Annotated in this window: 42 protein-coding genes (1 of these 42 cut by a window edge); 29 read left to right on the top strand and 13 right to left on the bottom strand. The window is 71.3% G+C overall.

The window, feature by feature from the left end:
* From ACGFZS_RS25475 to ACGFZS_RS25465, 3 genes are all read right to left on the bottom strand, one after another.
* Positions 1 to 343 carry the 5' portion of an alpha-mannosidase gene (locus tag ACGFZS_RS25475; RefSeq protein WP_393797092.1) on the bottom strand. It extends 2702 nt beyond the left edge of the window, so only the first 343 of its 3045 coding nucleotides appear in the window; the start codon lies at positions 341 to 343; the stop codon falls past the left edge of the window.
* Positions 344 to 388: 45 nt separating this feature from the next.
* A complete protein-coding gene (locus ACGFZS_RS25470) occupies positions 389 to 1726 on the bottom strand; it encodes a 6-phospho-beta-glucosidase (protein ID WP_393797091.1) in 1338 nt (445 codons plus the stop codon).
* Positions 1727 to 2012: 286 nt separating this feature from the next.
* The gene (locus ACGFZS_RS25465) at positions 2013 to 2777 is read right to left on the bottom strand and encodes a DeoR/GlpR family DNA-binding transcription regulator (RefSeq protein WP_393797090.1); all 765 of its coding nucleotides are present in this window, start codon (positions 2775 to 2777) and stop codon (positions 2013 to 2015) included.
* Between the two features lie 128 nt (positions 2778 to 2905).
* Between ACGFZS_RS25465 and ACGFZS_RS25460 the strand changes: the two genes are divergently transcribed.
* The 8 genes from ACGFZS_RS25460 (at position 2906) to ACGFZS_RS25425 (ending at position 14821) form a co-directional block, all read left to right on the top strand.
* Positions 2906 to 3925, top strand: coding sequence for a carbohydrate kinase family protein (locus tag ACGFZS_RS25460; RefSeq protein WP_365688036.1), 1020 nt, complete (start codon positions 2906 to 2908; stop codon positions 3923 to 3925).
* Positions 3926 to 4068: 143 nt separating this feature from the next.
* Entirely contained in the window at positions 4069 to 5346 is a 1278-nt protein-coding gene (locus tag ACGFZS_RS25455; protein ID WP_393797089.1) for an ABC transporter substrate-binding protein, read from the top strand.
* Between the two features lie 2 nt (positions 5347 to 5348).
* Complete coding sequence (locus tag ACGFZS_RS25450) at positions 5349 to 6356, top strand: sugar ABC transporter permease (RefSeq protein ID WP_359213885.1); 1008 nt, start codon at positions 5349 to 5351, stop codon at positions 6354 to 6356.
* Positions 6357 to 6460: 104 nt separating this feature from the next.
* Positions 6461 to 7246, top strand: coding sequence for a carbohydrate ABC transporter permease (locus ACGFZS_RS25445; RefSeq protein WP_365688200.1), 786 nt, complete (start codon positions 6461 to 6463; stop codon positions 7244 to 7246).
* A gap of 130 nt (positions 7247 to 7376) precedes the next feature.
* The gene (locus ACGFZS_RS25440; protein ID WP_393797368.1) at positions 7377 to 8297 is read left to right on the top strand and encodes an alkaline phosphatase family protein; all 921 of its coding nucleotides are present in this window, start codon (positions 7377 to 7379) and stop codon (positions 8295 to 8297) included.
* Positions 8294 to 11236: a glycoside hydrolase family 2 TIM barrel-domain containing protein gene (locus tag ACGFZS_RS25435; protein ID WP_393797088.1), complete on the top strand. Its 2943-nt coding sequence runs from the start codon at positions 8294 to 8296 to the stop codon at positions 11234 to 11236. Before ACGFZS_RS25440 ends, ACGFZS_RS25435 begins: the two co-directional genes overlap by 4 nt.
* 49 nt (positions 11237 to 11285) lie before the next feature.
* Entirely contained in the window at positions 11286 to 13121 is a 1836-nt protein-coding gene (locus ACGFZS_RS25430) for a LamG-like jellyroll fold domain-containing protein (protein WP_393797087.1), read from the top strand.
* Between the two features lie 26 nt (positions 13122 to 13147).
* The gene (locus ACGFZS_RS25425; protein ID WP_393797086.1) at positions 13148 to 14821 is read left to right on the top strand and encodes a PHP domain-containing protein; all 1674 of its coding nucleotides are present in this window, start codon (positions 13148 to 13150) and stop codon (positions 14819 to 14821) included.
* Positions 14822 to 14903: 82 nt separating this feature from the next.
* Here ACGFZS_RS25425 and ACGFZS_RS25420 read toward each other — a convergent pair whose 3' ends face one another.
* Genes ACGFZS_RS25420 through ACGFZS_RS25405 form a run of 4 tightly spaced genes read right to left on the bottom strand, consistent with a single transcriptional unit; the run spans position 14904 to position 18682 of the window.
* A complete protein-coding gene (locus ACGFZS_RS25420) occupies positions 14904 to 15359 on the bottom strand; it encodes a MaoC family dehydratase (RefSeq protein WP_393546376.1) in 456 nt (151 codons plus the stop codon).
* 14 nt (positions 15360 to 15373) lie between these two features.
* Complete coding sequence (locus ACGFZS_RS25415) at positions 15374 to 16879, bottom strand: long-chain fatty acid--CoA ligase (protein ID WP_393797085.1); 1506 nt, start codon at positions 16877 to 16879, stop codon at positions 15374 to 15376.
* Between the two features lie 10 nt (positions 16880 to 16889).
* Positions 16890 to 17765 carry an amidohydrolase family protein gene (locus tag ACGFZS_RS25410; RefSeq protein ID WP_393797084.1) on the bottom strand — a complete coding sequence of 292 codons (876 nt, stop codon included), beginning with the start codon at positions 17763 to 17765 and terminating at the stop codon, positions 16890 to 16892.
* A complete protein-coding gene (locus tag ACGFZS_RS25405) occupies positions 17765 to 18682 on the bottom strand; it encodes an SDR family NAD(P)-dependent oxidoreductase (protein WP_393797083.1) in 918 nt (305 codons plus the stop codon). Before ACGFZS_RS25405 ends, ACGFZS_RS25410 begins: the two co-directional genes overlap by 1 nt.
* Positions 18683 to 18780: 98 nt before the next feature.
* Between ACGFZS_RS25405 and ACGFZS_RS25400 the strand changes: the two genes are divergently transcribed.
* From ACGFZS_RS25400 to ACGFZS_RS25390, 3 genes are read left to right on the top strand one after another with little or no spacing between them, the layout of a single operon-like run.
* Complete coding sequence (locus tag ACGFZS_RS25400) at positions 18781 to 19329, top strand: MarR family transcriptional regulator (protein WP_365688028.1); 549 nt, start codon at positions 18781 to 18783, stop codon at positions 19327 to 19329.
* Positions 19326 to 20096 (top strand): IclR family transcriptional regulator, encoded by a 771-nt coding sequence (locus tag ACGFZS_RS25395; protein ID WP_393659437.1) that lies wholly within the window; start codon positions 19326 to 19328, stop codon positions 20094 to 20096. The genes ACGFZS_RS25400 and ACGFZS_RS25395 overlap by 4 nt, the downstream gene beginning before the upstream one ends.
* A gap of 9 nt (positions 20097 to 20105) precedes the next feature.
* Entirely contained in the window at positions 20106 to 21437 is a 1332-nt protein-coding gene (locus tag ACGFZS_RS25390; RefSeq protein ID WP_393797082.1) for a lanthionine synthetase LanC family protein, read from the top strand.
* 7 nt (positions 21438 to 21444) lie between these two features.
* Here ACGFZS_RS25390 and ACGFZS_RS25385 read toward each other — a convergent pair whose 3' ends face one another.
* Both ACGFZS_RS25385 and ACGFZS_RS25380 read right to left on the bottom strand, forming a co-directional pair.
* Positions 21445 to 23244 carry a sulfatase-like hydrolase/transferase gene (locus tag ACGFZS_RS25385; protein WP_393797081.1) on the bottom strand — a complete coding sequence of 600 codons (1800 nt, stop codon included), beginning with the start codon at positions 23242 to 23244 and terminating at the stop codon, positions 21445 to 21447.
* A gap of 200 nt (positions 23245 to 23444) precedes the next feature.
* On the bottom strand, positions 23445 to 26111 hold the full coding sequence (locus tag ACGFZS_RS25380) for an FAD/NAD(P)-binding protein (protein WP_393797080.1): 2667 nt from the start codon (positions 26109 to 26111) through the stop codon (positions 23445 to 23447).
* A gap of 301 nt (positions 26112 to 26412) precedes the next feature.
* Here ACGFZS_RS25380 and ACGFZS_RS25375 point away from each other — a divergent pair, with 301 nt between their 5' ends.
* The 3 genes from ACGFZS_RS25375 to ACGFZS_RS25365 all read left to right on the top strand — a co-directional run bounded on the left by ACGFZS_RS25375 (position 26413) and on the right by ACGFZS_RS25365 (position 30163).
* The gene (locus ACGFZS_RS25375; protein ID WP_393797079.1) at positions 26413 to 27660 is read left to right on the top strand and encodes an Ig-like domain-containing protein; all 1248 of its coding nucleotides are present in this window, start codon (positions 26413 to 26415) and stop codon (positions 27658 to 27660) included.
* A 176-nt stretch (positions 27661 to 27836) separates the two neighbouring features.
* Positions 27837 to 29246: a glycoside hydrolase family 16 protein gene (locus tag ACGFZS_RS25370; protein WP_393797078.1), complete on the top strand. Its 1410-nt coding sequence runs from the start codon at positions 27837 to 27839 to the stop codon at positions 29244 to 29246.
* Positions 29247 to 29641: 395 nt separating this feature from the next.
* A complete protein-coding gene (locus ACGFZS_RS25365; protein WP_393797077.1) occupies positions 29642 to 30163 on the top strand; it encodes a transglycosylase SLT domain-containing protein in 522 nt (173 codons plus the stop codon).
* Positions 30164 to 30833: 670 nt separating this feature from the next.
* Here the strand turns inward: ACGFZS_RS25365 and ACGFZS_RS25360 are convergent.
* Positions 30834 to 31730 (bottom strand): helix-turn-helix domain-containing protein, encoded by an 897-nt coding sequence (locus tag ACGFZS_RS25360; protein WP_393797076.1) that lies wholly within the window; start codon positions 31728 to 31730, stop codon positions 30834 to 30836.
* A gap of 145 nt (positions 31731 to 31875) precedes the next feature.
* Here ACGFZS_RS25360 and tkt point away from each other — a divergent pair, with 145 nt between their 5' ends.
* The 13 genes from tkt to ACGFZS_RS25295 all read left to right on the top strand — a co-directional run bounded on the left by tkt (position 31876) and on the right by ACGFZS_RS25295 (position 50342).
* Positions 31876 to 33954 carry a transketolase gene (tkt, locus tag ACGFZS_RS25355; RefSeq protein ID WP_393797075.1) on the top strand — a complete coding sequence of 693 codons (2079 nt, stop codon included), beginning with the start codon at positions 31876 to 31878 and terminating at the stop codon, positions 33952 to 33954.
* A gap of 32 nt (positions 33955 to 33986) precedes the next feature.
* On the top strand, positions 33987 to 35129 hold the full coding sequence (gene tal, locus ACGFZS_RS25350; protein ID WP_393797074.1) for a transaldolase: 1143 nt from the start codon (positions 33987 to 33989) through the stop codon (positions 35127 to 35129).
* Positions 35129 to 36697 carry a glucose-6-phosphate dehydrogenase gene (zwf, locus tag ACGFZS_RS25345; protein ID WP_393546405.1) on the top strand — a complete coding sequence of 523 codons (1569 nt, stop codon included), beginning with the start codon at positions 35129 to 35131 and terminating at the stop codon, positions 36695 to 36697. Before tal ends, zwf begins: the two co-directional genes overlap by 1 nt.
* Entirely contained in the window at positions 36694 to 37629 is a 936-nt protein-coding gene (gene opcA / locus ACGFZS_RS25340; RefSeq protein WP_393797073.1) for a glucose-6-phosphate dehydrogenase assembly protein OpcA, read from the top strand. The genes zwf and opcA overlap by 4 nt, the downstream gene beginning before the upstream one ends.
* Positions 37622 to 39268, top strand: coding sequence for a glucose-6-phosphate isomerase (pgi, locus tag ACGFZS_RS25335; protein ID WP_393797072.1), 1647 nt, complete (start codon positions 37622 to 37624; stop codon positions 39266 to 39268). Before opcA ends, pgi begins: the two co-directional genes overlap by 8 nt.
* Position 39269: 1 nt before the next feature.
* Positions 39270 to 40148: a phosphogluconate dehydrogenase (NAD(+)-dependent, decarboxylating) gene (gene gnd / locus ACGFZS_RS25330; protein ID WP_393659971.1), complete on the top strand. Its 879-nt coding sequence runs from the start codon at positions 39270 to 39272 to the stop codon at positions 40146 to 40148.
* 6 nt (positions 40149 to 40154) lie between these two features.
* Positions 40155 to 40748 (top strand): histidine phosphatase family protein, encoded by a 594-nt coding sequence (locus ACGFZS_RS25325; protein WP_393797071.1) that lies wholly within the window; start codon positions 40155 to 40157, stop codon positions 40746 to 40748.
* Between the two features lie 205 nt (positions 40749 to 40953).
* Complete coding sequence (locus tag ACGFZS_RS25320) at positions 40954 to 42198, top strand: ROK family protein (RefSeq protein WP_393797070.1); 1245 nt, start codon at positions 40954 to 40956, stop codon at positions 42196 to 42198.
* Between the two features lie 19 nt (positions 42199 to 42217).
* Complete coding sequence (locus ACGFZS_RS25315) at positions 42218 to 44074, top strand: glycoside hydrolase (RefSeq protein ID WP_393797069.1); 1857 nt, start codon at positions 42218 to 42220, stop codon at positions 44072 to 44074.
* 262 nt (positions 44075 to 44336) lie between these two features.
* Positions 44337 to 45602 (top strand): ABC transporter substrate-binding protein, encoded by a 1266-nt coding sequence (locus ACGFZS_RS25310; protein ID WP_393797068.1) that lies wholly within the window; start codon positions 44337 to 44339, stop codon positions 45600 to 45602.
* A 20-nt stretch (positions 45603 to 45622) separates the two neighbouring features.
* Positions 45623 to 46591 carry a carbohydrate ABC transporter permease gene (locus ACGFZS_RS25305; RefSeq protein ID WP_393797067.1) on the top strand — a complete coding sequence of 323 codons (969 nt, stop codon included), beginning with the start codon at positions 45623 to 45625 and terminating at the stop codon, positions 46589 to 46591.
* Complete coding sequence (locus ACGFZS_RS25300; RefSeq protein WP_359213963.1) at positions 46588 to 47457, top strand: carbohydrate ABC transporter permease; 870 nt, start codon at positions 46588 to 46590, stop codon at positions 47455 to 47457. The genes ACGFZS_RS25305 and ACGFZS_RS25300 overlap by 4 nt, the downstream gene beginning before the upstream one ends.
* A gap of 26 nt (positions 47458 to 47483) precedes the next feature.
* Positions 47484 to 50342 carry a glycoside hydrolase family 2 TIM barrel-domain containing protein gene (locus tag ACGFZS_RS25295; protein ID WP_393797066.1) on the top strand — a complete coding sequence of 953 codons (2859 nt, stop codon included), beginning with the start codon at positions 47484 to 47486 and terminating at the stop codon, positions 50340 to 50342.
* Between the two features lie 58 nt (positions 50343 to 50400).
* On the opposite strand, the gene ACGFZS_RS25290 is transcribed toward ACGFZS_RS25295, so the two are convergent.
* The 3 genes from ACGFZS_RS25290 to ACGFZS_RS25280 all read right to left on the bottom strand — a co-directional run bounded on the left by ACGFZS_RS25290 (position 50401) and on the right by ACGFZS_RS25280 (position 55203).
* On the bottom strand, positions 50401 to 52272 hold the full coding sequence (locus ACGFZS_RS25290; RefSeq protein ID WP_393797065.1) for an ArnT family glycosyltransferase: 1872 nt from the start codon (positions 52270 to 52272) through the stop codon (positions 50401 to 50403).
* Positions 52273 to 52454: 182 nt separating this feature from the next.
* Positions 52455 to 54236, bottom strand: a complete 1782-nt coding sequence (locus ACGFZS_RS25285; protein ID WP_393797064.1) for a bifunctional sugar phosphate isomerase/epimerase/4-hydroxyphenylpyruvate dioxygenase family protein — start codon at positions 54234 to 54236, stop codon at positions 52455 to 52457.
* Between the two features lie 85 nt (positions 54237 to 54321).
* Positions 54322 to 55203, bottom strand: a complete 882-nt coding sequence (locus ACGFZS_RS25280) for a shikimate dehydrogenase (protein ID WP_393797063.1) — start codon at positions 55201 to 55203, stop codon at positions 54322 to 54324.
* Between the two features lie 157 nt (positions 55204 to 55360).
* Between ACGFZS_RS25280 and ACGFZS_RS25275 the strand changes: the two genes are divergently transcribed.
* The gene (locus ACGFZS_RS25275; RefSeq protein ID WP_355713956.1) at positions 55361 to 56026 is read left to right on the top strand and encodes a TetR/AcrR family transcriptional regulator; all 666 of its coding nucleotides are present in this window, start codon (positions 55361 to 55363) and stop codon (positions 56024 to 56026) included.
* A gap of 198 nt (positions 56027 to 56224) precedes the next feature.
* Entirely contained in the window at positions 56225 to 57586 is a 1362-nt protein-coding gene (locus tag ACGFZS_RS25270) for an MFS transporter (RefSeq protein ID WP_393797062.1), read from the top strand.
* Positions 57587 to 57671: the final 85 nt, after the last annotated feature.

Genomic DNA, 57671 nt, shown 5'->3' with positions numbered 1-57671 from the left:
GCGGGGTCCCGTCGGTGAGGTGGACCAGGGCCTCGGCCTGGTTGCCGGGCCAGTCGCCGACGAAGCCGAGGTCGATGACGGCCTCGACGCGGCGGCCCGCGAACTCGGCGGGCACCTGGCCGCGCATCCGGAACCAGGTGGTGCCCCAGGGCGGGCCCCACGGGGTGTCCATGGCGAAGGGCTCGTACGGGGCCGCCGCGGCCTCCTCGAAGGAGACCGGCTCTCCGGGGGCCTGCCAGGCGGCCACCTCGAAGGGGACGGCGGCCGCGTAGATCGCGGGCTTGATGCGCTGGTTCTGGAGGCGCTCTACGCGCTCCTCGATCCGGCGGCGTTCGTCGTGCATGGAAGTCTCCAGAAGAGGGATGGAAAGCGCTTTCCGGGCGGCTGGCTACTTAAGATACGCGAGGCCAGGGTGGACCTCGGTGTACCCCTCGACCAGCCTGCGGGCCACGTTCACCGAGTCGACCAGCGGGTGCAGGGCGAACGCCTTCACGGCCGTCGTACGGGAGCCGGACTCGGCCGCGGCGAGCACCTCGCGCTCGACCGCCTTGACCGCGCAGACAAGACCGGTGGCGTGGTCGGGCAGCGGGGCGACGGTGACCGGGTGAGCGCCGTTGGCGTCGACCAGGCAGGGCACCTCGATGACGGCGTCGCCGTCGAGGACCGCGAGGGTGTCGCGGTTGCGGACGTTGAGGATCAGGGTGGTGCGCTCGTCGCGGGCGATGGCCCGCATCAGGGCGAGGGCGACCTTCTCGTAGCCGCCGGAGAGGTCGTCGGCGTCGCGCTCGCCGGCGCCGGCCGTCTCCCGGTTCTCCGCCATGTAGGTGGCCTCGCGCTCGGCGCGGGTACGGTCCCAGGTCTCCAGGGCCTTCGCCCCCGGGTCGCGGACCTGCTCGTAGAAGTGCGCCTGCTGGTCGCGCAGGAAGGCGCCGCGGGTCTTCTCGGCCTGCTGGTAGGCGCGGACGGCCTCGCGGTTGAAGTAGTAGTAGTGCAGGTACTCGTTCGGGATGGCGCCCAGGGACTGGAGCCAGTCGACGCCGAAGAGCTTGCCCTCCTCGAAGGAGCCGAGCAGGTCCGGGTCGGCGAGCAGCCGCGGGAGTTCGTCGCGGCCGGCGATGTGCAGGCCGCGGACCCAGCCGAGGTGGTTGAGGCCGACGTAGTCGATCCAGGCCTCCTTCGGGTTCCCGCCGAGCACCCGGGCGATCCGGCGGCCGAGGCCGACCGGGGAGTCGCAGATGCCGATGACACGGTCGCCGAGGTGCCGGGACATGGCCTCGGTGACCAGTCCGGCGGGGTTGGTGAAGTTGATGACCCAGGCGTCGGGGGCCAGGCGCGCCACCCGCCGGGCGATGTCCACGGCGACCGGGACGGTCCGCAGGCCGTAGGCGATGCCGCCCGCGCCGACCGTCTCCTGGCCGAGGACGCCCTCGGCGAGGGCCACCCGTTCGTCGTTCGCCCTGCCTTCGAGGCCGCCGACCCGGATCGCCGAGAAGACGAAGTCGGCGCCGGTGAGGGCCTCGTCCAGGTCGGTCGTGGCGGTCACGGCGGGGGCGTCCGGGACGCCCGCCGCCTGTTCGGCCAGCACCCGGGCGACCGCGGACAGCCGGCCGGCGTCGAGATCGTGCAGCACGACCTCGGTGACCCGCCCCTCGGCCCGGTCCGTCATCAGTGCGCCGTACACGAGCGGCACGCGGAACCCGCCGCCGCCCAGAATCGTCAGTTTCACCGGCTTCCTCCAAGGATGCCCACGCGTTCAGGCCACGAAGCGATCGAGCCTTCACGGAACAGATCTCGGGTCGGAGATTCGCCAGTTCGGCGGATCTCTGCCCACATGAACGGATAAGGTCTGCTTAGTGCGTTGCGAGAACCAAGCACGCACTGTCTCTGTGTACTTGCTCCAAGAACCCGGGCTGGTTTCAACCCGGCTGGTGTTGATCGCGGAAGACTCGATCGCTCGCTGAGCGCTTGAGCAGCGTGAGCCAGGAATCTCCTTCGGCTCCGGGGGAGAGGATTCAAGCTTGAGCCTTTCCTGCCACTACCACCTCGACGCGGGCTTCCATGAAGGAGGCCCGCGTCACTGCGTCCACCGGCGCGTTGGTCACCACCATGTCCAGGTCCTCGGGACCGCAGACCTTCGCCATGCCCGTCCCCGGGAACTTGGCGGTGTCGGCGAGCAGCACGACCTTGTCGCTCGCCTTGATCATGGCGCGCTTGACGGGCACCTCCACGACCGTCGTGTCCATCACCTGTCCGCCCGGGCGGACCCCGCTGGTGCCGAGGAAGAGCCAGTCGGCGTGCAGCTGGCGCAGGTTGTCCTCGGTGAGGAAACCGACCAGGGACCGGTACTCACGGCGGAGCATGCCGCCGAGCAGCACCAGTTCGATGCCCTCGTCGTCGGCGAGCTCCTCGTACACCACCAGGTTGCTGGTGATGACGGTGAGGCGGCGGCCGTGCAGCTGCCGGGCGAGCCGGAAGGCGGTGGTGCCGATGTCGAGCAGCACCGACTGGCCGTCCCTGACCAGCGCCGCGGCGCGCTCGGCTATGGCGTCCTTCTCGGTCACCCGCACCTCGGCGACCTCGGCGAAGGGCTGGTCGCCCTCCTCGACGACGGCACCGCCGTGGACACGCGTGAGCAGCCCGTCCTCCTCCAGCTTGACCAGGTCGCGCCTGATCGTGGCCGGGCTCACACCCAGCTGCTCGGAGAGGTCGGTCACAGCCGCGGGGCCGCCGGCACGCAGGGCCCGCAGGATGAGTTGATGTCGTCGTTCTGCCAGCACGCGGCGAACACTACTCGTCATCTTCAATCAAATCCATGCTCAGTTCTGCTCGGGTATTGACCAATCTCGCAGAGCGGCGCACGATTCCGGTCATCGAAATTGACGAGTTTTGACGAGAGGGTGTGCGCGTGGACGACGACAGGCCCGATGTGCTGCTGACCGGGCTGCTCTTCTACGACCTCGTCCTCACGGGGCTGGGAAAGCCGCCGACGGCGGGCGAGGAGATCTGGACGGCGGGCATGGGCTGCGGCCCCGGCGGCATCGCCAACCTCGCGGTGGCCGCCTCCCGCTTCGGCCTCGGCACCTCGCTGGCCACGGTCTTCGGGGACGACTTCTACGGCGAGTACTGCCGGGACGTCCTGTGCGACCAGGAGGGCATCGACCTCTCGCTCTCCCGCACCGCGGACGGCTGGCCCACCCCCGTCACCGTCTCCCTCGCCACCGGTCAGGACCGGGCCCTCGTCACCCACGGCCAGGAGCCCCCGTACTCCCAGGACGTGCTGATGGGCGACCCGCCCGAGGCGCGCACGGCGCTCGTGCACATCGAGGCCGAGCCCCGCGAGTGGATCGCCAAGGCCGCCGCGAACGGCACCCACGTCTACGCCGACGTCGGCTGGGACCCCACCCAGAAGTGGTCCCAGGACCTCCTCGACCAGCTGGCCCTGTGCCACGCCTTCCTCCCCAACGAGACCGAGGCGATGGCCTACACCCGCACCGACACCGCGGTCGCCGCCCTCGGCACGCTCGCCGAGCTGGTGCCGGTGGCGGTGGTCACCCGGGGCGGCGACGGCGCGGTGGCCGTCGACCAGACCACCGGCGAGTACGCGGAGGTCCCGGCGCTGGCCGTCGACGTCCTGGACGCCACCGGTGCCGGGGACGTGTTCGGCGCGAGCTTCGTCACGGCCTCGCTCGGCGGCTGGCCGCTGGCCGAGCGGCTCCGGTTCGCGGTGCTCGCGGCCGGCCTCTCCGTCCAGCGGCACGGCGGGGCGCTCGCCGCCCCCGGCTGGTACGGCGTCGACCGCTGGTGGCGCTCACAGACCGATCCCGAACTGCGCCGCGCGTACGGCTTCCTCGCCGACCGCATCCCGGCCGACGTGGGCCCGCCCGTGCGCGACGCCCCCGTCACCCCGCCCGCCCGGCAGCACTGACCCGGACCCGATCCACAGCCCCCCGCCCGACAGCCCCACGCCCGATCCGCAGCCCCCACGCCCGACAGCCCGACGCCCCACAGCACCACGCCCCTCAGTACCACGCCCCTCAGTACCACGAACAGGAACAACAGGAGTGACCCGTGGACCTTTCACGTAGAGGCTTCCTCCAGGCCGCCGCGCTGACCGCGGCCGCGTCCGGCCTGACCGTCGCATGCGGCGGCTCAGGATCGGGCGGCACCAAGAACGGCAAGAACCTCACCCTGTGGTACTGGGGCGGTGCGCTCAGCGACAAGGTGGTCGCGGAGGCGAAGACCCACTTCAGCAGCGCGGTGACGCTGACCGCCTCGTCCATCGGCGGCGACTTCAAGCAGAAGCTCACCACCACGCTCGCCGCGGGCGGCTCCTCCGTGCCGGACATCACCGGCATCAAGGGCGAGGACATAGCCTCCTTCCTGCCCAACGCCTCCCGCTTCCTCGACCTGAACGACCTGGGCTTCAAGAAGCTCTCCTCGCAGTACCTGGGCTGGAAGACCAAGCTCGCCCAGACCAGCGACGGCAAGCAGATCGGCTTCCCGATCGACATCGGCCCCACCGCGCTCTTCTACCGCGAGGACCTGTTCGCCAAGGCGGGCATTGCCACCGACCCCGACAAGGTCGCCGCCCTGGTCACGACCTGGGAGGACTACTTCACGCTCGGCACCGAGCTGCAGAAGAAGAACCCCGGCACCTTCCTGGTCAACAACATCAGCTCTGTCTTCAACATCGCGGTCGGCCAGGGCACCCAGCGGTTCATCGACAAGAACAACCACTTCATCGGTGACAAGGACCACATCCGCAGCGCGTGGACCACGGCCGTCCGCCCCTACACCCTGGGCATCGACGCCAAGATCAACGACAACTCCTGGAACGCCGCCGTCGGCAAGAACCTCCTCACCGAACTCGGCGCGGCCTGGCACGCGCTGGACATCGAGCAGGCCGCCCCGCAGACCAAGGGCAAGTGGCGGGTCTGCGCGAACCCGGTGGGACCGGCCAACCAGGGCGGCTCCTACCTGGCGCTGCCCAAGCAGTGCCGGAACCCCGAAGAGGCCTTCAAGATCATCAGCTGGATTCTCAGCCCGGCCAACGACGCCCGCGGGTTCACCGACGCCGCCATCTTCCCGGCCGCCCCGGCCGCGTACACGATGCCGGCCATGACGGGCCCCGACGCCTTCTTCGGCGGACAGAAGGTCATCGAGGTGTTCGGACCGGCCGCCAAGGCCGTCCCGAACAGCTACGAGGCGCCGGCCGACGCCGCCGTCATGGCCCCGTACATGACGGAACTGACCAACATCGAGGCCAAGGGCAAGAAGCCCGACGACGCCTGGAACGACGCGGTCAGCCAGGCCAAGCAGATCGCCCGGCGGCAGGGGGTGAACTGAGCATGACGTCACCTCCGGTGACCGGTCCCGCCGCGGTGCCCGAACACCGCGGCGGGCCGGGCCCGGCCCGGTTCCGCCCGCGGCGCGCCACGCCCGCGGGCACCGTCCGGCCCAAGCGGCGCGGCCCGCTGGCGTACTGGCGGCAGTACCTGGCGATCTCGCCCTTCTACCTGATCTTCGCCGCGTTCTCGTTCTTCCCGGTCTTCTACTCGCTGTACCTGGCCTTCCAGCGCTGGGACGGCCTCGGCGACATGCAGTTCGTGGGCCTGCAGCAGTTCAAGTTCCTGTGGTCGGACCCGGTCTTCTGGCTGTCGATCCGCAACACCCTGGTGATCTGGGTGCTGTCCACGGTGCCCACGCTGCTGGGCGCGCTGGTGCTGGCGACGCTGCTGCACTCGGTGCGCCGCTTCAAGGGCTTCTACCGGATCGCCCTCTACGTGCCGAACGTCACCTCGATCGTGGCCGTGGCGATCTTCTTCGGCGCGGTGTTCAGCAACAACTTCGGCCTGGTCAACGCGATCCTGGGCACGGTCGGCATCTCGCCGGTGCCGTGGCTGAGCAACCCGTGGCTGATCAAGGTGGTCATCTCGCTGCTGATGACCTGGATGTGGACCGGCTACAACATGATCATCTACCTGGCCGGTCTCCAGGCGATCCCGACCTCGATCTACGAGGCGGCGAAGATGGACGGCGCCGGCCCGGTCCGCACGTTCTTCCAGATCACCGTCCCGATCATGCGGCCGATCATCCTGTTCACCGTCATCATCTCGACGATCAACGGTCTGCAGAGCTTCAGCGAACCCCAGGTCCTGTTCGCCAGCAACGCCGCCAACGCGAACCTCGGCGGCCCCGGACAGGCCGGTCTGACCACGCTGCTGTACTTCTACCAGTCGGCCTTCCTCAACAACGACTACGGCTACGGCGCCGCCATCGTGTGGGCCTTCTTCCTGCTGATCATCGTCCTCGTCGCCGTCAACTGGCGCATCACCCAACGAGGGAGGAAGCCGTGACCACAGCCGACACCACGGCCGCCACGACCGCCGGCCCGACGCGGCCGGCCCCGCGCGCGCGGCGGCTGCGCCGCCCCAAGGGCCTGACCGCGCACATCATCCTCATGGCGGCCGTCCTGCTCTCGGTCTTCCCGTTCGTGTGGACGATCGTCATGGCGACCAACACCACCCAGGACATCTACAAGAGCCCGCCGAAGTTCACCTTCGGCTCGCACCTGCTGGAGAACATCCGGCACGTGCTGAACACCATCGACTTCTTCGGGTCGATGCTCAACACGGTCATCGTCGCGAGCGTCACCACCGTCCTGGTGCTGTTCATCGACTCACTCGCGGCCTTCACCTTCGCGAAGTTCGACTTCCCCGGCCGCAAGGTGCTCTTCGGCACGCTGCTGCTGTTCATGATGCTGCCGCTGCAGCTGGCGATCCTGCCGCAGTTCATCCTCATGTCGAACATCGGCTGGGTCGGCATGCTCAAGGCGCTGGTGCCGCCCGCCCTGGCCAACGCCTTCGGCATCTTCTGGCTGCGCCAGTACATCGAGAACGGCGTGCCCGACGAACTCCTCGACGCCGCGCGCATCGACGGCGCCGGGTTCTTCCGCCAGTACTGGAACATCGCGCTGCCGATGATCAGGCCCGCGCTGTCCTTCCTCGCCATCTACGCCTTCGTCGGGGCCTGGAACGACTACGTCTGGCCGCTCATCGTGCTCACCAACCCCGACCACGTGACCCTCCAGGTGGAGCTGGCCCAGCTCAACGTCGGCCACACCACCGACTACAGCATGGTCATGGCCGGGGTGCTGATGGCATCGCTGCCGCTGGTGCTGGTCTTCGCGATCTTCGCCCGCGGCTTCATCGCGGGCGCCACCGAGGGCGCGGTGCAGGGCACCTGACCCGCGCCACGTGCGGGACGCGCACGTGAGACAGAGGAGGGATCCGGTGACGGACGCCGACGCCGGGCGGACGCGGGCAGCGGAGGGTGCGGGGCCCTCCGCCCGCCTGCCGTTCGCCCGGCGCCGTGCCGTGCCCCCGGGCCGGGACGGCACCGCGCACGGCAGGGTGCTCGTGGTGGGCATGGACGGGCTGCGCCCCGACCGGCTCATCCGCTCCCCCGCCCACGCGCCCGTGCTGCACGGGCTGATGGCCACGGGCGCGTACGGGACGAGTCTGCTGCCGTACGGCGAGGCGGGCGGCCAGGCCGAGGGCGGGCCGTCCACCAGCATGGCCTACACCGACTCGGGGCCCGGCTGGTCGAGCGTGCTGACCGGGGTCTGGCCCGACCGGCACGGCGTCACCGGCAACGACTTCGCGGGCGCCGACTACACCCGCCACCCCGACTTCCTCAGCCGCGCGGCCGCAGCCCGCCCCGGTCTGCGCACCGCGGCCGCGGTGTCCTGGCCGGAGCTGGTCCACCGCGGCGTCCTCGGCCCCGCCGTCGGCCGCCAGGTGCACCACGACGGCGAGAGCGACGGCTACGCGTCCGCGGACGACCTCGTCGCCCGCACCGCCGTCCGCTGGCTCACCGAGCACGACCCGGACCTGCTGTTCGTGTACTTCGGCTCCACCGACGAGGCCGGCCACGCCACCGGCCCCCTCTCCCCCGCCTACGACGCCGCCCTGCTCGCCCAGGACACCCACCTGGGGCGGCTGCTGACGGCGATCGAGGGCCGGGGTTCCGCGGAGCGGTGGACCGTCCTGGTCACCACCGACCACGGCCATCTCGACACCGGCGGCCACGGCGGCGACACGCACGCCGAACGCGAGGTCTTCGTGATCCTCGCCGAACCCGGCGCGCCCGCCGCCGGTACGCGGCTCGACTCCCCCCGGCTCATCGACATCGCCCCCACCGCCCTGGACCGTCTCGGCATCCCCGTCGACCCCGCCTGGGGCTGGGCGGGACGGGTCCTGCCCAGCCCCGCCCCACCGACTTCGGAATGGTCATGACCGACGAACTTCCCACCGACCGCCTGATCGCCCCGCGCCCCTGGGAGGCACCCGAGGTGACCTCCTGGGGCCGGCTCCCCATGAACGCCGTCGACCGGCGCCCCGGAGCACTCCCCCTGGACGGCGACTGGCGCTTCCAGTTGCTGCCCGCTCCGGACGCGCCGGTCGGCGGTGCCTGGTCCACGGCGTACGTCCCCGGCGCCTGGACCGTGCAGGACACCGACGACCTGCCGCAGTACACGAACGTCACCATGCCGTTCCGCCAGTTCCCGCCGCAGGTGCCGGCCGCCAACCCGACCGGGGTCTACGAGCGGGAGCTGGACGTCCCCGCCGAGTGGGCCGGGCGCCGGATCGTGCTCCAGGTGGGCGCGGCCGAGAGCGTACTGCTCGTGCACGTCGACGGGCGGCCGGTGGGCGTCTCCAAGGACTCGCACCTGGCGGCCGAGTTCGACCTGACGGGAGTCGTCCGTCCCGGCGAGCGGTCGGTCCTCCGGCTGACCGTCGTCAAGTGGTCGGACGCCACGCACATCGAGGACCAGGACCACTGGTGGCACGGCGGGATCACCCGGTCCGTGCTGCTGTACGCCACCGATCCGCTGTATCTCGCGGACGTGACCGCGCGGGCGCGGCAGGACGGCGAGCTGCGGGTGGACTGTCTGGTGCGGAACGCGGCGGGCGACCGGGCGCTGCCCGGGGGCTGGTACGTCACGGCCGACCTGGACGGTGAACTCCTCGCGCAGGACGCCGAGTTCGACCGGATCAACATCGAGGACGACCGGGTCTCCGACTTCCTCGGCGAGGCCCGGATCCATGCCACCGTGCCCGAGGTGCGCACCTGGAACGCGGAGCAGCCCGAGCTGTACGGCCTGACCGTCCGGCTGCACCGCGCGGACGGCACGGTCGCCGACACCTCGTACCACCGCGTCGGCTTCCGCGACGTCGAGATCGTCGGCCGGGACCTGCTCGTCAACGGCGAGCGGGTCTTCATCCGGGGCGTCAACCGGCACGACTTCCACCCGCTGACCGGGCGGACGGTGTCGTACGACGACATGCGCGCCGACCTGGTGGTGCTGAAGCGGTTCGGGTTCAACGCGATCCGCACCGCGCACTACCCCAACGACCCGGCGCTGTACGACCTCGCGGACGAACTCGGCTTCTACGTCGTGGACGAGGCGGACATCGAGTCCCACGACCACGCCCACGAGATCGCCGACGACCCGCGCTATCTGAACGCCTTCGTCGACCGGGTCTCGCGGATGGTGCTGCGGGACAAGAACCACCCCTCGATCATCATCTGGTCACTGGGCAACGAGTCCGACTACGGGGCCAACCACGACGCGGCGGCGGGCTGGGTGCGGCGGCACGACCCGACCCGGCCGATCCAGTACGAGGGGGCGGCCAAGCTCGGCTGGGCGGACCCGGACGTGGCCTCCGACATCGCCTGTCCGATGTACGCGGCGCTGGAGGACTGCGTGGCGCACGCGCTGTCCGGGGAGCAGACGAAACCGCTGATCCAGTGCGAGTACTCCCACGCGATGGGCAACAGCAACGGCACGCTCGCCGACCACTGGGCCGCCATCGAGTCCACTCCGGGGCTTCAGGGCGGGTTCATCTGGGAGTTCTGGGACCACGGAATTCTCCAGCGGGTGAGCGACGGAAGACCGGTCGGGCGCACGGGCGCCGGACTGTACGACAACGGTGTCACCGCGCCCGGCCACCGCTGGGCGTACGGCGGCGACTTCGGCGAGGCCCCGCACGACGGGGCGTTCGTCGCGGACGGCGTCGTCTTTCCCGACCGCACCCCGAAGCCCGCGATGTACGAGCACCGGGAGATCGCGGCGCCGGTCCGCATCCGCTGCTTCCGGCACGAGGGCATCGTGCTCGCCAACCACCAGCACTTCCGCGGCCTGGAGTGGCTGGCGGGCACCTGGGAGCTGGCGCTGGCCGACGGCCGTACGCTGACCGGCCCGGCGAAGCTGCCCGAGCTGTGCCCCGGCGAGACGGCGGCCGTGCCGCTGCCCTTCGAGGTGCCGGCGGACGGCGGCGAGGCCTGGCTGACGCTGCGGGTGACGGTCGGCGAGGACCAGCCGTGGGCACCGGCCGGAACCGAGGTCTGCGCCCCGCAGATCCGGATCCGGGCGGCGGACCCGCTGGGCGAGCCGGTGCCGGCCGGACCGGCCGTCGAGGTGGACGGCGAGGGACTGCTGCGCCACCCGCTGCTCACCGTCGCGCCGGCGCTGTCGCTCTGGCGGGCGCCGACCGACAACGACGAACTCGGCGGAATGGCGCTGCGCTGGCGGACCTGGGGTCTTGACCAGCTGGTGCGCAAGGTGGTGTCCGTGCACCAGAAGGGCGAGCGGGTGACCGTGCTCGCCGAGTACGCCGGCACGGTGGGCGTGGTACGGCACCGGCAGGAGTTCACGCCGGTCGAGGGCGGGGTCCGGGTCGACGAGTCGGCGGAACTCCCCGAGGAGTTCGACGACGTGGCCCGGGTCGGCTCGGTCTTCGAGACGGTGGCCGGGCTCGACCTGCTGGAGTGGTTCGGTCAGGGTCCCTGGGAGTCGTACCCGGACCGTGCCGCCGGTGCCCCGGTCGGCCACCACTCCCTCCCCGTGGACGAGTTGTTCACTCCGTACCTCCGGCCGCAGGAGAGCGGCGGCCGGCACGGCGTACGGCGGTTCACGCTGTCGGCGCCGGACGCCACCGGGCTCGCGGTCGAACTGGACGAGCCCCGCCAGGTCTCCGTCACCCGCCACCGCGCCGAGGACCTCACCGCCGTCACGCACCACGACGAACTCGTGCCGCGTCCGGGCTGTGTGGTCCACATCGACGCCGCACACCGGGGCCTCGGTACGGCCTCGTGCGGTCCTGACACCTTCCCCTCCTACCTCGTCGCACCGGGCGTCCACCGCTGGAGCTGGACCCTGCGCGTCCTCTGAGATCCCCCCACGCCCTTCGCCGTCACTTCTGCTTACTCACGGAGCACACGTGTGTACTTCGCATGACCATCCTCAGGGCGAGGCCGAGCAGGCCGGAGCCGGAAGACGCAGCTTCCTCAGGGCGACCGCGCTCCTCGGCGCCGCCGCCACCGCCGCCACCGCCGGGGTGGCGCTGCCGACCGTCGCCCAGGCGGCTTCGGGGTCCGGCTTCCGGCCCGACACCGAGAGCCGGCGCTTCACCCTCGCGGTGATGCCCGACACCCAGTACCTCTTCGACGGGCCGAGCATCAACCCGGCGCCGATCGAGGCCTCGCTGCGGTATCTGCTGGAGCAGGCCAAGGAGGACAACATCGTCTTCCTGTCCCACCTCGGCGACCTCACCCAGAACGGCGCCGAGGAGGAGTTCGCCGCGATCAGCGACGCGTTCGGGATCCTCGACCGGCGCGGGGTCGGCTACAGCGTGCTGGCCGGCAACCACGACATCCGGTCCTCCACGGACGACCAGCGCGGCTCGACCCCGTACCTGGACGCCTTCGGGCCGCAGCGCTTCGAGGACAAGTCCACCTTCGGCGGCGCCTCCTCGGACGGCTACAACACCTACCACCTGTTCAAGGCGGCCGGGCGCGAGTGGCTCGTCCTCGCGCTGGACTGGCGGCTGTCGGCGAAGGGGTACGCCTGGGCGAAGGACGTCATCGCCCGGCACCCGAAGACGCCGGTCATCCTCACCACGCACGAACTGGTCGTGGACGACGACACGTTGTCGTCGTACGGCCAGCAGCTGTGGGACCAGCTGATCAACGAGCACGACCAGATCTTCCTCACCCTGAACGGCCACTACTGGCCGGCGGGCCGCGCCACCCGCACGAACGCGGCCGGCAACGACGTGCACCTGCACCTGACGAACTACCAGAACCGGTACTTCGGCGGCGCGGCGATGATCCGCCTCTACCACTTCGACCTGGACCGCGACGTCATCGACGTGGAGACGGTCTCACCGTGGATCCTCGGCCGGGCCAAGAAGGGCCTCAACGAGCTGGAGCGGCAGGAGATGGAGCTGAGCGGCGACGGCGACCGCTTCTCCGTCGACATCGACTTCGCGGCCCGCTTCGAGGGCTTCGCCCCGGCGCCGGTGCGCCCGGCGCGGCCCGCCTCGCAGCTGCTGGTCCGCGGCACCGCCGCCTACTGGCGGTTCGACTCGGCGGTCTCCGGTACGGTCCGCGACCTGTCCGGCAACGGCAACGACCTCACCGTGGTCTCGGTGGGCGGCGGCACCCTCGGCTGGTCGGCGGACCACCACCCGGACCAGCCGGGCCACGGCAGTCTGGAGTTCACGGGTTACAAGTCCCCGCTGAAGGGCGCGTACCTGAGGACGATCGACGGCGCCCCGCTCAACTCGGCGACGTTCAAGGACGGTTACACCATCGAGGCGTTCTACCGGCTGCCCGCCGACTGGAACGCCTCGCACAACGCCTGGTCCGGACTGGTCAGCCGCACCGGCCGCAACGGCTCGGTCGGCACCGTGACCGACGACCCCGACGAGCCGCTCGCGACCCTCTCCCTGTCCGACGGCCCCGGCCCGCAGTGGGCGGCGCACCCGCTCAACCAGCAGCAGCTGGCCACCAACTGGGGCGACGAGACCGACCCCGAGATCTGGTGGCACGTGGCCGTGGTCAACGACGGCCGGCACACGGTCATGTACGTGCAGGGCTGCCCGGTGGCCCGCAACCCGCACGCCCCCGCGATCGGCATCGCCTCCTCCGGCAAGCCCTGGCTGCTCGGCGGCTACGAGTACGCCGACAAGATCGACCAGATCCTGCACGGCCGCCTCGGCGACGTCCGGATCGTCGCGCGGGCGCTGCCCGTCTCCTCCTTCATGACCCACTGACCCCCGTTACGAGGATCACCACTCTCATGACCGAGCAGCAGCTGCCCTCCTGGGCCGATCCCTCCGTCTCCCCCGCCGACCTCGACGCCCAGGGCGTGTCGCGGCGCGGACTCCTGCGCCGCGCGGGCCTGTTCGGCGCCGCGTTCGCCCTCGGCTCGGCGGCCACCCCCGCGTTCGCCGCCTCCCCCGCCCGCCAGGGCCTGGGCGGCGAGGACCCGCGCCTCGCCTACCTGGTCGGCGACCACCATGTGCACTCCGTGTACAGCCACGACGCCAAGTACACGTTCTCCCAGCAGGCGCAGGCCGCCGCGAAGTACGGCCTGGACTGGATGGTGTTCAACGAGCACTCCAACTTCGGGCACGCCTACTACGGCGCCAAGATGGAGCACGCGGAGATCCTCAAGGCGCGTGCCGAGAACCCGCGCCAGCTGATCTTCCAGGGCCTGGAGTGGTACATCCCGGCCGCCGAGCACTGCACGGTCTTCGCCGCGCCCGGCCCGCACGAGACCGACCTGCTCACCCAGTTCGAGCTGGCCTACGACGGCAAGCTGCTCGGCTACACCGAGGGCTCGGCCGGCGCCACGGACACCGCCCGCAACGAGGCGCACGCCGTCAAGGCCATCCAGTGGCTGGCCGAGCAGCGCCGGACCGGGTACGTCGACGACGTCCTGGTCCTCGCCAACCACCCGCTGCGCCTCGGCATCGACTCCCCGCACGAGATGCGCAACTGGCGGGACGCGGCCGCCGAGATCATGATCGGCATGGAGGGCGCGCCCGGCGCCCAGGGTGCCGCGATCCCGGGCTGGGGCGGCACGAACGCGATCCGCGGCGAGTACCAGAACAGCCAGTCGGCCCAGTCCTGGGCGGGCTTCCCCACGGGCGCCTATGTCACGTACGGCGGCTTCGACTGGGCGACCGCGACGGTCGGCGGTCTGTGGGACGCGATGCTGTCGGAGGGCAGGCTCTTCACGATCACCACCAACTCCGACAACCACCGCACGGTCTTCGACACCTGGAAGAACGGCGACTGGCCGGCGGGGCAGAACTTCGACAACACCGGCAAGCTGCCCGACCCGGTCGACACCGACACCACGCAGCCCGGCTCCGACTTCTGGCCCGGCGAGTTCAGCCGCACCCACGTCGGCGTCACCCGCTACGGCTACCGCGCGGTGATGGCGGGCCTGCGCGCGGGCCGGGTCTGGCTGGACCACGGCCACCTGCTCGACGGCCTCGACGTCCGGCTGACGCGGGACTGCGACCACGGCCGGGGCGTCACCCTCGGCGGCCGGCTGCGCGTGCGCAAGGGCGAGCGGATCACCCTGAACGTGACGGTGACGAGCGCGTCCCGCGTCAACCCGCACGGCATCCTGCCCCAGTTGGCGCACGTCGACGTCATCCGGGGCGCGGTGCGCGGCCCGGTCGCCGACCGCGACACCTGGCAGGCGCCCGACACCAAGGTCGTCCAGACCAAGGACGTCTCCGGCCGCAAGGGCACGTACACGCTCCGCTTCCCGGTCACCGCGGGCGACGAGTCGTTCTACGTCCGGCTGCGCGGCAGCGACGGCAAGCGCAACGGCACGGGCTACCTGGGCGCGTCCGTCGACCCGCACGGCCCGATCACCCACACGCCGGGCGACGGCGACCCGTGGGCGGACACGTGGTTCTACTCGAACCCGATCTTCGTGGACGTGGTGAACTGAGCTGAGTGAAGCGCCCCGTCAGGGGCGCGGGGAACTGCGCGACCGGCCCCCACCGGCCCGCAGTTCCCCACCGCTCCAAGCCCTACGCGTAGAACCGCGACAGACTCTGCAGCACAGCGGCCGGCTTGGTCCCGCCCTCGATCTCGATCGTCCCGTCGACGACGATCTGCGCCCCGCCCGCCACGTCCTCGACCTCCACCAGCCGCGCGACCAGCCGGATGCGGGAGCCGACCTTCACCGGCGACGGGAAACGCACCTTGTTCAGGCCGTAGTTGACCTTCGTGCTGACGCCCTGGACGTCCAGCAGCTCGGTGAACAGGGGGATGAACAGCGACAGGGTGAGGTAGCCGTGCGCGATCGGGGCGCCGAAGGGCCCGGCGGCGGCGAGGTCGGGGTCGACGTGGATCCACTGGTGGTCGCCGGTCGCGTCGGCGAAGGTGTCGATGCGGTCCTGGGTGACCTCGATCCAGTCGCTGCTGCCCAGGTCGCTGCCCGCGAGCTTCTTCAGCTGGTCGAGGCCGTTGACGGTGACGGTCATGTGGCTGTCCTTTCTCAGGAGTCGGTGCCGTAGCGCTTGCGCACGCGGGACTTGAGGAGTTTTCCGGAGGCGGTGCGCGGGAGTTCGTCCGCGAGCACCAGCGATTTGGGGAGCTTGTACCGGGCGAGCCGGCCGGACAGGGAGGCGAGCACCTCCTCGGGGTCGAGGTCGGCGCCCTCGCGGGGCACGACCACCGCACGCGGCACCTCGCCCCACTTGTCGTCCGCCACCCCGATGACCGCGCACTCGACGATGTCGGGGTGGGCGAGGAGCAGGTCCTCGATCTCGGCGGGGTAGATGTTCTCGCCACCGGAGATGATCATGTCCTTGAGGCGGTCGACGATGAAGACATAGCCGTCCTCGTCGACCCGGGCCGCGTCCCCGCTGCGGAACCAGCCGTCCGCGAAGGAGGCCGCGGTCTCCTCCGGCAGCCCCCAGTAGCCGGGCATGACATGGGGGCCGCGGACCAGGATCTCGCCGGTCTCGCCGACGTCGACCGGGGTGAGGTCGGGCCGCAGCACCCGTACGTCGCTGAAGAAGTGCGGTACGCCCGCCGAGCCCGCCTTGTCGATCGCGTGCTCGGCGTCCAGGAAGAGGGTGCCGGGCGAGGCCTCGGTCATGCCGTAGCCCTGGAGGAAGGTCAGGCCCCGCTCCTGGTAGGCGGCGATCAGCGGGGTCGGCACCGGGGAGCCGCCGCAGGTGAGGATGCGCAGCGAGGAGAGGTCCGCCCCGGGCCAGCGCGGGTGGCGGGCCACCTGGTCGAACATCGTCGGCACCCCGAACATGAAGGTGATCCGGTGGCGTTCGATCAGATCGAAGGTGGCTTCCGCATCGAAGGACTCCACCAGGACGCAGGTGCCGCCCTTCAGCAGGACCGGCAGGGTGAGCATGTTCAGGCCCGCCGTGTGGAACAGCGGGGCGGAGACCAGGGCGCGTTCGTCGGCGATCAGGTCGGTGTCGACCAGGACGTTGAGCGCGTTCCAGGTCAGGTTGGCGTGGGTGAGCATGGCGCCCTTGGGGCGGCCGGTCGTCCCCGAGGTGTACATGATGATGCAGGTGTCGTCGGGCAGGACGGGCTCGTCGATCGGGTCGTCCGCCGCCGCGGCCAGCAGCTGCTCGTACTCGGGGCCGACCTCGACGAACGTCCGGACGTCGGTGGTGCCGGGCAGGCCCGCGACGAGTCCGGCGTGCGAGGGGCCGTACAGGAGGGCCTTGGCGCCGGAGTCGGCGAGCTGGTAGGCGATCTCGGGGCCGGCCAGGCGGGTGTTGAGCGGGACGAAGACCGCGCCGAGGGTGCCGGCCGCGAACAGGGTCTCCAGGTAGGCGGGATGATTGGGGCCGAGGTAGGCGACGCGGTCGCCGCGGCGGACGCCCAGGGCGCGCAGGGCGTGCGCCAGGCGGGTGGTGCGCGTGTACAGCGTGCGGTAGTCGGTCGACTGATCGCCGAACACCAAAGCCGTGCGGTGCGGGGTCTTGCGGGCGCGGCGTGCGGGCCACGATCCCAGTCCCTCGTTGCGCATCTGCGGCCCCTTATGGCTTGGTCAGCCCGAGCAGGCGGGCGGCGTTCTCCTTGAGGATCTTCGGCCGGACCTCGTCCTTGATCGGGAGCTTCGCGAAGTCGGCGAGCCACCGGTCGGGGGTGAGGACGGGGAAGTCGGAGCCGAACAGGACCTTGTCCTTGAGCAGCGTGTTGGCGTACTGCACCAGCTGCGGCGGGAAGTACTTCGGCGACCAGCCGGACAGGTCGATGTGCACGCCCGGCTTGTGGGTGGCAACGGCCAGGGCCTCGTCCTGCCAGGGGAAGGACGGATGCGCCAGGATGATCTTCAGGTGCGGGAAGTCGGCGGCCACGTCGTCCACGTGCAGGGGGTTCGAGTACTTGAGGCGGATGCCGCCGCCGCCCGGGACCCCGGCGCCGATGCCGGTCTGGCCGGTGTGGAAGAGGGCGATGGCGCCGGTCTCCTCGATCACCTCGTAGAGGCCGTAGGCCACCGCGCGGTCGTTCGGGAAGAAGCCCTGGATGCTGGGGTGGAACTTGAAGCCCTTGACCCCGTACTCCTCGACCAGGCGGCGGGCCTGGCGGATGCCGGCCTTGCCGCGGAAGGGGTCGACGGAGGCGAAGGGGATCAGGACGTCGGCGTTGGCGGCGGCGGCCTCGGCGACCTCCTCGTTGGGGACGGGCGCGGTGCCGGTCGCGGACTCGGCGTCCACCGTGAAGATCACGGCGGCCATGTTCCGCTCGCGGTAGTACGCGGCGGTCTCCTCGATGGTCGGCTTCCGGTTGCCCTCGACCTTGAAGTAGGCGGAGGAGGCGTCGTGCAGGTCGTCGTCGAGGGAGGAGTGGCCCTGGGAGGAGACCTCGGCGTGGGTGTGGACGTCGATCGCGGTGAGGGCCTCGATGTCCATCACGCCTCCGGGAGCTTGGGCGCCGGGATGCCGACCGTCTGGAGTTCCGCGCCGACCGAGGTGGGGAAGGCGTCGGCCAGGGTGTCGGGGGTCCAGCCGCCGTCGGCGTAGGCCGCCCGGATCTCCTGGGGGTGCGACCAGAGTGCCACCTTGTCGCCGCCGATGCCGATGGCCTGGCCGGTGATGCCCCGGGCGGCCTCGGAGGCGAGGAAGGGGACGAGGGCCGCGCAGTCCTCGGGGGTGCCGAAGCCCTCGCCCTTGCGCAGGAAGCCGGGGAGCGGCTCGCCGTTCTTCATCGCCTCGATGTACGGGGCGAAGGCGGGGATGGTCTCGGTCATGGCGGTGGCGGCGACCGGGACGATCGCGTTGACCGTGATGCCGGCCCGGCCCAGCTCCATGGACCAGGTGCGGGCCATGGCGGCGATGCCGGCCTTGGCGGCGGCGTAGTTGGTCTGGCCGAAGTTGCCGCGCTGTCCGGCCGGGGAGCCGACCAGGACCAGGGTGCCGCCCTCGCCCTGCTCGCGCATCCGTACGGCGGCGGCGCGGGCGCAGGTGAAGGTGCCCTTGAGGTGGGTGGTGAGCACCGCGTCGAAGTCGTCGTCGGTCATCTTCCACAGCACCTTGTCGCGCAGGATGCCCGCGTTGGTGACCAGGACGTCGAGCCGTCCGAACTCCTCGACGGCCCGGTCGACGAGCCGGTCGGCGGCCTCGGAGCTGCCGACCGGGACCACCTCGGCGACGGCGGTGCCGCCGGCCTCGACGATGGACTTCACGGCCTGCTCGGCGACGGCCTCGTCCACGTCGTTGACGACCACGGAGGCGCCGTGGGCGGCGAGGGCGTGGGCGTAGGCGAGGCCGAGGCCCCGGCCGCTGCCGGTGACGACGGCGGCCTTGCCGGTGAGATCGATGGTGGGCACGGCGGTGTCCCTTCACGGACGACGGTGGCGACTGCGAGATCGAAGCTAAGAGCAATAATTGTCGACGTCAATAGTTGTTGCCGACCCACGGGTGCGTCATGCTGGAATCTGTGCCACAGACCGACCGCCGCAGACCGCCCCCGCCGCCCGGGGCCCGGACCAGGGAGACCGCCATCACCCGCCAGCACACCGAGAACCCGCCCTCGATCGACGCGGACGAGCCGTGGATGCGCGGGCTGCACGCGGACGCCGGTTACCTGCTGTACCGGCTGGGACTGCGCTCGGGGCAGCTCTTCAACACGTTCCTGCAGGAGTCCGGGCTGCGGCTGCGCCACTACGCGGTGCTCCGGTTCCTCGCCACCTCGGAGGGCGCGCTCCAGCGCGAGCTGAGCACCCGCCTCGGCTACGACCCGAGCGCGATCGTCGGCCTGGTCGACGACCTGGAGAAGCTGGGCTTCGCCGAGCGGCGCCCCTCCCCCGACGACCGCCGCAGCCGGATCGTCGTCCTCACCGACGCCGGCGGTGCCTTCCTGCGGGACACCGACGCGGCGGGCCGGCGGGTGACGAACGACCTGCTGGGCCCGCTCGACCCCGCCGAGCGCGACACGCTCCACGCGCTCCTGCAGCGCATCGCCGACCGGCCATGACCACCGCCGCGCGCTCCGCGCCCGACCGGCTGCTCGCGGTCCTCGCCGCGTTCGACCACGGGCATCCGGCGCTGAGCCTGACGGACATCAGCCGCCGGGCCGGGCTCACCCTCACCACCGCGCACCGCCTGGTCGGCGCGCTCACCGCCTGGGGCGCGCTGGAACGGGACGCGGACGGCTTCTACCACGTGGGGCTGCGGCTCTGGGAGCTGGCCGCGCTGGCGCCCCGGGGGCTCGCGCTGCGCCAGATCGCGCTGCCGTACCTGGAGGACCTGTACGAGTCGACGCACGAGAACGTGCAGCTGGCGGTGCGGGACGGCGCCGAGGTCGTCTACATCGAGTGGCTGTCCGGGCGCTCGGCGGTGGGTGTGCACATCCGGGTGGGCGCCCGCTGGCCGCTGCACGCCACGGGGGTGGGGCTCGCCCTGCTCGCCCACGAGACGCCCGGGTTCCAGGAGGACTACTGCGCCGGGCCGCTGGCCGCCTTCACGCCGTACACCCTCACGGACCCGGCCCGGTTGCGCCGGTCGCTGGCCGAGGTCCGGCGGACCGGGGTCGCGGTGAGCAGCCGTCAGGTCACGGACGACGCGCTGTCGGTGGCGGCCCCGGTGCGCGGGGCGGCGGGGCAGGTGGCCGCCGCCGTGTCGGTGGTGGTGCCGCAGGCGGACGCCCAGGTACCGGCGCTGGTCCCGGCGGTGCGGCTGGCGGCCCGCGGGATCTCCCGGGCCCTGGGCTGGCGGCCGGAGCGGACGGACCAGGCCGTGTAGCGTGACCGGGTGACAGCGAGCGAGGTGTACAGGGAGCTGGGCGAGTCCGCCTGGTCGTGGGTACTGGACCAGATACGGGAGGACGACGGCCCCTGGCTGCCGGAGGACGTGCGGGAGGACGACACGGGGGACCCCGCGCCCGCCGAGGACCGGGACTCGCTGTACTCGGGTATCGCGGGGCTGGCCCCGGTGCTCGCGGAGATCGCCCGGTACCGGGAACTCACTGAGCGGGAGCAGGCCCTTGCGGCCGGGATCGCGCGCCGCCTGTCGGCGCAGGCCCCCGTCGTGACCGAACCCTCCCTCTACATCGGCCTGGCGGGCCACGCCACGGCACTGCGGCTGCTCGAACCGGGCAGCGAGGCGGTCGTGCTGCGGCGGCTCGCCGAGCTCGCGACCCCCGAGGGCTGGCGGACCACCACCGGGTTCGTGCCGGACTCCGACGCACCCCTGACCGACATCATCATGGGCGTCGCGGGCGTGGTCATGACGGCCGTCTGGGCGGGCGGGGAGTACGCGGAACCGATCGCGACGACCGGCGGCGAGGCCCTGCTGCGGATGGCCGACCGCACCGAGGCCGGCCTGGACTGGGGGATCTCGCCGAGCACGGAGTCGCGGTGCCCGAACTACTCGCACGGCGCCGCCGGGGTGGCCTCCGCGCTGGCGGTGGCGGGCGCGGCCCTGCACCGGGAGGACTTCGTCACGGCCGCCGCGGCAGGGGCCCGGCACGTGCTGGCCATGGGCTCGCTGGCCGGCGGCGGCTTCGTCGTCCCGCACACGATCCCGCCGTCGAAGCGCGAGGTGGAGCCGGTCACCTACACCTGGTGCCACGGACCGGCGGGCACCTCGCACCTGTTCGCGGCGCTGGCGCACGCGGGCGTCACCGAGGTGGCCGGGCACGACGTCGGGGAACTGCGGCAGCGCTGCATGACCTCGATCCTCGCCTCGGGACTCCCGGAGCGGCTGCGCCCCGGGTTCTGGGACAACGACGGCCGCTGCTGCGGCACCGCGGGGGTGGGGGACGTCCTCCTGGACGCCGCCCAGGACTGCGCGGGGACATCGCGGGCGACGACGCTGGCGGAGGGCGCGGTACGGATGGGCGACGCCCTGGTGGAGCGGGCGGTCCGGGACGCGGCGGGCGCCCGCTGGCGGTTCGTGGAGTACCGGATCGAGAACCCGCTGCTGCCGCCGGGCACGTCCTGGATGCAGGGCGCGGCGGGCATCGGGGCCTACCTGCTGCGCCTGGCCCGGTACCTCGACACCGGCCCGGGCGCGCCGGTCGTGGACCGCCCGGACCAGTGGTGGGCGGTGCCGGCCGGGACCCGGCACGCGTACGGCGGGTGAGCGCGGGTCAGCCGAGCGTCGCCGTCGCCGTGTAGGTGACCTCGTCGTCCGCGTGGTGGGCCGTGCCCCGGCAGGTGAGCGTGGTGGCGGTGGAGACCTGGGGGCGGGTGACCAGCCAGCGGGCCGTGAGGTGGTCGCCCGGGTCCAGCCGGGTCGCGCCGGCCGGGTCCCGGGCGTGCACCAGCCAGCCGCTGGGGGCGTCGAGGGTGAGCCGGGCCGCGTTCCAGGGGCGCGCGGAGCCGTTGGCGAGGGTGGCGGTGACCGTGAACTCCCCGCCCTCGCCGGTGACGTCGAGGGTGACTCCGAAGGGTTTGCGCGGGTACACCGGCGCCCAGGACGCGCGCATCAGCTTCACCAGGGCGTCCGCCTGCGCGGGCCGCGCGGCGGCGAGGTCGTGCTCCTCGCCGGGGTCGCGGGCGAGGTCGTACAGCTCCACGTCCCACTGGTCGTCCGGCGCCCGCCGGTTCTGGCCCGGCGCGAACCGGATCGCCTTGAGGTCGCCGCGCCGCAGCGCCTCGGCGAGCCGGTCGCCCCGGCCGTGGTCGACGGCGTTCTGGCGGGCGGTGACACCCGCGTGGTTGCGGTAGAAGTACAGGCTGTCGTGGCGGGCCGGGTGCGCGGAGCCGCGCAGCAGCGGGGCGATGGAGAGACCGTCGATGTCGGCCGGGGCGGGCGCGCCCGCGAGCTCGGCGAGGGTGGGCAGCAGGTCGGTGAGCGGGGTGGGCCGGTCCGTGGTGCCGGCCGGGACGTGCCGCGGTGACCAGGCGACGAACGGGACCCGGATGCCGCCCTCGTACAGGTTGCGCTTGAAGCCGCGCAACGGGCCGTTGCCGTCGAAGAGTTCGGGGTCGGTGCCGGCCTCCTCGTGCGGTCCGTTGTCACTGGTGACCAGGACGATCGTGCGGTCCGCGAGGCCGAGTTCGGTGAGCTTGTCGGTGACGTCGCCGACCAGGGTGTCGAAGGTGGTGACCTGGGCGGCGTGCCGCTTGTTGGGGCCGGTCCAGGGCCGGTCGGCGTACTCCCCGAGGTGCGGGTCCTTGCTGGGGGCGTGCGGCACGGTCGGCGCGAGGTAGAGGAGGAACGGCTCCTTCTGGTGGGTGTGCAGGAACCCGAGGGTGCGTGCGGAGAGGAGGTCGGGGGCGTAGACCCGCTGGGCGCCGTCCTTGTTGGCGGGGATCTCCTCGCGGGTGCCGTTGTGCCACAGGTACTCGGGGAAGTAGTCGTGGGCGTGGTGGTGGGTGAGGTAGCCGTAGAACTCCTCGAAGCCCCGGGCGTTGGGATGGCTCGGGTTGGGGTGGCCGGGCCGGCCGGGGGCGTTGGGTCCGAAGCCCCACTTGCCGATCAGGCCGGTGCGGTAGCCGAGCGCCCGGAGCGCCTCGGCGAAGGTGAAGTCCTTCTCGGTGAGGGCGCCCTGGCCGCCCGGCCCCCACGGATTGTTCCGTACGGTCGCGTGCCCGCTGTGCAGGCCGGTCAGCAGCGAGCAGCGGGAGGGCGCGCAGACCGGGGCGGGCGAGTAGGCCTGGGTGAAGCGCAGGCCCTCGGCGGCGAGGGCGTCCAGCCGGGGCGTGTGCATCAACTTCTGGCCGTAGGAGCCGAGTTCGCCGTACCCGAGGTCGTCGGCGAGGATCACCACGAAGTTGAGCCGGTCCGACGGGGTCTGCGCGGCCGGTGCCGCCACGGCGGGCTTGACGGTGTGCTGGGCCTGATGAGCGGGCTGGGCCCGGTCCCCGTCCTCGCACCCCGCGACGGCCGCGAGCGCGACGGGCGCGGCGGCGGCCCCGGTGAGAAAGCGGCGGCGGCTGGACATACGGGTCCCCCGGTGTGACGGCGTGCGTGCTGCTGAACCGATGGTGATCGCTGCCGTCGGTCCAGGACCATGCACACGCTGTGAACGCTCTGTTTCGACTCGTGAGAGGGAATCCGGGGGCCGGAGGTTCCCTCTCCGAGACGTCAGAATGATCACATGATCGGGTCCGGCGCACCGAGCCCGGGGGGCGTGCCGTTCGCTCAGGCGGGCAGGGCCGCGCGCAACCGCCGGTCGCGGGGCGCCGGTTTGCGGTCGAGCCGGGCGTCCAGCAGGCGCCGGGCGGCGTCGCAGCGACCGGCCGCGACGAGCGCGTACAGCAAGGTCTCCTCGACGACCTCGCGTTGGGCCGCGCTGCCGCCCACCCGGCGCAGGACGGGCAGCAGGGCGTCGAGCCCCCTGGCCGCCTCCTGGAAGCGTTCCTCGACGAGCGCGGCGAACGCCTCGCACAGCGGCGCGATGACCTCCCGCTGCACCGGGTCGGCGCCGGCCGCGTGGTCGCGCAGCCGGCGCAGTGCCGGGAGGTCCCCGGCGGCGGTGAGGGCGACGGCCGCGTGCAGGGCGGTGAAGGCCGTGCCGGGCCGCTCCAGGACCTCCCGGGCCACCGAGTCCAGCACGTCCGCGGTGGGCAGGTCGCCGTCCCAGCTGTCGCTGAGCCGCGCCCGCCACAGCAGCGAACCGGAGTCGACCAGCGCCCGCATCCCGCGCACCCGGCCCGGCGCGAGCTGCGCGAACCAGCGCTTGCGGACCGCCGCCGGGTCGTCCAGGGCGAGTTCGTGCAGGGCGATGTGCCAGGAGAAGTGCGCCCGGTGCACCGCGCCCCGCCCGCGCCCGGACACCCATCCGTCCAGCCAGTCCCGGCCCGCCCGGTGCGCCCCGGACTCGTAGTGCACGTGCGCCAGGGCGTGCACCGCGTGCCCGGAGGCGGGCTCGGCGGCCAGCGCCCGGTGGGCCAGCTCCCCCGCCTCGTGCAGGCGGCCCTGCTCCTGGCGCAGGAAGGCCAGCAGCGAGGTGTGGAACCAGTGCCCGTCGTGGGCGGGCGAGGTCAGTTCGAGCAGCCGCAGGGCGTCGTCGTCCTGCAGGTCGCTCACCCCGGAGAACGCGATGGTCGGCACGGCGGCCGCGAGCGCCAGCGCGTCTCCCGGGTGCTCCCGCAGATGCCGTACGAGTGCCTCGTCGCCGTCGTCGCCGGTCACCCGGCGGGTCACCACGTCCACGAAGGACCGCTCGCGGGCGTCGGCTCGTTCGCGGGCGCTGCGCTGGGCGTCGGCGAGGGCGCGGGGCACGTCGACGGGGGCGGCGCACTCGTGGCCCAGCAGGGCGAGGGCCGCGTGGCCGAGGGCGAAGCCGGGGTCGAGGGCGACCGCGCGGGCGAGGGCGTCCTCGGCGCCGGAGCGGACCTTGAGGACCCGGCCCAGGCCGCCGCGGTACGCGGCGGCGGCCTCGGCGTGGGTGGAGAGGGGCAGCCCGTGGCCGTCGACGGGCCGCCGGGAGGTCCGCCGGGGCGCCGGCAGCGGCAGCAGCCGCTGGGCCAGTTCGGCGGCCTGGACGCGGATCTCGGGGACGGCGGTGGTCTCCCACAGCTCGCCCCGGCGCGGGGCGCCGAGCGTGAACAGGGGCAGCGCGGCCCGGCCCCGGGCGTCCAGGAGCCGTCCGTCGCGGGTGGCCGCGCCCATGCCGAGCGGTCCGGGGACGGCCCTACCGGAGCCGAACAGGTCCTGCCAGAGCGGGCTGTCGAGACGGCGGCCCGGTCCGGTGCAGTCGACCACCCAGCCGACGCGCGGCACCTGACCGCCGGACAGCTCGACGGCGAGGGTGCCGTCCGCGCCCGCGGCGACCCGGGCGACCGTGCCGGTGTGGACGTGCAGCCGGCGGGCGGTGCGGGCGCGGGAGACGTACTCGGCGGTGGCCGGGGCCATCCGGTGGCGGTGGGTGTTCCACAGGGCGCCCTCGCGGGCCAGGAACTCCTCGCGCTCCTCGGGGGTGAGGCTGCGCCACAGCCGGGCGGTGTGCGGGCGGAGGCTGTCCAGCGCGGGGCGCCAGTCGCCGTGGGTGCGCACGGAACGGCTCACATGGCGCCAGACCGCGCGGCGCAGCCGGCCCAGCGAGGTGTCCTCCAGGCCGTCCGGGGCGGGCATGGCGCCGGCCGGGCCGAGGGCGTGCGGCTGGGGCAGCAGGCCGCTGCGGGAGAGGGCGTGCACGGTGCGGCCGGGGCGGTCGAGGGCGAGGGCGAGATCGACGGCGGTGAGACCGGTGCCGACCAGCAGGACGTCGTCGGGGCTGTCCCGTACGGGGTCCAGGGCGCCCGGCGCCCAGGGGGTGCCGATGAACCGGGGTGAGGCGCGCAGGGCGGGCGGGGCCCAGGCCGCGGTGGCCCCGGCGGGGCCGGTGGCCAGGACGGTGCTGTCCGCCACCAGGGGTCCCCCGTCGGCGAGGTGGAGTTCCACCCGGCCGTCGGGGGTGCCGGTACAGCTCTCCGCGAGGGTGCGCAGCCGGCGTACGGCGACCGTGCCGTGGGCGCGGACGAGGGCCTGGCCGAGGGTGTCGGCGAGGTAGGCGCCGTAGCGGTAGCGGGTGGCGAAGTCGGCGCCGGTGACGGTGGGTTCGCCGTGCCGGCAGAGCCAGCGGACGAAGTGCCCGGGGTCGTCCGGGTAGGCGCTCATGTTGCCCGCGGGGACGTTGAGGCGGTGCCGCGGGTCGCGGGTGGCGTAGGCGGTGCCCCGGCCGGCCTCCGGCACCGGGTCGATCAGGACGAGGTCGAGCGGAGTCCGGCGGCGGTGCGCCGTCTCGCAGAGCTGGACGGCGGTCAGTGTGCCCGCCGCGCCTGCTCCCACGATGGCCACGCTGTGCCGCTTGCGGACGTCGGTCACGGAATACCTCCGGCGGGGTCGGCGAACTGCTTCTCTACTATTCCGACCGGTCAGGTGGGGAAGCCGTCCCGGGAGGGGGATCTCACCGGAAAATCAGGCCGCCGCCCGGCCGTTCATACTCTGTTCACGAACACCCGCGCGGACAACCCGGGTTCCGGCCGACTCACCCAGGACCGGCGCTCGCGGACCCTCCCGGCCTCCTCATCGGAATCTCAGGGATCACCCCCGCGATTCAAAGGAGCCACCCATACAACAGGCGCAGGATGCCCAGACACAGGTGGACAAGTCAGGAAGGCGTGTCGTGGGCGTCCAGCACATATCGAACCGGTCCGGGCGGCAGTCGGAGAAGTGGTCCCGGCGCGGGATCCTCGCCGCCCTCGGCGCGGTGCCCGCCGGCGCGGCGCTGGCCGGATGCAGTTCCTCAGCGGACGCCTCCGCCTCGACGGACGACAAGGGCGCCACGGCCTCCGTGAAGTCCGCGACCACGAAGGCGACGATCACGGTCACGCCCGTGTCCGGCACCAAGAAGGCCGACTTCGCCAGCCCGGTCGAGGTCACCGTGGCCGACGGCACGCTCTCCTCGGTGACCGTCGCGGGCAACGACGGGTCGTCGCTGTCGGGCACCTTCAACGACGCGAAGACGAAGTGGACGTCGGCGAAGAACCCGTACTCGGGCACGAAGTACACGGTGACGGCGAAGGCGCGGGGCGCGGCCGACGAGACGGTGGCCACCTTCACCACGAAGTCCCCCGGCGAGACGTTCATCGGCTACTTCACGCCCGAGGCGGACTCCACGTCCGGCGTCGGCATGCCGGTGTCGCTCAACTTCACGCACGCGGTGAAGGACCGGGCCGCGGTCCAGAAGGCGATCACCGTGACGGCCGAGCCGGCGGTGGAGATCGTCGGGCACTGGTTCAGCGACACCCGGCTGGACTTCCGCCCGGAGACGTACTGGGCGAAGGGCACCAAGATCACGCTGAGCCTGGCGCTGAAGGACGTAGAGGGCTCGGACGGCGTCTACGGGGTGCAGTCGAAGGAGGTCACCTTCCACATCGGCCGGGAGCAGATCTCCACCGTCGACCTGTCCACCAAGCAGATGGTCGTCAAGCGGGACGGCGCCACGTACGCCTCCTACCCGGTCTCCGGCGGCAACGCCCAGCACACCACCTGGTCCGGGATCATGGTGATCAGCGAGCGGTTCAAGCAGACCCGGATGGAGTCCTCCACGGTCGGCCTCGGCGACGAGTACGACATCTCCGACGTCCCGCACGCCCAGCGCCTGACCACCTCCGGCACCTTCGTGCACGGCAACTACTGGGCGTCCACCTCGGTCTTCGGCAGCCAGAACACCAGCCACGGCTGTGTCGGCCTGCACGACGCCAAGGGCGCGAACGACTCCTCGGTCGCGGGCTACAAGTTCTACGAGAGTTCGATCCTCGGCGACGTGGTGATCGTCAAGAACTCCGGCGAGAAGACCGTCGAGGCCTCCAACGGCCTGAACGGCTGGAACCTGTCCTGGGCGGACTGGAAGGCCGGCAGCGCGGTCTGACCCGGTCCCGCCTTCACCGCCTGAACTCCGTTGGGAAACAAGGAGATTCTTTGTTTTAACTCTTGACGACCGGAGGCACGGAGAGCACATTGGGCCCACTTTGAGAGCGCTCTCAATCGATCTGGCGCTCTCAGGGGCACCCCGCACACCCCCACTCCGTACCCGAGAGGCACCCCATGAGTGAAACCTCCGGTATACCCCCCGCGGATCCCAGACGGCGGCGCTCGTTCCGCCATGCCCTGGTCGCCGTGTTCGCCACCATGGGTCTGGCGGCCGTCGCCGCCACGGCCGCGACCCTCCCCGCCAGCGCCTCGGCGCCCAGCGTGCCGTCCGGCTGGAGCCAGGTCTTCCTCGACGACTTCAACGGCACCGCCGGCACCGGCGTCAACACCTCCGACTGGCAGTACGACACCGGGACCTCGTACCCCGGGGGCGCCGCCAACTGGGGCACCGGCGAGGTCGAGACGATGACCTCGTCCACCACCAACGTCGCCCTGGACGGCAGCGGCAACCTGAAGATCACCCCGGTCCGGGACTCGTCCGGGAACTGGACGTCGGGCCGGATCGAGACCACCCGCACCGACTTCCAGCCCCCGGCCGGCGGCAAGCTGCGCGTCGAGGCGCGGATCCAGATGCCGAACGTCACCGGCGACGCCGCCCTCGGCTACTGGCCCGCGTTCTGGATGCTGGGCGCGCCCTACCGGGGCAACTACCAGAACTGGCCGAGCGTCGGCGAGCTGGACATCATGGAGAACGTGCAGGGCCTGAACAAGGTCTGGGCGACCATGCACTGCGGCACCAACCCGGGCGGCCCCTGCAACGAGACGACGGGCCTGGGCAGTTCGACCGCCTGCCCCAACACCACCTGCCAGTCCGGCTTCCACACCTACACGATGGAGTGGGACCGCTCGGTGAGCCCCGAGGCGATCCGCTTCTACGTCGACGGCGTCAACTACCAGACGGTGACCGCCGGCCAGGTCGACGCCACCACCTGGGCGAACGCCACCAACCACGGCTTCTTCGTCATCCTGAACGTGGCCATGGGCGGCGGCTTCCCGGACGCGTTCGGCGGCGGCCCGACCAGCGCCACCGAGTCCGGCCACCCCATGGTCGTCGACTACGTCCAGGTGCTGTCGGCCAGTGGGAGCGGTACCACGACCCCGCCGACCGGCAGCCGGGACGCCTACAGCGCGATCCAGGCCGAGTCGTACGACAGCCAGTCCGGCGTCACGGCCGAGACCACCACGGACACCGGCGGCGGCCAGGACATCGGCTACATCGCCAACGGCGACTGGGCCCTCTACAAGGGAGTGAACTTCGGATCCACGGCGGCCACCCAGTTCTACGCACGGGTGGCGAGCGGCGCGGCCTCCGGGGTGAGCGGCCTGGTGCAGGTCCGGCTCGACAGTCCCTCCAACTCCCCGATCGGCAGTTTCTCGGTGGCCAGTACCGGCGGCTGGCAGACCTGGACGACAGTCCCGGCCAACATCAGCTCGGTGACCGGCACGCACGACGTCTACCTGACCTTCTCCAGCGGACAGTCGGCGGACTTCGTGAACGTGAACTGGTTCGACTTCGGCCACTGACACCGGCCGGGAAGGCGCCCCGCGAGCAGGGTCCCGCGAGGCGCCTTCCGCCGCCGATTCCACCCCTCCGGAGGGCCTCAACGCGTGACGCCACCCATAGGAGCCAGATCACATCCTATGCGGGACCGTAGCCACCAAACGCCCTGAACAGGAGCGAAAGGCCATATAACTGCATATTTCGGGCATTCTCTCCTAAGTTGGGTAGTACGTCACATCATTGCGCGCCGCGCCGCCCGCCGCTAACCATTGCTGTCGTCGCCGGGAGACGGGCGATGGACCGAACGGATCACCCGCCAGGTCCGCCCGCTCTCGACCGCGGCCCGCAAGCCCGCACCACGCGGAAGCCGGCCGCAGCCGACACCGACGATGCCCCCCAACCGGAGGATTGCTTTTCCATGACCACGAACACCCGCACCCGCTTCGCCCGCCTGCGCACCCTCGGCCTCACCGGTCTCGCCACCACCGGCGCCGCGGCCGCCGCCCTCACCCTGATGCCGGCGAACGCCCAGGCCGCCGAAATGACGCAGGCGCACGTGTCCAGCGCGGTCACCGCCTCCGGCGACAGCAGCCGCTCCACGTCCCAGCACACCGGCACCGCCAACAACCTCGACGGCTGGATCAAGCAGTCCCTGCAGATCATGAAGTCGAAGGGCATCCCGGGCAGCTACGACGGCCTCAAGCGCAACATCATGCGCGAGTCCGGCGGCAACCCGTCCGCCCAGAACAACTGGGACGTCAACGCCAAGCAGGGCACCCCCTCCAAGGGCCTGCTGCAGGTCATCGACCCCACCTTCAACGCCTACCACGTGGCCGGCACCGCCCACAGCGTGACCGACCCGGTCGCCAACATCACCGCGGCCGCCAACTACGCCGCCCACCGGTACGGCTCGATCGACAACGTCAACTCCGCGTACTGACCCGGACCCGGACGACCGCCGGCACACCGCCGCCCCACGGGGGCGAAGCCGGAGCCGGCACACACCGGGCGGGCCGCGGGCCCCGTGGCCGACCCTGACGAACAGGGTCCGCCGAGCGGGGCCGGACAGCGGGGCGGTCACACGGACACCAGTCCGGACCGCCCACGCGGCAGCTCTCCCCCGCCACACCACCCCGCCGGGTCTCCGAGCGTCCGGGCCTCCAAGCCTCCGACGACCAGCCCCAACACCCGGCCACCGGTCAGCGCAGCGGCGCACACGCATTCACCGGTCCCCGGCGAGAGCCGGACAGCATCCGGGTCGGCCCCCTTCCAAGCCACAGCCGACCGACCCGGTGCACCCCGCACTGCCGGGCCCCGCGCCCTCGCGACCCCGCTCCCCTGGCCCCGCGCCCTCGCGGCTCCGCCCGGAACGCCACCGGCGCCCGCCCGACGTGCGGCCCGATGCCACAGCCGACCGACCCGGTGCACCCCCGCACTCCGGGCCCCGCACTCCGGGCCCCGCACCCTCGCGGCCCCGCGACCCTCGCGTCAGCGCAGCTCCGCCCGGAACGCCACCGGCGCCCGCCCGACGTGCGGCCCGATGCCACAGCCGACCGACCTGGCACACCACCCCCCGCACCCCCCGGCCCTCGCGCCCCGCGGCCCTCGCGTCAACGCAGTTCCGCCCGGAACGCCACCGGTGTCTGTCCGGTGTGCAGGTGGAAGAACTTCGAGAAGTTGGCCGCGTCGGGGAAGCCGATCGCCGCGCCCACCCGGCCGATCGGGAGGTCGGTGTGGGCCAGGAGGCGTTTGGCCTCCAGGACGACCCGCTTGTCGATGAAGCCCTTGGGGGTCTCCCCCGTCGCGGCGCGGACCGCGCGGACGAGGGTGCGGCGGGAGTAGCCGAGGGCGTCGGCGTAGGCGCTGACGCTGTGGTTGGCGGCGAAGTCCTTCTCCACCGCGTCCCTGAAGAGGGTGAACGTGGTGTCGGCCTGGCGGCGGGCCGCCTCCGCCGAGCTGGCCGCGAGATGCGCGAGCCGCAGCAGGAACGCCGTGAGGGAGTGCCGCAGCACCGAGGTGTGCAGGCTCAGGGGAAGGGTCTCGCTGTCCTCGTACTCGCGTCGCAGGTTCGCAAGGGACGCCTGGAGCGCGGCGAGCTGGGGCGGGTCGGGGCGGAGCAGGGGCGGCAGGTCGTAGCGGTAGAGCCCGGTCGCCTCGACGATGGCCCGCGGCAGGAAGCCGGGCTGCATGGTCAGGACGCTTCCGCGGTACTCGCAGGTCCGCGAGAAGCGGTGGACCTGACCGGGGCGGATCCAGAGCAGGTCGCCGGCCCCGGCCTCGTACTCGGCGAAGTCGATCATGTGGCGGACCGGGCCCTCGGTGAAGAGCATGACGACGTGGAAGTCGATGCGGTGCACGCGCTCCAGGGGGGCGTCCGCGTGCCACCGGCGCTCGGTGCCCATCGGGCCGACCTGTATGCCGACCCCGCCGACGCTCAGATCCACCGGGAAGGGGAAGGTTCTGATTCCGTCACCGTCGCCTGCCCGGTCGGGCGTTCTGTCCGCCATGTCCTTCTCGTGCCGTCCCTGTCGAAGATCCGTGTCCCACTTTCACCACAGGCTGACACACTCCAACCTTCCTTCTCAAAAGTCAGACTTTTAGTTTTGAACGCGTCAGGCCAGCCAGAACGCTTCGAACGAGGACTTCTTGAAGATGAGCACGGAGACAACAGACGGCTTCGAGTGGACCGACCTCGACCGGCGCGCCGTGGACACCGCACGCCTCCTCGCGGCCGACGCCGTACAGCAGGTCGGAAACGGGCACCCCGGCACCGCGATGAGCCTGGCCCCGGCCGCGTACACGATCTTCCAGAAGGCGATGCGGCACGACCCGGCCGACCCGGAGTGGACCGGCCGTGACCGTTTCGTCCTCTCCCCCGGGCACACCTCGCTGACCCTCTACACCCAGCTGTTCCTCGCCGGGTACGAGGTCGAGCTGGACGACCTCAAGGCCTTCCGGACGCACGGCTCTAAGACGCCGGGCCACCCCGAGTACGGCCACACCGCCGGTGTCGAGACCACCACCGGCCCGCTCGGCCAGGGTGTCGCCAACGCCGTCGGCATGGCGATGGCCGCCCGCTACGAGCGCGGCCTCTTCGACCCCGAGGCCGCCGAGGGCACCTCCCCCTTCGACCACACGATCTGGGCGATCGTCTCCGACGGCGACCTGGAGGAGGGCGTCTCCGCCGAGGCCTCCTCGATGGCCGGCCACCAGAAGCTCGGCAACCTGGTCTTCGTCTACGACGACAACCACATCTCCATCGAGGGCGACACCGCGACCGCCTTCTCCGAGGACGTGCTGAAGCGGTACGAGGCCTACGGCTGGCACACCCAGCGCATCGAGCCCACCGCCGAGGGTGATGTCGATGTTCAGGCCTTGTACACAGCATTGAAGGCCGCCCAGGCCGAGACCGGGCGCCCCTCCATCATCGCCATGCGCACGATCATCGCCTGGCCCGCGCCGAACGCGCGGAACACCGAGGCCTCGCACGGCTCCGCGCTCGGCGCGGACGAGATCGCCGCCACCAAGCGCCTCCTCGGCTTCGACCCGGAGCAGTCCTTCGAGGTGGCCGACGAGGTGCTGGCCCACTCCCGGCGCGCCCTGGACCGGGGTGCCGAGGAGCACGCGGCCTGGGACAAGCGGATCGCCGAGTGGCGCACCGCGCAGCCCGAGCACGCCGCGCTCTTCGACCGGGTCGTGGCCGGCCAGCTTCCCGAGGGCTGGGAGTCCGAGCTTCCCGTGTTCGAGGAGGGCAAGGCGGTCGCCACCCGGGCCGCCTCCGGCAAGGTGCTGCAGGCGCTCGGCCCGGTGCTGCCCGAGCTGTGGGGCGGCTCCGCCGACCTCGCGGGCTCCAACAACACCACCATCGACAAGACGTCCTCCTTCCTGCCGAGGGGCAACCCGCTGCCCGAGGCGGACCCGTACGGCCGTACCGTCCACTTCGGCATCCGCGAGTTCTCGATGGCCGCCGAGATGAACGGCATCGCCCTGCACGGCAACACCCGCATCTACGGCGGCACCTTCCTGGTGTTCTCCGACTACATGCGCAACGCCGTCCGGATGTCGGCGCTGATGCAGCTGCCCGTGACCTACGTCTGGACGCACGACTCCATCGGGCTCGGCGAGGACGGCCCCACCCACCAGCCGGTCGAGCACCTGGCCGCGCTGCGCGCCATCCCGGGCCTGAACGTCGTCCGCCCGGCCGACGCCAACGAGACCGCGACGGCCTGGGCCGAGATCCTGAAGAGGCACGCCACGCACCCGGCCCCGCACGGGCTCGCGCTGACCCGCCAGGGCGTGCCGACGTACGCGCCGAACCCGGACGCGGCCAAGGGCGGCTATGTGCTGCGCGAGTCGTCGACCGAGACCCCGGAGGTGGTCCTGATCGCCACCGGTTCCGAGGTGCACCTCGCCGTCGAGGCCCGTGACCTGCTCGAAGCCGAGGGGGTCGGCACCCGCGTGGTGTCGATGCCGTCCGTGGAGTGGTTCGAGGAGCAGCCCCGCGAGTACCGCGACAGCGTCCTGCCGCCGGCCGTGCGGGCGCGGGTCGCCGTCGAGGCCGGGATCGGCCTGACCTGGTACCGCTTCGTGGGCGACGCCGGCCGGATCGTCTCCCTGGAGCACTTCGGTGCCTCCGCCGACGCCGGGACCCTGTTCGCCGAGTTCGGCTTCACCGCCGAGAACGTGGCCGCGAAGGCCCGCGAGTCCCTCGCCGCCGCCCGTACCGCCTGATCCACCAGCCAGAATCAGTTCAATAGAGGAAGATGATCACTGTGACCGAAGCAACCGCCTCCGCGGGAGCACTGCAGCGCCTCTCCGACGAGGGCGTCTCGATCTGGCTGGACGACCTGTCGCGCAAGCGGATCAGCACCGGCAACCTCGCCGAGCTGGTCGCCTCGAAGAACGTCGTGGGCGTCACCACCAACCCGTCGATCTTCCAGGCCGCGATCGGCTCGGGCGAGGGGTACGAGGAGCAGCTGGCCGACCTCGCCGTGCGGGGTGTCACGGTCGAGGAGGCCGTGCGGATGATGACGACCGCCGATGTGCGGGCCGCGGCCGATGTTCTGCATTCTGTATACGATGTGTCACATGGCGCGGACGGACGCGTCTCCATCGAGGTCGACCCCCGCCTCGCCCACCGCACCGCCGCCACCGTCGCCGAGGCCAAGCAGCTCGCCTGGCTGGTCGACCGCCCCAACGTGATGATCAAGATCCCGGCGACGAAGGCCGGTCTCCCCGCGATCACCGCGGTCGTCGCCGAGGGCATCAGCGTCAACGTCACGCTGATCTTCTCCCTGGAGCGCTACCGCGAGGTCATGGCCGCCTACCTGGCCGGTCTGGAGCAGGCCGCCGCCAAGGGCATCGACCTCTCCACGATCCACTCCGTGGCCTCCTTCTTCGTCTCCCGCGTCGACGCCGAGATCGACAAGCGGCTGACCGTCCTCGGCACCGACGAGGCGCTCGCGCTCAAGGGCCGGGCAGCGCTGGCGAACGCCCGGCTGGCCTACGAGGCGTACGAGGAAGTCTTCTCGTCCGACCGCTGGACCGCGCTCGCCGCCGCCAAGGCCAACAAGCAGCGCCCCCTGTGGGCCTCCACCGGCGTCAAGGACCCGGCGTACAAGGACACCCTCTACGTCGACGAGCTGGTCGCGCCCGGCACCGTCAACACCATGCCGGAGGGGACGCTGAACGCGACCGCCGATCACGGTGACATCCACGGCGACACGGTCACCGGCGGCTACGCCCAGGCCCGCGCGGACCTGGCGGCCGTCGAGAAGCTCGGTATCCCCTACGACGAGGTCGTGGGCAAGCTGGAGGACGAGGGCGTCGCCAAGTTCGAGGTGGCCTGGCAGGAGCTGCTGGACGCCGTCGCGAAGTCCCTGGACAGCAAGGGAGTTGAGGCGTGATGAGCGAGACCGCCAAGGAGGTGCGGGTGCCGGTGGTGCCCGCCGCCGACTGGGACAACCCGTTGCGCGACGCGCGCGACCGGCGACTGCCGAGGGTGGCGGGCCCGTCGGGGCTGGTCATCTTCGGGGTGACCGGTGACCTGTCCCGCAAGAAGCTGATGCCGGCGATCTACGACCTGGCCAACCGCGGGCTGCTGCCGCCGGGCTTCTCGCTCGTCGGCTTCGCCCGCCGGGACTGGGCGGACCAGGACTTCGCACAGGTCGTCCATGACGCGGTGCGCGAGCACTCCCGGACCCCGTTCCAGGAGGAGGTCTGGCAGCAGCTCGCCGAGGGCATGCGGTTCATCCCGGGCGACTTCGACGACGACACGGCGTTCAAGCAGCTCAAGTCGGCCGTGGACGAGCTGGACTCGTCCCGGGGCACCGGCGGCAACTTCGCGTTCTACCTCTCCGTGCCGCCGAAGTTCTTCCCGAAGGTCGTCCAGCAGCTGAAGAAGGTCGGCCTGGCGACCCCGCCCGAGGGCTCCTGGCGGCGGGCGGTCATCGAGAAGCCGTTCGGCCACGACCTGGCCTCCGCGCAGGACCTCAACGCCGTCGTGCACGACGTGTTCGACCCGGACCAGGTGTTCCGCATCGACCACTACCTGGGCAAGGAGACCGTCCAGAACATCCTGGCGCTGCGCTTCGCCAACCAGATGTACGAGCCGATCTGGAACCGGTCGTACGTCGACCACGTGCAGATCACCATGGCCGAGGACATCGGCATCGGCGGCCGGGCGGGCTACTACGACGGCATCGGCTCGGCCCGTGACGTCATCCAGAACCACCTGCTCCAGCTGATGGCGCTCACCGCGATGGAGGAGCCGATCGCGTTCGACGCGGACGCGCTGCTCACCGAGAAGCTCAAGGTGCTGAAGTCGGTGCGGCTGCCGGAGGAGCTGGGCCGGCACACCGTGCGCGGCCAGTACGCCGAGGGCTGGCAGGGCGGCGAGAAGGTGATCGGCTACCTCCAGGAGGACGGTATCGACCCCAAGTCGAAGACCGACACCTACGCGGCCGTCAAGCTGGGCATCGACAACCGCCGCTGGGCGGGCGTCCCCTTCTACCTGCGCACCGGCAAGCGGCTGGGCCGCCGGGTCACCGAGATCGCGGTGGTCTTCAAGCGGGCCCCGCACTCCCCGTTCGACTCGACGGCCACCGAGGAACTCGGCGCGAACGCGATCGTCATCCGCGTCCAGCCCGACGAGGGCATGACGGTCCGGTTCGGCTCCAAGGTGCCGGGTACGTCGATGGAGATCCGGGACGTGACGATGGACTTCGCCTACGGCGAGTCGTTCACGGAGTCCAGCCCGGAGGCGTACGAGCGGCTCATCCTGGATGTGCTGCTCGGCGACGCCAATTTGTTCCCCCGTCACCAGGAAGTGGAAGAGTCCTGGAAGATCCTCGACCCGATCGAGACGTACTGGGCGAAGCATGGCAGGCCCGCCCAGTACGAGTCGGGAAGCTGGGGACCCAAGGAAGCCGACGAGATGCTCGCACGAGACGGACGGAGCTGGCGCAGGCCATGAAGATCGACCTGACCGACACCACGGCAAGCAAGATCAACAAGGCGCTGGTGCAGGGTCGCCGCGCCATCGGAACCCCTGCGGTGGGCATGGTCCTGACGATGGTGATCGTCACGGACGAGGAGAACGCCTACGACTCGATCAAGGCAGCCGAGGAGGCCTCGCACGAGCACCCCTCGCGCACCCTGGTCGTCATCAAGCGGCACGCCCGCACCCTGCGCGACCGCACCACCTCCCGCCTGGACGCGGAGGTCCGGGTCGGCTCCGAGGCCGGCACCGGCGAGACGGTCGTGCTGCGCACGTACGGCGATGTCTCCGACCACGCCGACTCGGTGGTGCTGCCGCTGCTGCTGCCGGACGCCCCGGTGGTCGTGTGGTGGCCGGTGGAGGCCCCCGAGACGCCCTCCAAGGACCCGCTGGGCGCGCTCGCCCAGCGCCGGATCACCGACCTGTACGCGGTCGAGCGGCCGATGCAGGTCCTGGAGTCCCGCTCCCGCAACTACGCGCCCGGCGACACCGACCTGGCCTGGACCCGGCTGACCCTGTGGCGGTCCATGCTGGCCGCCGCCCTCGACCAGGCCCGGGCCACCGTGACCTCGGCGGCCGTCGAGGCCGAGGCGGACAACCCCAGCGCCGAACTCCTCGCCCGCTGGCTGGAGGCCCGCCTCAAGGTCACGGTGGACCGCGTGGTCTCCCCCGGCCCGGTGGTCACGGCCGTGAAGCTCGGCACCGCGAGCGGCGAGATCGTCATCGACCGCCCCGAGGGGCCGCTGGCCACCCTGACCCTGCCGGGCCAGCCGCCGCGCACCCTCGCCCTCAAGGTCCGGGCCACCTCCGAACTGATCGCCGAGGAGCTGCGCCGCCTCGACGCCGACGAGATGTACGCCATCGCCCTGCGCGGCGAGGGCACCAAGGAGACCGTCGCCCATGCCTGACACCCCCGAGCTCACCCGGCGGCCCGAGTGGACCGCCCTGGAGGACCACCGGGCCGAGGGCCGGCCGGTCCTGCGTGAGCTGTTCGCGGCCGACCCGGCGCGCGCCGAGCGGTACGTCGTCCGCGTCGGTGACCTGTACCTCGACTACAGCAAGCACCTGATCACGGACGAGACGCTCGCCCTGCTCCAGGAACTGGCCGCCGCCACCGACGTGTTCGGGCTGCGGGACGCCATGTTCCGCGGCGAGAAGATCAACATCACGGAGCAGCGCGCGGTGCTGCACACGGCGCTGCGCGCCCCGCGCGACGCGGTGGTCGAGGTCGACGGGGTGAACGTCGTCCCCGGCGTGCACGCCGTGCTCGACAAGATGGGCGCCTTCGCCGACCGGGTCCGCTCGGGCGAGTGGACCGGCCACACCGGCAAGCGGATCCGGAACGTCGTCAACATCGGCATCGGCGGCTCGGACTTGGGCCCGGCGATGGCCTACGAGGCCCTGCGGGCGTTCACCGCACGGGAGTTGACCTTCCGCTTCGTGTCCAACGTGGACGGCGCCGACCTGCACGAGGCCACCCGCGACCTGGACCCGGCGGAGACCCTGTTCATCGTCGCCTCCAAGACGTTCACCACGATCGAGACGATCACCAACGCGACCTCCGCGCGCACCTGGCTGCTCGACGGACTCGGCGGCGACGAAAAGGCGGTGGCCAAGCACTTCGTCGCCCTGTCCACGAACGCCGGGAAGGTGACGGAGTTCGGTATCGACCCGGACAACATGTTCGAGTTCTGGGACTGGGTCGGCGGCCGCTACTCCTACGACTCCGCCATCGGCCTCTCCCTGATGATCGCCATCGGCCCGGACCGCTTCCGCGAGATGCTGGACGGCTTCCACCTGGTCGACGAGCACTTCCGTACCGCCCCCGCCGAGGCCAACGCGCCGCTGCTGCTGGGCCTGTTGGGGGTCTGGTACGGCAACTTCTTCGACGCCCAGTCGCACGCGGTGCTGCCGTACAGCCACTACCTCTCCAAGTTCACCGCCTACCTCCAGCAGCTGGACATGGAGTCCAACGGCAAGTCGGTGGACCGGGAGGGCCGGCCGGTGGAGTGGCAGACGGGTCCGGTGGTGTGGGGCACGCCCGGCACCAACGGCCAGCACGCCTACTACCAGTTGATCCACCAGGGCACGAAGCTGATCCCGGCCGACTTCATCGGCTTCGCCGAGCCCGTCGCCGAGCTGAGCGGTGAACTCAGGGCCCAGCACGACCTGCTGATGGCGAACTTCTTCGCCCAGACGCAGGCGCTGGCCTTCGGCAAGACCGCCGAGGAGGTCCGCGCGGAGGGCGTCGCCGAGGAGCAGGTGGCCCACCGCACCTTCCGGGGCAACCACCCCACCACCACGATCCTGGCCCGCGAGCTGACCCCGTCGGTCCTCGGCCAGCTGGTCGCCCTCTACGAGCACAAGGTCTTCGTGCAGGGCGCGATCTGGAACATCGACTCCTTCGACCAGTGGGGCGTGGAGCTGGGCAAGGTGCTCGCCAAGCGCATCGAGCCCGCGCTCACCGAGGGCGCGGAGGTTCCCGGCCTCGACCCGTCCACCACCGCTCTCGTCTCGACGTACCGCACGCTCAAGGAAGTGAACTGACATGCAGCTCGGACTCATCGGCCTCGGCAAGATGGGCGGCAACATGCGCGAGCGGATCCGCCGCGCGGGCCACACCGTCATCGGCTACGACCGCAATCCCGACGTCTCCGACGTCAAGTCCCTCGAAGAACTGGTCGAGAAGCTCGACGCCCCGCGCGTGGTGTGGGTGATGGTCCCGGCCGGCCACGCCACCCAGTCCGTCGTCGACGAGCTCAAGGACCTGCTGTCCGAGGGCGACACGGTGGTCGACGGCGGCAACTCCCGCTGGACGGACGACGAGAAGCACGCCGCCGAACTCGCCATCAAGGGCATCGGCTTCGTCGACGCCGGTGTCTCCGGCGGTGTGTGGGGCCTGCAGAACGGCTACGCCCTGATGGTCGGCGGCGACAAGCAGCACGTCGAGCGGCTCCACCCGATCTTCGAGGCGCTCAAGCCGGAGGGCCCGTACGGCTATGTCCACGCCGGCAAGGTCGGCGCCGGGCACTTCTCCAAGATGGTCCACAACGGCATCGAGTACGCCATGATGCAGGCCTACGCCGAGGGCTGGGAGCTGCTTGAGAAGGTCAAGTCCGTGGACAACGTCCGCGAGGTCTTCCGCTCCTGGCAGGACGGCACCGTCATCCGCTCCTGGCTGCTCGACCTCGCGGTCAACGCGCTGGACGACGACGAGCACCTGGACAAGCTGAAGGGCTTCGCGCAGGACTCCGGCGAGGGCCGCTGGACCGTCGAGGCGGCCATCGACAACGCGGTGCCGCTGCCGGCGATCACCGCCTCCCTGTTCGCCCGGTTCGCGTCCCGGCAGGACGACTCGCCGCAGATGAAGATGATCGCGGCGCTGCGCAACCAGTTCGGCGGCCACGCCGTCGAGTCGAAGGAGTAGTGCGCCGTGGGGGACCTTCTCCTGGTCCGCCACGGTGAGACGGAGTGGAGCGTGTCGGGCCGGCACACCAGCTGGACCGACCTGCCCCTCACCCAGCACGGCGAGGAACAGGCCAAGTCACTCGCTCCGCTCCTCACCGACCGGACCTATGCGCTGGTTCTGGCCAGCCCGCTGAGCCGTGCGATACGCACGGCCGAACTGGCCGGACTCACCGGGGCCGAACCCGACCCCGACCTGTATGAATGGGACTACGGCGGCTACGAGGGCATCACCACGGTGGAGATCCACCGCTCCCGCCCCGACTGGTACCTGTGGACCGACGGCGTGCCACCGGGCCCGGCGGGCCACCCCGGCGAGTCGCCGGAGGAGATCGGCGCCCGGGCCGACCGGGTGCTCCGCAAGGTCGAGACGGCCCTCAACACCGGCACGGGTGACGTGGTCCTGGTGGCCCACGCCCACTTCCTGCGGGTGCTGACCGCCCGCCGCCTGGGGCTGCCGCCCGCCGAGGGCCGGCTGTTCCAGCTGGCGACCGGGACCGTCAGCCGGCTCTCCACGGAGCACGGCTGGCCCGTGATCACCGAGTGGAACAAGACACCCTGAGTCACCCCGCGACGGCCCGCCAGTGGCAACTGGCGGGCCGTTCGCACGCGTTGGACGCAGGTGGGCGCGGCAGCCGACTCGGGGAAAGTTTCTACGGCCCCTTTCCTAACCCCTTGTCGAAAGTCCCGAGAAGCCCATAGCCTTGCGCCGCGCCGGTGTCGTCGTACGCCCCGGCCGGTCGTGACGGGATGGGAGGGGCAGCCGCGTGAAGCGCACATCGCGCGACATCCGCACCGCGAACCGCTACGAGGTGCTGCGCCAGATCATCGCCCAGTCCCCCACCTCCCGGCAGACGCTGGCGGCCGCCACCGGGCTGAGCGTCGCCACCGTCGCCACGCTCGTCGGGGAACTGCTGGAACTGCGGATGATCACGGAGGTCGGCTTCGAGGACTCGGCGGGCGGCCGTCCCCGGGGCCTCGTCGCCGTCAACTCCTCGGGCGGCGCGCTGATCGGCGTCGACATGGCGGAGACCTACATCCGGGTGGAGCTGTTCGACCTGGGGCTGAACGTGCTGGCCCGCGCGGTGGAGGACATGCGCCCCGGCGAGAGCAGGCCCGAGCAGGCGGTGGGGCATGTCGCCACGGCCGTCGGATCGGTGGTCGCGCAGGCGGGCGTCGAGGGCGCGCGGGTGCTCGGCGTCGGGGTGAGCGTGCCGGGCCAGGTCGACCGGGACACCGGGATCGCCGAGTACGCGCCCAACTGGGACTGGCACGACGTGCCGCTGCTCGACCTGCTCTCCGAGCACATCGCCTACCCCCTCTACCTGGACAATCCGCTGCGGGCCAGCGCGGTGGCCGAGCTGTGGTTCGGGGCCGCGCGCGGACGCGAGGACGCCGTGGTGGTGAACCTCGGCACGGGCGTCGGGGCCGGGCTGGTGCTCGGCGGCGGCCTCTACCGGGGGGTCAGCAACAGCGCGGGCGAGTGGGGCCATACGACGCTGGTGCTGGACGGCCGGCTGTGCCACTGCGGCAACCACGGCTGCGTGGAGACGTACGTCGGCGCGCCCGGCATCATGCTCAACCTGCGCGAACTCAGCCCGCGCAGCACCCTGTTGCACCCCGAGGACCAGACGGCGACCATCGACGCCCTGACCCACGGGGTCGCGGCCGGTGACCCGGTGGCGGTCAAGGTCGTCCGCGACACGGCCCGTTACCTGGGCGCGGGCATCGCGGACCTGGTGAACCTGTACAACCCCGAAGTGGTCGTCCTCAGCAGCTGGGTCGCCAAGAAGCTGGGCGCCCCGCTGCTCGACGAGGTGCGCGAGGCCGTCCGCCGGCACGCGCTGCGGCGGCCGTTCGCCGCCACCGAGATCGTCCTCTCCCCCGTGCCCACCGACCCGGTCTGCCTGGGCGCGGCCACCTTCGCGCTGGAGGGCGCCCTGCAGTCCGTGGGGCAGCGGACCGCCAGACGCACCACCCTCGCAAGGAGCCGTACCGCACCGCCTTCATGACGACGGAAGGGATGCCGTTTTGAACCGCACCAGGAGATCCGTCCTCGCCACCGCCGCGGCCGCACTGGCCGTGACCGGGGCCCTGATCAGCTCCCCGCCCGCGAACGCCGCCGGGACCACCGACACCGCCGACACCGCCACCGCGTCCGCCGAGGTCTCTCCGCACGCCGCCCAGACCATCGACGACATCGGCGCCTCGGGCGCCTGGTGGGTCAACGACCTGCAGCACTTCGCCCCCGCGGTCCAGGCCCGGGTGGCGAAGCTGCTGTTCTCGAAGCAGGGGCTCGACCTCAGCTCGTACCGCTACAACATCGGCGGCGGCGGAGCCGCGGTCACCACCCCGGCCCGGGCCGCCGAGGACTTCCTGGACGCAGACGGCTCCTACGACTGGAGCAAGGACAAGGGCGGGCGGACCTTCCTCACGTACGCCGCCCGGTACGGCGTCCAGGACCTGATCGGCTTCGTCAACAGCGCGCCCGCGCAGTGGACCACCAACGGGCAGAGCTGCGGCGGCCAGTTGAAGACGGAGAACGAGGGCGACTACGCGAAGTACGTCGCCGACGTCACCGGCCACTTCGCCCGGCAAGGTGTGAAGCTGGACTACATCAGCCCCTTCAACGAGCCCGACAACGACTTCGGTTCGTGCGGCCAGGAGGGCATGAAGGTCACCGTCGACCAGCGCGACGACATCGTGCGGGCGCTCGGTGCCGAGCAGCGGGCGCGGCACCAGAAGACGTCGATCATCGCGGACGAGTCGAGCCAGACCACCCAGTTCGTCTCCGAACTCCCGCAGTGGATCGGGCAGCCCGACACCGCGCAGTACGTGTCCGCGCTCGCCCACCACACGTACAACAACCCGAGCGACGGCCAGCTGGGCAATGTCTACGAGACGTCGAGGTCGGTCGGCAAGAAGTCCTGGGCCTCGGAGATCTGCTGCTTCGGCAAGGGCTCGACGGGCTGGAACCAGGAGTACGACCCGACCATCGACAACGCCCTGCTGCTGTCGAGGATCATCTACAAGGACTTCGCCGGCGCCCACGACTCGGCCTTCCAGTGGTGGGTGGCGCTGGCCAGCGGGTACGGCAGCGACCCGACCGCGAGGAACGACGAGGGCTGGAACGACGGCCTGATCTACTACGACCCCGACTACGCGACGAACGGCAACCAGACGCTCTACTTCACCAAGCGGTACTACGCGCTCGGCCAGTACAGCAAGTTCGTCACGCCGGGCTCGGTCGCGCACAACGTGACCGGGGCGCCGGCCGGCGTCGAGGTGTCGGCCTACGACCGCAACGGCAAGTGGGTGGTCGTGGTCAACAACCACAACGCCACCGACACCCCGCTCAGCCTGCACTTCAACAGCGGGACGCCGGTGCGGGCCGCCCAGGCCGTGCGGACGTCGGCCACCGAGGACTGGGCCGGGGTGGCCAAGCCGTCGGTGAGCGCGGGGACGGTCTCCGCGACCCTCGCCGCCCGCTCCATCACGACGTACGTCCTCGACGGGAAGGGACACGGCAGTTCGGCCGTGACCGGGGCCCTGGCGGGCAAGCAGTCCGGCAAGTGCCTGACCGCCGACGCCTCCGGGGCCGCCATCGCCACCTGCACGGGCGCCGGTGACCAGTCCTGGTCGTACGACGCGAAGGGCACCCTGAAGGGCGCGAACGGCTATCTGACGGCCTCCGGTTCGGCCCTGACCGCCACCGCCGAACCCACCGGTGACGCGAGCCAGCGCTGGCTGCTGAACGCCAACGGCCAGATCCTCAGCGAGGCGTCCGGCAAGTGCCTGGACGTCAGCGGGCAGGCCACCGCCGACGGGAGCAAGGTGATCCTCTACAGCTGCAACAGCGGCACCAACGAGGCCTGGACCAGGCAGTAACGGACCCCGCCTCCCACGTACCGAGGGCCGCCGGCCACTCCCTGACCCGGCGGCCCTCAACTCGCCCTGCTTTCGCACCTGTTCGTCATTCCGAACCGGGTACAACGTTTCGCGCAGACTTCGTCCAACCTCTTGCCGAAGTATTAGCCGAAGGTTAACGTCCCGCTCCGCGAAGCAATTTCAGCCATCTGGCTCACGAGGTTTTCAGGGCCTCACCACGGCCGCGGAGCCGCAGCCGCACTCGACAGACAAGGACGTCAGCATGTCGGCACTCAGCAACAACAACTGGTCCCGCCGGAACCTCTTCCGGGCGGCCGCGGGCATGGCCGCCGCCGGCACGCTGGCCGCGTGCGGCAGCAACAACGGGCGGGGCGGCGGCAGCGGTTCGGGCAAGCAGCTGGTCCAGTACTTCCACGCCTACGGCGAGGCCGGCACCGAGCAGGCCATCAAGCGGTACGCGAAGGCCTACTCGAAGGCCAACGTGACCACGAACTGGATCACGGGCAGCAACTTCGAGTCCAAGCTCTTCGCGGCCCTGCTCACCAAGCAGGCGCCCGACGTCTTCGAGTTCCACCCGCAGATCCAGCTGGTCAAGAGCGGGCAGGTGGCCGACCTGACCGACCTCATCGACCCGGTCAAGGACGACTTCAACCCGGCCGACATCAAGTCCCACACGGTCGACGGCAAGATCTACGGCATCCGGATGATCGACGACCCGCAGTTCTTCTTCTACCGCAAGTCGATGCTGGAGAAGGCGAAGGTCGACGTCCCGACCACCCTCGACGAGCTGATCGAGGCCGCGGCCAAGCTCACCACCAGCAAGGTCAAGGGCCTCTTCCTCGGCAACGACCTCACCCCGGCCATCAACCCGCTGATCTGGTCGGCCGGCGCCGACACCCTCACCGCCGACAACAAGCCCGCCTTCCACACGGATGCCGTGGTCGCCGGCATGAAGCAGCTGCGCCAGCTGTTCACCAGCGGCAACCTGCTGCTGGACGCCCCGGCCGACTACTGGGACCCGTCCGCGCTCGACCAGGGCCTGTGCGCCATCCAGTTCTGCGGTATGTGGGCGATGCCCGTGATGCAGAAGGCGCTCGGCGACGACCTCGGCATCTTCCCGTTCCCGAAGGTCGGCGACAACGGCAAGCAGTCGGTCTACAACGGCGGCTGGTCGATGTTCGTCAACGCCAAGGGCGACAACGTCGAGGCGGCCAAGGAATACGTGAAGTGGCTGTGGATCGACCAGAAGCAGTACCAGGAGGACTGGGCCACCTCGTACGGCTTCCACATCCCGCCGCGCACCTCCATCGCGCAGTCCGCCACCAAGCTGAAGACCGGTCTGCCCGCGGAGGGCGTGAAGCTCTTCAACGACTTCGGGCACTTCGACAACATCGGCTGGACCCAGGCGATGATCACCGCGCTGACCGACGCCTTCGCCAACAGCGTCCGCAAGGACGGCGACCCGGACGCGGCGCTCACCACCGCGGAGAAGAAGGTCAACACCGAGCTCAAGAAGCTCTTCGGCTAGACCGACGGAGAGACCCGGACATGTCGACCACCACCACGCGCGGGGTCGCCCAGCCCGCCCCGGCCACGGCTCCCCAGGCCCGGCCGCGGCGGGGCCTGCGGGGCAACCCGACCTTCAACTTCTGGCTCTTCACCGGGCCGTTCCTCATCGGCCTGGTGATCTTCGTCTTCGTACCGATCGCCTGGAGCGTCTGGCTCAGCTTCTTCGACGCCCGGTTCACCGTCACACCGAGCAAGTTCGTCGGCCTCGACAACTACAAGGCCATGCTGACGAACTCCAACTTCACCGGTTCGCTGGTGACGTTCACGGTGTTCGCCGCCCTCATCGTGCCGCTCACCTGGGCGCTGTCCCTGGGGCTCGCGCTCCTGGTGCACCGGCTGCGGTTCATGCGGGCGTTCTTCCGCTCGGTGTTCTTCCTGCCCACCGCGTGCAGCTATGTCGCCGCCGCGCTGATCTGGAAGATGTCCATCTTCACCGGTGTCCGCTTCGGCCTGATGAACACGGTCCTCGGCTGGTTCGGCGTCGACAACATCGCCTACCTGTCCGACCCGAGTCCCCCCTGGTACTGGCTGGTCATCGTGACCGTACGGCTCTGGCTCCAGGCCGGCTTCTACATGATCCTGTTCCTCGCGGCGCTCCAGAACATCCCGGCGGAGCTGTACGAGGCGGCCGCGATCGACGGCGCCAAGCCCGGCTGGCAGACCTTCCGGTACATCACGCTGCCGCAGCTGCGCGCCACCTCCACCGCGGTGATCCTGCTGCTGCTCATCGCCGCCTACCAGGCCTTCGACGAGTTCTTCAACATCATCACGACCAAGGCGACCTGGGCCCAGACGCCCCTCATGATCCTGTACAAGACCGCTCTCGGCGAGAACCAGGACTACGGCGCGGGCAGCGCCGGCGCCGTCATCCTCACGGTGCTGATCTGCGCCGTCACGCTCCTCCAGGGCAAGTTCATGGGATTCGGAAGGGCGGACGAGGCCAAGTGACCAGCACCGCACCCGAGGTCCGCAGGCCGCGCCGCGGCAAGCGCGGCAAGGTGATCGGCAACACCGGTCTGTACGTCGCCGTCAGCATCGCCGCCCTGCTCTTCCTGATCCCCTTCTACCTCATCGTCCGCAACGCCCTCTCCACGGATCCGGAGATCACCGGCGAGAACTGGAAGCTGCTCCCCTCCTTCCAGTGGGGCAACATCAGCGAGCTGTTCAGCGACACCACGGTGGACTTCGGCAGGTCCATGTGGAACTCGACGGTGATCGCCGTCGCCATGACCGTCGGCACCCTGCTGGTCTGCTCCCTGGCCGGCTACGGACTCGCCCGGATCCCCTACCGGCACGCGAACAAGGTCTTCTACGTGGTCCTCGCGACCCTGATGGTCCCGACGGCGGTCACCTTCGTGCCCAGCTTCGTGCTGGTCTCGTCCCTCGGCTGGGTGGACACCTATCGCGGTCTGATCATCCCGGGCCTGTTCAGTGGTTTCACCTGCTTCCTGTTCCGGCAGTACTTCCTGGGGTTCCCGAAGGAGCTGGAGGAGGCGGCGCGGGTGGACGGGCTCGGCTACTGGGGCGCGTACTGGCGGGTCGTCGTACCCAACTCGCTGAACTTCTTCGCGGCCATCGCCACGATCACGTTCATCAGCGGCTGGAACGCCTTCCTGTGGCCGCTGGTCATCGGGCAGGACCCCAGCTCCTGGACGGTCCAGGTCGCGCTCTCCTCGTACATGACCAACCAGACCGTCAACTTCCACCTGATCTTCATGGCCACCGCCATCTCCATCCTGCCCCTGGTGTTCGTGTTCCTCTTCCTCCAGCGCTGGCTGGTGCAGGGGATCGCGCAGACCGGGATCAAGGGCTGAGCCGCACTCTCACGACCTGGAGACCGATGTCTTTCCGCAACTCCACGGCCACCGACTACGTCGAGGACGTCTCCCCGGGCTCGGGCGCGCTGCCGCCCCGCGCCTGGTATCCGTCCTCGGACGCCAGGTCACTGTCGCTGAACGGCAGTTGGCGTTTCCGGCTGTCGCCGACGGCGGACGCGCAGGACGACGCGTTCGCCGAGCCGGGGTACGACGCCGGCGGCTGGGCGGAGGTCTCGGTCCCGGGGCACTGGGTGCTCCAGGGCCAGGGCGCGCCGATCTACACCAACCACCTGTACCCGTTCCCGGTGGACCCGCCGAGGGTCCCGACCGAGAACCCCACCGGGGACCATCTGCGGTTCTTCGACCTGCCGGAGGGCTGGGACCCGGCGGACGGCGGGGCGGTGCTGCGCTTCGACGGGGTCGAGTCCTGCGCCAGGGTCTGGCTGAACGGCACGGACATCGGTGAGTTCAAGGGCTCCCGGCTGCCGCACGAGTTCGCGGTCGGCCATCTGCTGAGGGCGGCCGGGAACGTGCTCGCCGTCCGGGTCCACCAGTGGTCGGCCGGCTCCTACCTGGAGGACCAGGACCAGTGGTGGCTGCCCGGCATCTTCCGGGACGTGACCCTGCTGCACCGCCCGGCGGGCGCGGCCCTCGACTTCTTCGTGCACGCTTCCTACGACCACACCAGCGGCGCGGGCACCCTGCGCGTCGACTCCGACGTGGACGGCCGGGTCACCGTGCCGGACCTGGGCATCGACATCGCGACCGGCGAGCCGGTGACCGTCCCGGTCCAGGCGTGGACGGCCGAGACCCCGACGCTGTACGACGGTGTCCTGGCCACCGAGGGCGAGCGGGTGCCCCTGCGGATCGGCTTCCGGACGGTGGAGCTGGCCGACGGACTGATCAAGGTCAACGGGAAGGCCGTCCTGTTCAAGGGCGTCAACCGGCACGAGTGGCACCCCGAGCAGGGCCGCGCTCTCGACCTGGAGACCATGCGGGCGGACGTGCTGCTGATGAAGCGGCACAACATCAACGCCGTCCGCACCTCCCACTACCCGCCGCACCCGTCCTTCCTCGACCTGTGCGACGAGTACGGCCTGTGGGTGATCGACGAGTGCGACCTGGAGACCCACGGCTTCACCGAGCAGGCCTGGCGGGACAACCCGGTCGACGACGACCGCTGGACCCCGGCCCTGCTCGACCGCGCCGCGCGCATGGTCGAGCGGGACAAGAACCACCCGTCGGTCGTCATCTGGTCGTTGGGCAACGAGGCCGGCACCGGGCGCGGCCTCACCGCCATGGCCGAGTGGATCCACGGCCGGGACGCCTCGCGCCTGGTGCACTACGAGGGTGACATCGACTGCCGTGACACCGATGTCTACTCACGGATGTACGCCGACCACGCCGAGGTCGAGCGGATCGGCCGAGGCCTGGACGGCGGCACCCACAGGCGCCGTCAACTCCCCTTCATCCTCTGCGAGTACGGCCACGCCATGGGCAACGGGCCCGGCGGCCTCGCCGACTACCAGCGGATCTTCGAGTCGTACGACCGGCTCCAGGGCGGCTTCATCTGGGAGTGGATCGACCACGGCGTCAAGGACGAGCGGTACGGCTTCGCGTACGGCGGCGACTTCGGCGAGGAGTTGCACGACGGGAACTTCGTCTGCGACGGCCTGGTCTTCCCGGACCGGCGGCCCTCCCCCGGCCTGGTGGAGTTCAAGAAGGTGATCGAGCCGGTCGCCATCGAGGGTGACGGCCCCGCCGTGCGGATCACCAACAAGCAGGACTTCGCGGACCTGTCGGCGCTGGCCTTCGAGTGGTCGTACCAGGTCGACGGCGAGAGCGTGGAGTCGGGCAGCCTGGCCGTACCGGCCCTGGCCCCCGGCGAGTCGGCGGACGTCAAGCTGCCGGAGCCGCCCGTCACCACCGGCGGCGGTGAGACGGGGTGGACGGTACGGGCGCTGCTGGCGGCCGACACCGCGTGGGGGCCCCGGGGCCATGTCGTCGCCTGGGGTCAGGTGCCTGTGTCGGCACGGCAGTTGGCGCCCTTCGCGGTGGCCGGCGGGCCGGTTCCCGGCGAGGAGGTGATCCGTCTCGGGCCGGCTACCTTCGACGCCCGCAGCGGCGCGCTGCGGAGCGTCGGCGCGGTGGACGTGACCGGACTGCGCCTGGACGTCTGGCGGGCGACGACCGACAACGACGACGGTGCCGCCTGGCAGAGCGACATCCGCTACGGCGCGCTGTGGCGGAAGTTCGGTCTGCACCGGATGCGGCACCGCCTGGACGCGGTCGAAGTCGACGGCGACGCGCTGACCGTGCGCACCCGGGTCGCGCCCGCCGCCTGGGAGTTCGGCCTGCCGACGGTCTACCGCTGGACCACCGACGGCGACCGTCTTCGCCTCACCGTCACCGTCACCCCCGACGGCGACTGGACGGTGCCGCTGCCCCGGCTCGGGATCCGCTTCGGGCTGTCGGCCGCCGACCGGGTGCGCTGGTTCGGCGGCGGCCCCGAGGAGGCGTACCCGGACACCAGGTCGGCCTCCCTGCTCGGCCGTTGGGAGTCGACGGTCGACGATCTCCAGACGCCCTACGTCCGTCCGCAGGAGAACGGCGCCCGCGCGGACGTCCGCTGGGCGGAGATCGGCGGTCTGCGGATCGAGGGCGACCCGGAGTTCTGGTTCACGGCCCGCCGCTGGACCACCGAGCAACTGGACGCGGCCGCCCACCGCACCGACCTCACCCCCGGTGAGACCGTATGGGTCAACCTCGACCACGGCCTGCACGGCATCGGCTCGCAGTCCTGCGGCCCGGGCGTCCTGCCGCAGTACCAACTCCACGCCGGACCGGCCGAGTTCTCCTTCGTGTTCTCGAACCTCGGCTGAGCCAGCACCACTCCGAAGGGCCCCGGACCGCGCACGGTCCGGGGCCCTTCCGTGCTCGTCACCGCCCGTGGCCCGGGCCGCACCGGTACAGCGTGTAGATCGAGACGCGCACCGGCGAACAGTGGCCGATGACCCAGCGGATCAGGGCCCGGCCGGGGGTCTTGGCACCCCGGGCGCGGTGGGTGAGGTCGGCGTGGCCCAGCAGGACGTAGCGGAGTCGGCCGGTGTCGATCAGGTGGTGGAAGGTGCTGGGCGCGGGGTACGGCACATGGGCGGTGAAGCCGCCGAGCGGGAGGATGGAGGCGTTGTCGGAGAGGATGTACGGCGCCGCCATCTGCCAGCGGGGCACGGCGGCCAGGTAGCGGGCGCCGTCGCGGTGGGCGGTGAGGTAGGCGAGGACGCGCCGCTGGGGCGGGTCCAGGGCCAGGGCGCCGTTGCGGGTGGCGATGCTGCCGGGGCCGATCCGGCCGAAGCCGCCGGGCTGGTTGTAGCGCAGGGAGGTCGCGGACGCGGACCAGACCGTGGGGACGACCAGGACCGCGGCGAGGGCGACGGCCAGGGCGGCCCGGCGCGGACGCGGTCCGCCGACGGCGAAGAGGACCAGGGCCGGCAGGGCGAGGACCGCGGCGACGGCGACGGACCAGGTGAAGAAGCGCGGGTAGTACAGGGTGAGGGCCGCGCACCAGCCGACGTTGACGGCGAGGACCGCGCACAGCACGCCCCGGCGCCGCACCCGGGTCACGGCCACGGCGGCCAGCGCCGACAGGCCGACCGCCACCACGCCCATGTAGTAGGTGTGTCCGGTCACGCTGCCGAAGCTGAAGACCAGGAAGAACGTCACCAGCCAGCCTGCCCACAGCAGGTACCCGGCGAGGAAGGGGTCGGTGCGCGGCGGGCGGCGGCGCCACAGGCCGTACAGTCCGGCGGCCAGGCCCAGCGCCGCCAGCGGGTACAGCCAGCCCGTCTGGCTGGCGAGTCCGGGGCTGAACATCTTCCAGACGCTGTCGCCCATCCCCACCGACGCCCGGCTGTGCGCCCGGTCGGCGACGATGCTGCCGGTGCCGGACGCGTCGATGCCCAGCGCCTGGAAGCGGGTCAGGAAGTTGTAGCCGACGACCAGGGCGAACGGCGAGTTGTCGGTGGTGCCGTCGAGGTAGGGGCGGGCGGTGGCCGGGGTGAGGCCGGCGGCCAGCATCCAGGAAAGGGACACGGCCAGCATGACCGCGCCGGACACGGCGAGGTCCCGGATCCGGCGGCGCGGCGTGGTCGGCGCGGCCACCAGGTAGGTCACGGCCAGCGCGGGCAGCACCGCCCAGGCCTCCAGCATCTTGCACTGGAAGGCCACCCCGACCCAGACGCCGGCCAGCACGAGGGTGCGGAGCCGGGCGCGGGCGGTGGCCCGCTGGGTGGCCTCGGCGGCGAGCAGCAACAGCAGGACGAACGGGGCGTCCTCGGTGACCGAACGGCCCAGGCCCACGGTCACCGGGGTGAGCGTGAGGAAGGCGGCGGCCAGCAGCCCGGCCGGTACGCCGGCCCAGCGTCGTACCACCACATGCAGCAGGACCACCGAGGCCACGCCCTCCAGGGCCTGCGGGACCACCAGGGACCACGGGTGGAAGCCGAGGACCAGCGCCGACAGGGCCTGCGGCCACAGGAAGCCGGGCAGCTTGTCCAGGGTGATGGAGCCCGCCGGGTCGAAGGAGCCGTAGAGGAACGCGACCGGGTTGTCGGTCATGCTGCGGACCGCGCTCGCGTAGAAGGAGTGGTAGGCGCTGTGCCAGATGCCCCAGAAGAAGAGCAGCGCGGCGACGGTGGCGATGCCGGCGAGGATCGGGATCTCGTAGCGCTGGGTACGGCTGCGTGCCGGGGCCGGCGGGGGTGGCGGCCCCTCGACTCGGACGAGCGGCTCGGCGCTGACAGGGCTCGGCATCGCGGACGGCCTCCAGGACTCCCGGTATCCAGGTATCCAGGGATCCAGAACGCCCTGGACTGCTACGGCCTGTAGGACGACTGGATCTCGGCGAACGTCACGCCCGGAATGTCAAGGAACATTCGGGATTTTCGTGAGTACCGGTCATGGAAGCTGTAAGAATCCTGAACCTTGGCTGTGCCTCACCGCCGGGTGTGCTGGGCCGCGAGCCGCACCGGGGCGTTCTGGGCGCCGTACCCGCGGTATCCGGGTTCACGTTCGACCAGTTCGAAGAACACCCGTCCGACGGTCCGCGTGTAGCAGTGCCGGAAGACACCGCCCGCGTCCCGGTCGTAGAGGATGCCGAGTTCGCGGTACGTGTCCACCTCCCCGTCGGCGAACTCGTACCGGGCGGCGAGGTCGTCGTGGTAGTTGCCGGGGATGGGCAGCAGGCCGCCGCCCGCCGCGCGGAAGGCGCGGGCCGCGGCCACCACGTCGTCGACGGCCAGGGCGATGTGCTGGGCGTGCAGGGTGTCGTCGGCCGGGGCCGCGCCGACGCCCAGGGCGATCCGGACGCTGCCGTCGGCGTTGGTGACGGCCCGGGAGCGCAGCAGCCCGTAGGGGTCGGCGACGTCCAGGCTCTCCTGGGCGTGCAGGCCGAGCACGCTGCGGTGGAAGAGGGTCGCCTCGTCGTACTGGTGCCAGGGCTGGGTGAGCGCGAGGTGGTCGATGCGCGCCGGGGCGGCCGGCGGAGTGTGCGGTACGTCCGTGAAGTCGGCCCGCCAGTCGGGGAGTCCGGGGGCGCCGCCGGTCGCGCAGAAGAACAGTTCCGTGCCGTCGGGCGCGGCGACCGCGTCGAGCGGGGCGTCCTCGGGGGCCCGGCGGCGGGGCAGCACGGGAGCGAGCAGGGCCTCGGCGCGGCGGGCGGCGGCCCGCGGATCCGGTGACTCCAGGCCGATCGCGGCGAGCTGCGTTCCGTCACGGCGGGCCGCGGGACCGGTGTTGACCAGGATCCGGGCCTCGCCCCGCTCCCACAGGTCGACGGGCTTGCTCCGGTGACGCGCGGTGCGGGCGAAGCCGAGCGCACCGAGCAGCGCCGACACCGGTTCCCCGTCCGGGGTGACCAGTTCGGCGAACGCGACCCCCGTCGGCACCACCGGCGCGGGCAACTCCCCTGCCCCGACGGCCTCCTGCAGCACCAGCAGCGAACGCTGCGCGTCCACGGCGGTCGGCCCGGCCTCGGCCTGCCGGAACACGTCGTTGAAGACTTCGAGGGAGAGCGGCCCGTCGTATCCCGTACGCAGCACGTGCCGCACCAGCCCGCCGACGTCGAACCCGCCCTGACCCGGGAAGCACCGGTAGTGCCGGCTCCACTGCAGCACATCCATGGCCAGCAACGGGGCGTCGGCCAGCTGCAGGAAGAAGATCTTCTCGCCGGGTATCTCCTCGATCCCCTTCGGATCGGTCCCCCGCGAGAGGATGTGGAAGCTGTCGAGACACGTCCCGAGCGCGGGATGCCCGGCCGCCTCGACGATCCGCCAGGCGTGGTCGTACGTGCTGACGTGCCGCCCCCAGGCGAGTGCCTCGTAGGCGACACGAACGCCGAACTCCGATGCCAGCGAGGCCAGTTCCGAAAGCTGCCGGGCGGCCAGATCGTCGTCGTCGACCGCGAGCGGGGAGACGGACGAACAGACCAGCACGGTGTCGGCCCCCAACTCCCGCATCAGCTCGAACTTGTGCCGCGCTCGCCGGAGGTTGCGCGCGAACTCGTCGCCGGGGACGGCTTCGATGTCCCGCATGGGCTGGTAGAGGTCGACGGACAGCCCCAGATCGGCGCACCGAGCCCGTATCTCACGGGGCGAGAGCGGACTGGCGAGCAGATCGTTCTCGAAGATCTCCACCCCGTCGAATCCAGCCCGCGAGGCGGCGGTCAGCTTCTCGGTGAGCGACCCACTGAGCGAAACGGTGGCAACAGAAGTACGCATGACCTTTTTCCTCACGTCCACTGCAGCGCCCCTGCTTTTAGGGGCGCGGGGAACTGCGCGACCAGCCCCCACCGCCCCGCACCCGTCACACAACCTGACCCGCCGAGCTCTCAGCCAACTCCGCGATGTCGGCCAGCATCCGAACCGCGTCCGGCTCCCGCCCCGTGAACAACCGAAACGCGTCCGCCGCCTGGAACACGGCCATACCGCCCCCGTCCAGCACCGCACACCCCAACGCCCGAGCGGTCCTCACCAGCTCCGTCTCCAGCGGCCGGTACACCACCTCGGCCACCCACAGCTCAGGACGCAGCAACTCCGAAGGCAACGGCAGCCCGGGATGCGCCACCATCCCCGTTGGCGTCGCGTGCACCAGCCCGTCGGCGCCCGCCAGCACCTCCGGCAACCGGTCCGGCGTCGCGGCGACCGCGCGCCCCGCGCCGAAGTGCCGGTTCAGCGAGCCCGCGAGATCGACGGCCCGGTCGGCGAGCGCGTCGACCACGGTGACCCGCTCGGCGCCCAACGTGAGCGTCGCGTGCGCGACGGCGGCCCCCGCGCCCCCGGCGCCGAGCTGCACGACGCCCTCCAGCGAGGCGTCCCGCAGCCCGCGCGCGAACGACGCCGCGAACCCGGTCACGTCCGTGTTGTGGCCGACCGCCCGCCCGTCGGCCTCGAACACCACCGTGTTGACCGCGCCGAGCGCCTCGGCCTGCGGGGAGAGCGCGTCCAGGTGCTCGATGACCAGTTGCTTGCAGGGATGTGTGATGTTCAGCCCGTCGAAGCCGAGGTCACGCGCACCCCGCACCAGCTCCCCGACGGCCTCCGGCGGAGCCCCCAGCACATCGATGTCGATCAGCCGGTACAGGTACCGCAGCCCCTGCCGGCCGGCCTCGCGCTCGTGCAGGGCAGGGCTGAGCGACGGACCGATTCCGGAACCGATCAGTCCGACGAGATACGAGTCCTTGGCCACGTGGCCCTCCCGAGCGGCATAGCTAATGTACGAACTAGTACGTTAGCTATAGCACCGGAGGCCACCGCAGGGGAAGACCTCTCCGACAACGCCTCCGGTCCGGGCTTCTACAATCTCCGCACCGGCCTCCCCCGCCACGGCACCCGATAGGAACCCGATGACCAGCGTCGACGAACCGGCAGCCGCCAACGGACGGATCCGTGACGCCGCCCGCACCCAGGCCGAGATCCTCGACGTGGCCACGCGGGAGTTCGCCCGGGCCGGCTACGACGGGGCCCGCGTGGACGAGATCGCGGCCCGCACCCGCACCACGAAGCGGATGATCTACTACTACTTCGGCGGCAAGGAGCAGCTGTTCACGGCGGTCCTGGAGCGGGCGTACGGCGTGATCCGCGAGGCCGAGCAGCAGCTGGACGTGGAGCATCTGGACCCGGTCGCGGCGATCCGCAGGCTCGCCGAGCTGACCTTCGACCACCACGAGCAGCACCCGGACTTCATCCGCCTGGTCAGCATCGAGAACATCCACGGCGCCGAGCACATCGCCGCCTCCGAGAAGCTCGGCAGGATCGGCTCGCCGGCCCTGGAGGTGATCCGCCGGATCCTCGCCCAGGGGCAGGAGTCCGGGCTGTTCACGGCCGACGTCGACGCCGTCGACCTGCACGCGATGATCAGCTCGTTCTGCTTCTTCCGGGTGGCGAACCGGGCCACCTTCGGCGCCCTCTTCGGCCGTGACCTGGTGGATCCGGCGCAGCGCGCGCACTACCGGACCATGCTGGGCGACATGGTGATCGCCTACCTGACCGCGGAGCGCGCGGCGGACTGACCGTCGCACCGGGTCGTCCGGCACGACCTCTTGACAGCGGGGAAACGCGAGCGCAACATCCGTACCCATCGCGACTAACTACCCAGTGGGTTAATTAGCACCCGGCCCCTGGTCCGCCGACCCCGTCATCCCTGGGATCCGGCCTTCTCCCCCGCCGCTCACTCCGCTTACGTTGGAGTTCCCCGAAGGAGCACCGCCGTGTCCGTCCCCGCACAGCCCGCCGCCACCGAGGTACCACCCGGCGGCCAGCCGAAGAAGGCCGCTCTGGCCGCCTGGATCGGCAGCGCCCTGGAGTACTACGACTTCTTCATCTACGGCAGCGCGGCCGCGCTGATCTTCCCGAAGGTCTTCTTCGACGACTCGGACCCGGCCACCGCGACCCTGCTGTCCCTGGCCACGTTCGGTGTGGCGTACGCGGCCCGGCCGGTCGGCGCGCTCTTCCTCGGGCACTTCGGGGACCGGGTCGGCCGTAAGAAGATCATGGTCTTCACGCTGCTGCTGATGGGCCTGTCGACCTTCCTGATCGGCTGTCTGCCGACCCGTGCCCAGGTGGGCGGGCTGGCCCCGGTGCTGCTGGTGCTGTGCCGGGTGCTGCAGGGCATCTCGGCCGCCGGCGAGCAGGCCAGCGCCAGTTCCATGACCCTGGAACACGCGCCGCCGAAACGGCGCGGCTTCTTCACCAGCTTCACCCTCGGCGGCACCCAGGGCGGGCAGCTGATCGCCACCCTCGTCTTCCTCGCGGTCGCCCAGCTCCCCGAGGACCAGCTGCTGTCCTGGGGCTGGCGGGTGCCGTTCTGGCTGAGTGTCGTGGTGGCCGTGGCCGGCTGGCTGATCCGGCGCCGGCTGGAGGAGACCCCGGCCTTCGCCCGGCAGGCGGCGACCGAGGGCGTCGTACGGCTGCCGCTGGTCACGCTGGTGCGGCAGCACTGGGCGGATGTGCTGCGGGTGATCGGGGGCGCGCTGATCGCCTCGGTGAGCACGATCTTCACGGTGTGGGCGCTGGCGTACGCGACGAGCGACTCGGTCGGGATGTCCAAGACCTCGATGCTGTGGGTGGGCGCGCTGGCGAACCTGGTGGCGCTGGGCGCGATCCCGGCGTGGGCGACGCTCTCGGACCGGATCGGCCGGCGGCCGGTGTACCTGATCGGGGCGGTGGGCAGCGCGGTGGCGATGTTCGGCTACCTGTGGGCGATCTCCACCGGGTCCTACCCGTTGATCATGCTGCTCGGGGTCGTCGCCTTCGGTGTCGTCTACAGCGCGGCGAACGGGGTGTGGCCGTCCTTCTACGGCGAGATGTTCTCGACCCGGGTCCGGCTGTCCGGGATGGCGATCGGCACCCAGATCGGGTTCGCGGTGGCCGGGTTCGCGGTGACCTTCGCGGCGCAGATCGCGGGTCCGGACGGCGACGACTGGTCGGCGGTGGCCCTGTTCACGGCCGCCCTGTGCGTGCCGCCGGTGATCGCGGCGCTGTCGGCCCGCGAGACCCACGCGGTGCCGACCGAGCTGCTCGGCGAGCGGCCGGAGGCACCGGCGGCGCGGCCGGAGACGGTGACGGCCTGAGCCGGGGGGGGGGGGGGGGGGGGGGGGGGGGCCGGGGGGGGGGGGGGGCCCCCCCCCGGGGGGCCCCCCCGACCACCGACGCCCC

Origin of the sequence: Streptomyces sp. NPDC048288 (genome assembly GCF_043201555.1) — a bacterium.
GTDB lineage: Bacteria > Actinomycetota > Actinomycetes > Streptomycetales > Streptomycetaceae > Streptomyces.
Note: the sequence above shows the minus strand (reverse complement) of the source record. Positions and strands in the feature narration are given on the sequence as shown.

Coding starts and splice junctions, on each gene's coding strand:
- ACGFZS_RS25450 (WP_359213885.1), top strand. CDS start 5,349: ATGACGTCACCTCCGGTGACCGGTCCCGCCGCGGTGCCCGAACACCGC.
- ACGFZS_RS25445 (WP_365688200.1), top strand. CDS start 6,461: ATGGCGGCCGTCCTGCTCTCGGTCTTCCCGTTCGTGTGGACGATCGTC.
- ACGFZS_RS25435 (WP_393797088.1), top strand. CDS start 8,294: ATGACCGACGAACTTCCCACCGACCGCCTGATCGCCCCGCGCCCCTGG.
- ACGFZS_RS25425 (WP_393797086.1), top strand. CDS start 13,148: ATGACCGAGCAGCAGCTGCCCTCCTGGGCCGATCCCTCCGTCTCCCCC.
- ACGFZS_RS25420 (WP_393546376.1), bottom strand. CDS start 15,359: ATGACCGTCACCGTCAACGGCCTCGACCAGCTGAAGAAGCTCGCGGGC.
- ACGFZS_RS25415 (WP_393797085.1), bottom strand. CDS start 16,879: ATGCGCAACGAGGGACTGGGATCGTGGCCCGCACGCCGCGCCCGCAAG.
- ACGFZS_RS25410 (WP_393797084.1), bottom strand. CDS start 17,765: ATGGACATCGAGGCCCTCACCGCGATCGACGTCCACACCCACGCCGAG.
- ACGFZS_RS25400 (WP_365688028.1), top strand. CDS start 18,781: ATGCTGGAATCTGTGCCACAGACCGACCGCCGCAGACCGCCCCCGCCG.
- ACGFZS_RS25395 (WP_393659437.1), top strand. CDS start 19,326: ATGACCACCGCCGCGCGCTCCGCGCCCGACCGGCTGCTCGCGGTCCTC.
- ACGFZS_RS25385 (WP_393797081.1), bottom strand. CDS start 23,244: ATGTCCAGCCGCCGCCGCTTTCTCACCGGGGCCGCCGCCGCGCCCGTC.
- ACGFZS_RS25370 (WP_393797078.1), top strand. CDS start 27,837: ATGAGTGAAACCTCCGGTATACCCCCCGCGGATCCCAGACGGCGGCGC.
- ACGFZS_RS25365 (WP_393797077.1), top strand. CDS start 29,642: ATGACCACGAACACCCGCACCCGCTTCGCCCGCCTGCGCACCCTCGGC.
- ACGFZS_RS25360 (WP_393797076.1), bottom strand. CDS start 31,730: ATGGCGGACAGAACGCCCGACCGGGCAGGCGACGGTGACGGAATCAGA.
- tkt (WP_393797075.1), top strand. CDS start 31,876: ATGAGCACGGAGACAACAGACGGCTTCGAGTGGACCGACCTCGACCGG.
- tal (WP_393797074.1), top strand. CDS start 33,987: ATGATCACTGTGACCGAAGCAACCGCCTCCGCGGGAGCACTGCAGCGC.
- zwf (WP_393546405.1), top strand. CDS start 35,129: ATGAGCGAGACCGCCAAGGAGGTGCGGGTGCCGGTGGTGCCCGCCGCC.
- opcA (WP_393797073.1), top strand. CDS start 36,694: ATGAAGATCGACCTGACCGACACCACGGCAAGCAAGATCAACAAGGCG.
- pgi (WP_393797072.1), top strand. CDS start 37,622: ATGCCTGACACCCCCGAGCTCACCCGGCGGCCCGAGTGGACCGCCCTG.
- gnd (WP_393659971.1), top strand. CDS start 39,270: ATGCAGCTCGGACTCATCGGCCTCGGCAAGATGGGCGGCAACATGCGC.
- ACGFZS_RS25310 (WP_393797068.1), top strand. CDS start 44,337: ATGTCGGCACTCAGCAACAACAACTGGTCCCGCCGGAACCTCTTCCGG.
- ACGFZS_RS25305 (WP_393797067.1), top strand. CDS start 45,623: ATGTCGACCACCACCACGCGCGGGGTCGCCCAGCCCGCCCCGGCCACG.
- ACGFZS_RS25295 (WP_393797066.1), top strand. CDS start 47,484: ATGTCTTTCCGCAACTCCACGGCCACCGACTACGTCGAGGACGTCTCC.
- ACGFZS_RS25290 (WP_393797065.1), bottom strand. CDS start 52,272: ATGCCGAGCCCTGTCAGCGCCGAGCCGCTCGTCCGAGTCGAGGGGCCG.
- ACGFZS_RS25285 (WP_393797064.1), bottom strand. CDS start 54,236: ATGCGTACTTCTGTTGCCACCGTTTCGCTCAGTGGGTCGCTCACCGAG.
- ACGFZS_RS25275 (WP_355713956.1), top strand. CDS start 55,361: ATGACCAGCGTCGACGAACCGGCAGCCGCCAACGGACGGATCCGTGAC.